Raw genomic sequence first — 51221 nt, forward strand, 5'->3', positions numbered from 1 at the left:
TGTTGAAGGCTGCTTAATTTTATTACTTTATTTTGGGGGGCGTGTTTCGTCTTATTTGCACCCCCTGAACGCTTACGTTTTTTCGGTGTCAAGAGCGGTTCAATTATTCCAATGCAACCGGATTTGATATGAGTGTTGAATATTGACTCGATTTTACAATTCCGGCGCAGTCAGAAGTGATATTGCGCACAAACAACGATTTCTGCGAAAAATGGGCACTGGCGACCAAAGAAACCGATTTTTTGACCACAAATCTACGCTTTTAGGCAAAACCCGCAGCAATAAACCCCGGTTTCTTATATCCTGTGAGCAAGTCTTAATTAGGTTTGTAGTTAGAAAGTCGTTTTTCTCTCGTCAGCCAAGCGCTGACTATCAACAATCAGTTAAATAATTGATTTACCGGACACAATTTAACTGGGGCGAAAGGATTCGAACCTCTGAATGGCGGGACCAAAACCCGCTGCCTTACCACTTGGCGACGCCCCAACGTCTTAACCTTCACTATCTTAACATTCTAACACAGCAATCTGTCAAGCATTTTGACAATAAAATTTAAAAAATGTTTTTGAAACCGATCGCCTGCAGGTTTATTCTTTGATCTTAGGGGGGCGAGCTACCGGGATTTCAATCCAGAACTCCGCTCCCTGTCCAGGTTCCGAGATACACTTCAAGCTGCCTCCGTGTTTTTCCACCACAATCTGGTAGCTGATAGACAAGCCGAGCCCCGTACCCTTGCCCACAGGTTTAGTGGTAAAGAAAGGGTCAAACAAGTGGCATTTAGCTTTTTCGACCAATCCCGGCCCGCTGTCTTGAATCCGAATCACCACAACTTGACCGATCGACTTTCCTGACTCACCAGCCTCCGAGTCTCGATCCACCAACGCAGTCGAGATTTTGATCGTCTTGGGTGCGGGCTGATTTTCCAAAGAGTCGATCGCATTCCCCAAAATATTCATAAATACTTGGTTGAGCTGTCCGGGATAGCACTCTACCTTCGGGAAGTCGCCGTAGTCTTTAATTACCTCAATTCCCGGTATTAGCTCGTTTGACTTCAAGCGGCTCTGCAAAATCAGCAGCGTGCTGTCAATCCCTTCGTGAATGTCCACCGGCTTCATCTCGGCTTCGTCAAGGCGCGCGAAGTTCCGCAGAGACAGGACTATTTTGCTGATGCGTTCGGTTCCTATCTCTATTGAAGACAGAATTTTCAGCAAATCCGGAACTATGAAATCAACATCGATTTCTTCGTTTTTGTGGAGAATTTCGTGGCAAGGCTCGGGGTAGTGCTTTTGATACAAGTGCAGCAACTCCAGCAGATTTTTCATGTACTGCTTGCAATAAGTCAAGTTGCCGTAAATAAAATTAACCGGATTGTTAATTTCGTGGGCGACGCCGGCGACCATTTGACCGAGAGAGGACATTTTTTCGTTTTGGATGAGCTGAGCTTCTTTCTGCTGCAAACTCTGCAATGTTTCCGTCAGTTGGCGGGCTTGAGTTTGAGCGGCTAAGGCGGCCGCCCGGGTTTGGGCGTAAAGTTCGGCTTGGTCGATCGCGATCGCCAGTTGATCCACCACCGCTTGCAGCAATTCCACTTCGCTCGTCGCCCATGAACGGCTGCTGCTGTAATGGTTGCAAACTACAGCACCCATTTGACCGGAGCGAGTCTTGAGCGGCAGCAGCAGGTTAGAAACAATCCCGAGACTGGTCAAAAAAACTCGCGTGGGCGGCTCTATGCAGAGTGCTGTTGCCGCGTCGCCAATCCGGAGCGTTTGGCGGTGGCTAATTTTCTCAGCCAGCAGCGTTACTTGTTCGATCGGGTATTCTGTGAGGCGCTCTTTGAGTTCGGGATTTGCCGCCTCGTGGGTGATCGCAAAGCTTGGCTCCCCGTCTCGCGAGATTGAATACCACAAAAAGTAGCACTGGTCAACCTGCAACAAGCTGCGAATTTCGTGGACAGCCGTATCTAAAATTTTGTCGAGGTCGAGGGAATTCCGCATCTGGCTGGCGAGGCCGAACAGCAGGCCTTCGCGGCGGCTCAACAATTCTTCTCGGGCGGTGACGCGATCGATCTCCACGGCAATGGCGTTAGCCACGCAGCCCAGAACTTCTAGCGCTCCGTCGCTTGCCAAAGCGCTACTGCACAGAACCATCACTCCCACCAGCCGCTCTTCGACAATCAGCGGATAGGCAATGGCGCAGAGAGACGGGTTCGACAGTAGGCACACAGGAGCCGTTTGGAGTTTTCCCGGTTCTGCTCGCACCCAATATTCTCTTTCCCCTGCCCACTCTTCGCTGCTGAGTCCTGAATTAGCCTGCAATTCTAACCGCTCTGTCTGCGGGTTGAACGTCCAGATGCTCGCCGCTGTGGCGTCGAGGTACTCTACCATTGCCTCGGTGCAGCGGTTGAGGATGGCCGATAGTTTCCCGCCTTGTCCGAGGGCTGCACCTACTTTAGCTTGCAGGGCTCCCAAGCGCGATGGATCTTGTAGCGAGGCTGCCCTTAGTTTGCCCTGGGAGGTGTCCCGGGATCGGGCAACGATTTCTCGGATTTTTTTGGTATCAGGATAGCGCCCGATGCCTGCTGAAGTTTCCCACAAATATTGAGATTTGCCGGTTCTTCCGAACGTCGGGAGCTTTTTTGTTCGGTATATTCTGGTGCCGCTCTGTGGCGTCTGTACCGCACAAAACCTGGATCGGTTCGAGCCACGACGAACTAACTGCGAGATTTGCTGGCTCTCAGAGGTGATATCTTCTACTTCTGGCAACTGTTTCTGAGCTTTGACTAATTGCCAGCGCAGCTCCACCAAACTCGCAACTTGCCGAATCAAAGCTTCCATAGCTTCTATGGTTTCTTTTGTCAAGTCTCTCGGCACGGAGTCCATGACGGATAGCACTCCCAGCATCTGCCCATCTGAGGTTACGACTGGGATTCCGGCGTAAAATTTCACGAAGGGGTAGGAAACGGTCAGCGGATGCTCGGCAAATCCCACATCTGTGGAAGCGTCTCGGACAATGGCGGCGGGCGGTTCCATAAAGGAATTTGCAGGGGGTTCGATCGCAGATTCGGGAGCAACTGGCGGTTTTTGCAGGGGAATTGCCCGGTCAAATTCCGAGTTTGAGCCGACGGCGAACTCTTCGGGAGTGCGTTCTAGCGCGCGAGCGCAAAAATTCAGGTAACTATCGGCCAAAGTTCGATCGAAACCTAACTGCGACTTCAACCAGTGGCGGTTACCGTCAATCAAGCTCAAGAAAGCAATAGGAGTTCGGCTGATATGAGCTGCCAAACCGACCAAATTGTCCAAGCAAACCTCTGGATCAGAGCCAAGAAGCTGATACAAGTCGATGTTATGGAGCTTGAACACTTTTTTTACCAAGAGGCAAGGTGCTTTTATCATTTGTAACTGCCCGTCTAGTTGGTGGCAACCGCCCTTCTCAATACTTCCCTTAAAAAACAAGCTATGAATTTTGTGCTGGGAGAATGTGGGCGCAAGTCCCGCGCAGGCTGCTTGCGCCGAACTCAGACTAACCTCTTGACTGACAGGGAAACTTTGGAATTATGGGAGTTAGATCACCCCAGATCTAAGACTGTATAAATTATACTTCCAGTGAAATCTGCTTTTGAATACCTCCGGCTCTCTAAATCTAAAAGCCTCTGTTGGGAGGAAGCAGCTTTCCAAAATATATGGCGATTGCTTATCTAGAATTTTTTAATCAGTTTAATTGTATCTTAACAGACTTGTCTAATTGTAGGTAGGTGCCTTGCTGGTAGATTTAAATCATTGGCTTGTGCCACAATACCAATGTCTTTTACCGAGCTGTGCCGCAGCCTGCTGTTCAACTACACTTAGGAGATGAACTACAAAAGATTGCTAATATGTTAAAATTTGTAACAATAGTTGGTCAAACTCGACCGTCTAGGGTTTATGGGCTGGGATGCACATTTTGCAAATGTTGTAATCCCCGATCGACCACTCTCCCAATCCCTTTTTTCGAGTTTTAGGTAAAAAAAACAGGGGTAAGGTTTCTACTAACGCTCCAACGGGGTTGGGAATTATTACCCAGAGGCAACTCTCAAAAAATGACGGGGGAATTATGTTTTGTATTTTCAAGAACTATAAATAAACAGGGAGAAAAATATGTGTGCAAGTAATAGTCAAGTACCAACTATTTTGGCAGTTGATGATAGTGTCGTGATGCAAGGACTTGTTAAACAGGCTTTAAGCAAAGAGTTTCGAGTTCTCGTAACCGACAATGCAGTGGATGCTTTATCAACAATTTATCACGAACAAATTTCGGTTTTGTTGCTCGATGTTTCGATGCCTGGGATTGACGGGTTGGAACTCTGCCGCACAGTGCGCAGCTTGCCTCAGTTTCAGAATTTGCCGATCGTAATGCTGACAGCGCGAGATGGAGCCTTTGATAAGGTACAGGGGCGTTTGGCGGGAGCAACCGAGTATTTAACTAAGCCGTTTGATGCTGATAAATTGCGCGAGGTAATTGGTAAGTTTATCAAAATCAAATAATCAGACTTAGAAAAAAAAATTCAGTTTTGAGTAATTAATGAACTAAAAAGTTGCGATCGTCCTTTATAACCCCGGCTTCTTTAACCCGTCGGGGGGCGGGTTATTCTGCACTATTTGGGGGGTTAGTCCTAAATTTTTAATTTTGTCAGGAGTAGAGGAGCGATCGCGCTGACAGGTAGAATATATTGGGCCGCACAGAGGGCGATCGCTTCTTTCGGCATTCCGAAAACAACGCAACTAGCTTCATCTTGAGCAATTGTCAAGCCGCCGAGTTGGGCGATCGCCAACATTCCCTCAGCACCATCTCTACCCATTCCTGTCAGCAAAACTCCCGCCGCAGCCCGACCGTAAACTTTAGCAACTGACTTAAATGTTACCGTTATTGAGGGGCAGTGTCCCGCGACTTGCTCAGCTTGAGAATAAATAAATCGCCCTTGAGAATCCAATTCTAAATGACGTTTTTCTGGCGGAAAGTAAACAATACCAGCTTGCGGTAATTCCCCCAAACCCGCTATTTTTACCGGCAGTTTAGATTCACAAGCCAGCCAATCAACTAATCCTTTCAAAAAACCTTCACTGATGTGCTGAACGCAAATTACAGGCACTGGAAAATTAGCCGGAAGCTTAGAAATAATAGCGTACAGTGCTTGAGGTCCCCCTGTAGAAGCCCCTATAGCCAAGACTTTTATAGTTTGAGATTTAACATTTTCTTTGGAAAATTTGTAATTAGAAACTGCTACTTGGTTAATTTTTACAATTTTGTTATTATCTTCTTTTTGCACCATTCTTTGATGCCGTGTAAATACTTTAACTCCTGAGAGTATTTTAATTTTAGCTATTAATTGATTGGCCATGCGAGCGTAATCTGATACCGACCCGCCAATCGGTTTCGGAAAAACATCCAATGCACCAGCATTTAACACTTGAAATACATTTTGAGTATCATCCGCTTGCACTGAAGCACTAATTACTAAAATTGGTAGCGGATATTTCTTCATTACTTCTTTCGTGAATTCTAACCCGTTCATTGGTGCCATGTTCAAATCAGTACAAATTACTTCTGGGTGAAGTTTAGGTATTAATTCCAGTGCTTTTAATCCGTTGGAAGCGGTTCCTACAACTTGGATTTCGGGCGAGGAATCAAAAATTCGTTTGAGGACGATCGTCACTACTGGAGAATCTTCAACTAACAATAATTTAATGGGCGATAACATCAGTTTATTGGTAAATTGGGAAGGGGAAATTGGGAATGGTAAATTGGGCTTCGATGCACTGGGAATTGTGCACTGGAGACTGAGCATTGGGCATTGCTAATGGGTAGTCAATAACAAATGGCTAATAACTAATGACTAATGACTACTGACTAATGACTAATGGTTAAACTAACCTTTTTAGTGTCTCTACCAGCACATCTTGATTAAACGTACCTTTAGGAATATAAGCATTTGCCCCGGCATCAGCCCCTCTTTTTCTATCTTCATCCGACGCCAAAGATGTTACTAAAATTATCGGCAACTCACTGTATTCTTTTTGCTCTCGAATCTTAACAGTCAGCGCCAAACCGTCTAAATTTGGCATTTGCACGTCAGAAATCACTGCATCAAAGTAGCGAGTTTTTAATTTATGGAAAGCATCCAATCCGTCTACCGCTGTCACAACTTCGTAACCCGCGCCTTCCAGGATGCGCTTTTCTTGAGTGCGGGTAGCGATCGAGTCTTCTGCTAAAAGTATAACTTGTTTTCGGCTGACCGTCTCAATGGGCGATCGCCCACCAGAAACCCCACGCGGCGAAACTTGCTGGCGTACAGATTTTATCAAATCGTGGGGATTGAGTATCATACAAACTTCCCCCGTCCCGAGAATCGTTGCACCAGAAACATTTCGCACCCGTTTCAGCAATTGACTTTGAGGTTTAATCACCACATCCTGTGCCTCAATCAAAGCATCTATAAATAATCCCAATCTTTCCTCCCCAACTTTCAGAACAATACAAGACATTTTCGGAGAATTTGAATTCAGGGATTCTCCCTCTACTTTTCTGTTGATATCTCTACCGCTTTCCTGTGTCCACTCCCGATTTTTAGGAAGCCATGCTCTCTTGTTTAATTCTAGTATATCTGCCAAATAAGCAACTGATACGGGCTGACCATTGGCAAGTATAGTTGCCTTACCTTCCAGGGTAAAAACATCAGAATAAGCAACCATTTTTGCCGTTTCCACAAACTCAATTGGCAGCCCGCAAGCAAGATTTTCAACCGCAACAATTAATATATTAGCAGTAGCTATAGACGTGCTGAGTAGGAGCCGTAAGCTGCATCCTTTTCCTGATACAGATTCAACTTGAATGCTGCCTTTTAGTGCTTCAACATTAGTCTTAACTACATCTAAACCCACTCCCCGACCCGAGATTTCAGTAACAAATGTTCTGGTGGAAAAACCCGGAGAAAAAATCAGGGATTGAATTTGGCTTTCTGTCATGATGGCAAGTGCTTCCGGCGTGCAGATGTTGCGTTTGAGAGCAGTTTGTTTAATGCGATCGAGATTCAGACCCTGGCCATCATCAGCAACTTCAATGATAATATTACTAGCAGTATGGTAGCCTTTAATTCGGAGAGTTCCGGCGGGAGGTTTGCCGAGCTTTTCGCGTCCAGCGGCAGTCTCGATGCCGTGGTCGATCGCATTCCGAATCATGTGCATCAAAGGGTCTTTCATTTCTTCTAAAATGCGTTTATCAACTAAAATTTCTCCACCTTCGATGACTAATTCAACTTCTTTTCCTTCCCGCTTCGCCAAGTCTCTAACCGCTCGAGGAAATAGATTAAAAATAGTAGACAAAGGCAGCAGTCTGAGAGTGCGAATTCCTGAGCCTAATTCCTCAGCAATTAATTCGAGTCTGGCAGTATCTTCATCAACTCGATTGTTCAAATGATTTACTAAATCTCCCAGACATTCTAAATGCTCTTCAGTCCGCTGGCAATAACTATGTAACTGCATAACGACCGCGTTTTGTTGAAACCCAGTTTCCTCAGCTTCTATCTGATTAAGAGCCAACCGATTTTTTAAAGCTTCTCTGCTCCAATCTTCCCACAAAGCGGTCAGCTTTCCGAGAGCAGCAAGTCGGTGTACTAGCCGAGTTTTGGTAACAGTAAGTTCCCCTGCTTGAGTCATTAAATCGTCTAGATTTTGGGTAGCAACGCGAATTGTTTCGATGCGGTAAGACGAACTAAAGGAACCGTTAACAGTGGGTTGAGAAGCCGATGGAGAAGCCGATGCAGCAGCGAGCCCAGAAGCGGCAGGCAAGTTTTGAGCTTGCTGCAGCAATTCTTGCTCGGATGGTAGCGTCAACAAAGAGAAATTATTATATAAATCAGTCGCAAAAGAAGTTTCACTGTTTGTTTGTGGTGGCGGCGTTTCCAAATCAGTAAATTGCATTTTTACTAATTCTTGTTCCGGTACTTGTGAAGATGCTGGCTCTGCTGTCGGGGGGACTAACTGGGGCTTGTTAGAAGCACCCATCATGCTAGCGAGCACGTAAAATGTATTGACGCCGGAATCTTGGCCCGTGACGGCTTCGTTAACGAGTTTGCGCATGGCGTCTAAACCTTGCGAAAGTCGATCGCTAATATCTAGATTTAGTTGAGTTTCTCCCCGCTTGACACCTCCCAAAATATGCTCTATTTGATGAGCTAAAGATGCTACATCTTTTACTCCCAGCATTCCAGCATCGCCTTTAAGAGAATGGGTTTCCCGCAGCAATTCTTCTAACTTAGCTGTGTCCCTCGGGTGTTGTTCCAAGTACAGCAATCCATCGTCTAGTTTCTGCAAGTGTTCTTGACTAGCGATTTTAAATACATCTCGGAGTTCTTCATCTTCAATCATATATATCTTTCGGTAATGGGTCATTGCTAATTGATAAGTGGTAATCGATAATCTAGAAGTGGTAATCGGTAATTGGTAATTATTTTTTCTATCCGTTACATTTTTTGTCGAACATCTTCCAAAATCTGACTAAACTACTGCTTTTAAATTTTGGGCTGCTTGGTTGAGTTGAGAAATGCCGAGTTTGACTTGAGAAATTCCGGTGGCAGTTTCCTGAGCAGCGAGGTTAAGAGAGTTGACAACTTCAACTACATCCTCAATGGCGATCGCCTGGTTTATTGCTGTACAAGAAATTTGTTTGCTGTTCAAAACAATGCGCTCAATCGATTCTGCCACCCCAGCAAATGCGTCAGCAGTTTTTCTGGCAATTCTTACTCCATTTGCTACAGTTTTTGTGCCATTATCCATCACCGTTTCTGTTGAAATAATCGCTTTTTGGATGTCTGCAACTAAAGCATTAATCTTGCTAGCAGATTCCTTGCTCCGATCGGCTAATTTGCGAATCTCGCTGGCAACAACAGCAAATCCTTTGCCGCTTTCACCTGCTCTCACTGCTTCGACAGCAGCGTTGAGGGCAAGCATATTTGTTTGGTTTGCTAAATCGCTGACTAAACTGGAGATATTGCCAATGCGATCGGTTTGCTCGCTTAAACGCAAAATTTGCTTTTGAATTGCTCCTACCGTTTCTGTCAAAGTTGCCATTTCTTTCAAGGTATTGTCTACAGCTTGACTGCCTCCTGCTGTGAGTTTAAGGGCCTGTGAGGCCCCGAAAGCAGCCGCTTCGGCTTGTGAGGCACAAGCTTTGCTTGATTCCCCCAATTCATCCATTGTAGTAGCAGTTCGATGGACAGCATATAGTTGTTGGCTGGCGATGCGTTCCTGCTGTTCCACTATGACACCAATTTGCGAGGAAGAAGAGGCGATCGCCCGCACAATTTCATTAACCGAGCCAGTAGTTCGACTAGCTAAAAAAGTCGCGATAACGCTAACAATAGCAGCCGTCATTCCAACTCCAGCAATCAGAGCATACAGCATATCTTCTTGGGGAGCAAATACATTTTTTGTATCGTTGGCAATAATCACGCTCCAACCCAATTCGGGCATATTTTTTAAATTTTCAATAGGAGCATAAGTAATCAGTTGCTTAGCTCCATCAATGCGATCGATATCGATCGCACTGTTAATTTTTTTTTCGGCTTGCAATTTTGCAAAAACATTAAATACTGACCGTGCATCTCTGCTCACATCATCAGTTTCTGTTGCTGAAAAAAACTTGCCATTGCCGTCAATCAAATGGTATTCCTCTTTTTGAAATCCCTCCGAGTATCTGATTAATTTATCTTTGTTTTCGTAAAAACCCTGGTCTAAATAAGTTGTAGGCGTGCGAGTTCTGATGACGGCGATAGTGTTTCCTGTATTGATATCGACAACTGGCGCCGCTGCAAAAATGGCATATTTGCCATTGATAAATGACTTCCTGGGCTGCACAACAGTAGGACGATTAGTTTTAGTTACTTTTTGAAAATAGTCGCGTTTTCCGAAATCTATAATCGGTTCTCCGCTCGATTGCAAAATAGTATTCCCCTGGAGGTCTGCGACTGCAATACTGTCGTAGCCTTCCCCTCCATTTATATATTTATCTAACAGAGCTTGTTTTTGAATGGTTGATGTTTTTTTGCTAACTCTGGGGTCGTTCAGTATAGCTAAATTAGCTAGTTCATTAACGTCTAGGTAGCGTTCAAAAAGAAAGTTGCTGACTTCATTTGCTGTAGCGATCGCCCGTAATTCTTGGTACTTAATGACGTAGTTAGTCATGTTCTCGTTGGCAAATAAATAAGTCATGGCTCCTGTCAATAGAACTGGGATTGTACTGAGGGCGATCGCAAAAACAATTGCTTTAATTCTTAAAGACCACTTGTTAATTTTTTTGATCATAACTTCATAACTGATAACTTATACGATTTGAAATTTGAGATTTGAGATTTGAGATTTGAGATTTGAAATTTGGAAATGACTAATGAGTATCGGGGCTGGGAGCTTGCCTGCTGCTGCATTTTTGTGGCAAACTATCATAACTGATAACTATTCTAAACAACTGCTTTTAAATCTAAAGCAGCTTCATTCAATTTTTGAGTGCCGACTTTAGTTTGAGCGATACCGCAAGCCGTTTGTGCCGCTCCTTGGTTGAGAGAGTTCATCGCTTCCACCACTTGTTCGATCGCGAGCGCTTGCTGTTTGGCATTCAGCGAAACTTGCTGAGAACTCAAAACCACGTTGTTAATTGCATTAGCCACTCCGGCAAATGCCGCAGTGGTTTCTGATGCAATCTTCACCCCAGCTTCCACAGTTTTAGTACCTTCATCTGTCACCATTACTGTTAAGTTAATCGCTTTCTGAATATCAGCAACTAACAGATTAATTTGCGTGGCAGATTTTTTACTGCGCTCGGCAAGTTTCCGAATTTCTGATGCCACAACGCCGAACCCTTTGCCGTGCTCGCCCGCCCGTACAGCTTCCACCGCAGCATTTAGCGCTAACATATTAGTTTGATTTGCCAAATCGCTAACTAAAGTTGAGATATTGCCAATGCGATCGGCTTGCTCGCTCAACTGCATAATTTGCCCTTGCATATCCTGCACTTTAGTTTTCAGTGTTGCCATTGCTTTTAAAGTTTCTTCGACAGCTTTTGTACCTATGCCAGCTAAACTTAAAGCTTGCATTGCTTGAGATTCGGCAGTTTCTATCTGCTGTGAAGTCGCTCTAGAAGATGCGCCCAATTCGTCCATCGTCGTAGTAGTTTGATTGACTGAAGCTGCTTGCTGGCTTGCCATGCGTTCCTGTTCTTCAACTGTTGCTGCAATCTCAGTGGAAGAACTGGCGATCGAACTAATTGCGCGATCTATAGTTCCAACAATTTGTGACGAAATCAGCCAAGCTAGACCCGTACCAAACAGCACTAACAGCACCGAACCAACCACCAGCGTCGATACCAAAAAGTTTAAAGCTTCCTTAGTCATTTGCGTTTTTTGCTTAACCAGATTGAATTCTCTTTCCCGAAATTCCCGGTTCACTTTCAAAAAGTTATTCACAAAATTTGTGTACTTGCCTGTATTAAATACAGCGGTGGCTTTCGCTGTCTGATTTTGCTCCAATAAGCGAACAATGTCTTTGTTAGAACCCTCATAATATTGGTTGACTAGCTCTCGCATCCTGTGCAAACGCATTCTCTGTTTTCGATCTTTAACGGTCGGCTCTACATTATTCGCCGACTGCCGAGCCAACTCTGCACCTGCGCGAAAATCAGTTAAAAACTCCTGATTTTTATTATTAATTAAATACCCGCGTAGCCCCCGTACCATTTGCTCAGCACCTAGGGATATATTAGTTGTTTCTCCGACTACCTGCTGTACCCTTTCCGTTTCTTGGAAAGTTTTAAACACCTGATTTATAGTAGAAATAACTACTACGGGAAACCCTAAGTATATAGCTGCTGGTGCTAGATATCCGAGCAGCACCTTGTTTCTAATTTTTAAATTGTTTATTTTAGCAAACATCTTTTTTTCCTGAAATTAAGATAGCATTTCCCTTAGTAAGGTTGTGACGATGCGATAGTGGTTGGGAGTCCCGCGTTGGCAAAAAAAATTAATCGGCGATTTCTAGGATCGAGGCCGTACAGTGACATTAGAAAATAGTATCATAGCTCTGTTCTATTACCCTGTTTTCTTTAGCTTTGGGGTGCGTGGACATCGTTTGTGCAGGCGCGACCCTGATTCGCGGGTAAAATCATGTCCGTCTAAATACTTGTCGGCAGCGCAGCGGTTGCAATAACAGAGAAAAACAGTCTCAGATAAGAGCTATTGCTTCACTTCACTGCGTTGCGTTTCGCTACGCGACATCAAACGCAATGACAGATTGTAAGTAATTTGTCGGCTGTGATATAAAATATTGTTTTAAACTGATATTTTGCACCATTTTGAGCAAAGCCTAACATGGTATAACATTGGTTCTCTGGGCGGAAGTTTAAAAACGGATTTAGGATAAGATTTTTTTTCAAACCTCCTCATCAACAACAACTCCCCCTTTTGTCAGCAGTTTACGCAAGTTGAGAACAGCGATAATTTTTTCTTCATAAAAAGCAGTCCCCCGAAGATATTCGCGGTTAGCCGAATTTAGTGCAGCGGGAATAGTCGCAAGCTCTGCCACATTCAAATATATAATATCTAAGATTTCGTCAACAGCTATACCAACGACCAAATCTTCAATTTCAACAACGATCGCCTTAGATAGGGATTTTGTATCCGCCGACATATTTAAAACATTCCGCATATCCACTAGCGTCAGAATCTCGCCGCGCAAATTCATATTTCCAATAATGCGATCGGGAGTACAAGGAACCGGAGTTACTTGGTTAATCTGAGTAAATTCGCGCACTACCTTTAGATTAATACCAAAGTATTCGCCGTTCAAAACAACCACAACCAACGACAGATTAATTTCCGCAGAATTTTCGCGATCGCCCAATAGCCTCAAATTGTCAGCTCGCTCTCGAAAAATCGCTTTTTCTTCCGGCGTAGCATTCGGACAAAAAACCTGAGGCTGGCTCAAAACTTTAGGATCTTCCGCTAACAATTTTGGCTCTATTTCTAACGGCAAATTTGTGCCATCTATTTTGCCTGCTGCCGCCCAAGAGCCTGCACCGCTTGCAAAAACTGGCATTTCTGACTCTGTTTTGTCGGGAGAATATCGAATTAAACGATCGAGATTGAGCAGCATGATAATATCGCCTTCACAGCGGGCAAATCCAGCTAAAAAACGATGCGACGCCCCTGCCTTGTCTACCCCGTAAGATAGCTGCGGAGTTATTGCCTCTTGGGGGATATACTTAACTTCGCTAACTTCATTGACAATGATGGCAACTCGAAATCCTTGCCATTCTATGACGATCGCGCTATCTGTCAAACAATATTTTTGCCAGAGATATCCCAAACGGAGATTCAGATCCATCACGGGCAGAATTTCGCCCCTGAGATCGATCGCCCCGACAATATCTTGAGGCGCTTCGGCGATGGGTGTAAACTCCGGCAGAAAGAAAATTTCCCGAACGCAGCCGACTTCTACACCGTACAGCAAACCGTTCTGTTTAAATATAAGATACGGCTTAGTTTCCATATTTTCCCTGAGACTTTATTTACTAGGACTTGCGAAGAAAAAAAACCCGTTTCTACTATTCTATTGGGTTGGGCAGTGAGGCATCTACAAAGAAACCGGGTTTTTAGCTTGTCCCGGCGGGTCACTTTTGTTGGCTGTACAATTTTACCAATTTTTTTTTAACATCCATCAATACTTGACTCGCTGTCATTTTTCCCTCCTGATCGATCGGAGTATCGGGCGGTAGTTTTTTGAGTAGATCGCAAGATGAGTTGTACATTTTAATAGCTATATTTAGGTTACCTTCTTTATGGTATATATTCCCGAGTTCTAAATAAGCTAAAACAAAAAACGGGCAAAGATAAATAGTTTTTTTCAAGAATAATTTAGCTTTTTCCAATTCGCCCTGTTCTTCCGCAATGTGAGCTTGCAAATAATAAGGAAATACTGACATAGCATCTGCTTTGCTAGCTAGCTTGCAGTGTTCGATCGCCGGAGAATACTGACCTAAATTGGCATAAATTTTAGCCAACAAATAATTGGCATCAAAAGTCTGAGATTGCAGAGATAACGCCTGTTTTGCATTGTCAATCGCCTCAGTATAATCTTTATTTTTCAAGCATTTTTGTGCTTCTAAAATTAGCATTAAATAAGTTTTTGGCGAGTTTTTTTCTACAATAGGATGTGAAAATGCCTCATCCTTACGCGCCAAACCTCCCTCCACATAGGGAGTTCCCAGCGTATTTACCAACCCTGTATCTGCTGTTAACAGCGAGCCGATATCCCCAAGATTGCCGTTAGCAAAACTAGCTAGCAGGGTTCGCCTCGGTAGCAACTGACCGCTGTCGCCGTCAACTCCCCCTCCCTTTCCCGATTCCCCAAGCGCCGATTTTGCCTTGGATGCTGATGCAATCCAAGACTCTATTTTACCTGGTTCCTCCCCTAGGACATTCTTGGCTTGATAAACAACCGACTCCGGGAAAACCTTTGGTTGAAAATCGTGCATCACGTGATTGTGAACTTCAGCGTGACCAGTCATTAAATATCCTCCAGGTCTCAGCGTCTTGGCAAACTTTCTCAAGACCTGTGAAATATATCGATCTTCAAAATAAACAAAAACATTTCTGCACAGGATCAAATCCATGTTATTAATATCTGTGTAAATATTAGGAAAATTATTTGTTACTAAATTTACACAGCTAAAGCTAACTAATTTGCGCAAATTCCGGTCGATTTTCCAATCGATTTTCAGCCTCTCGAAATACCGCGTTTGCAGTTCCGGGTCAACCAAGCGAAACGACCAAAGGCTGTAAATTCCTCGCTGCGCTTTTTCTATTACTTCTTGATTGATATCTGTACCTAAAACTAAAATATCCCATTTTTCCCAATCAGGAATTAGCTGTTTTAAAATAAAAACTAAAGAATAAGGTTCTTCACCTGTCGAGCAGCCGGCACTCCAGACTCGCAGTGTTGGCTTAATTCCCAATGTCTCGTGCAATTTTATTTTACGAGCTATCAATTCAGGGAAAATAACTTTTTTCAGCAGCGAAAACTGTCCTTTGTCCCGCATGAAATAACTTTCGTTGGTGGTCAGCAGCAACGCGATTTCTCGCCATTCGCTTTGACTTTCCCGACTCGGATCGGCTAACATTTGATAATACTTCTCGGGAAAGGGTATTTTTACAGCTTTCATCCGAGTCAAAAGTTTTTGAGAGAAAGCCGATCGATCTTGCGGGCGAATTTGTAAACCCGTGTGCGCCGCAATTAATTGAATAAATAAGTTAATTTGTGCATCATTCATATCAACCCTGCTAAATGTGTTGAGATATAATCTGCTATTATCTGGAATTGGTAATGGGGGATTGGCTAGGCATTTGAGCCGATCGCACTCACAAATAAAGATACCTACGCAAATAATATCATGTCCGGTCGATCGACCCCACGATTCGGGTCGGGGCGAGTAGACGCTTAGCTGCTGCCCCTTTTAAAGATCGGGCGCGAACCCTCCCGACAAAAATTATCGTCAATTTAGCGGGCATGATATCAAAGGCAAAAGGTAGAAAACACAAGCCAGGAAAAAATTCGGCCGTTTGCCTTCTACCTTCTGCTTTCAAAGGCACCAATCTCCAACTTTAAGCTGGATAAATGCGCAGGCGGCGGTTGGGTTCTTCCCCAAAACTGTGGGATTTCAGGTGATAGTGTTCCACAAGTTCGTGCTGCATTTTGCGGACGTTGGGAGAACGGGGCAGGAGTTCCACTGGCTGTCCCTTGGGAATGACAATTTGCTCGACTGCCAAGCGGGTTTCTTCGAGAGCTTCGAGCTCGTCAGAAGAACCGCTGCGGGCGAATAAGGCGAGGTCTGCCACTTCCGGGGTGCCCGGGTCATCCATGTCCAGCAGGCGCCGCAAAGCTCTCGCTACGTGGGGAATAGTGCCGGCCTTAATTGTGTGCAGGGGAACTTGGCGAGTTTTGGCCAAGTGCCTCAATTTCGACTGGTTCCGAACGTTCGATCGCAAAGCCAAAACCACGTCAGCACTCTCAATATCCTTCGTCAGCAGCACCGGCAGGTTCAGCGTCGAAATCACCTGTTCGAGTTGGTGGCGAGCTATGCCGTAAGGATAAACGTGGAGGGGCAAATCTTCGCCGTTAGGGCCGACATTATGGGAATAGCGTCCGGGCTTAGGTACCGGCTCGACGGATAGGGATTCTTCGAGCAGTTGCTCGAAATACCGAGTCTCAGAAACCGGCGCGCTTTTAACAGCCAAGTTCTCGCTGGGAGCGGGCATCGGCACCATTTTGCCAGCACTCCGCCACCCAGAGATCGGTGTGACCGGCCGGATTGCCGATACCGCAGCCGGGCCGCTCGAAGCTGTTATCCCTGGAAACCGGGCGGGCGGAGCGGCCGACTCGCGCTCGATAATTACCTCTCCAGTCTCGCTGACGCTTCTGATTTGCTGGTTCGGTTCGCGTCCCCGCAGCAGAGTGTCGATCGAATCTGCAACTCGCTCGTGGATCACCCAGCGCTGGCGTTCCAGCATTTCAACGGCAATTTCAAAAGTGGGCGGTGCTTTGCGCTCCAAAACCGTCTTTTGAGAACCGCGACGCCTTGCTTCGTCATCTCCCAGCGTCACCGCTTGGATGCCCCCAATTAAATCTGCCAGAGTCGGGTTTTTCATCAAGTTTTCGAGCCGGTTCCCGTGGGCGGTACCGACCAACTGCACGCCCCTTTCGGCGATCGTCCGAGCCGCCAAAGCTTCGAGTTCCGTGCCGATTTCATCAATCACGATCACTTCCGGCATATGGTTTTCCACTGCTTCGATCATGACTTGGTGCTGGAGTTCGGGACGGGAAACTTGCATTCTGCGAGCTCTGCCGATCGCCGGGTGCGGGATATCTCCATCTCCGGCGATTTCGTTGGAGGTGTCGATAATTACCACCCGTTTTTCCAAGTCATCGGCGAGCACGCGGGCAATTTCTCGCAGGGCCGTGGTTTTGCCCACTCCGGGGCGGCCGAGCATCAAAATTGACTGACCGGTTTCCACCAAATCGCGGATTATGCCGATCGTCCCAAACACAGCGCGGCCCACCCTCAAAGTCAAGCCGATAATCTCGCCGCTGCGGTTGCGAAGGGCGCTAATTCGGTGCAGGGTTTGCTCGATACCGGCTCGATTGTCGCCGCCGAAGTGGCCGACTCGCTCGATGCAATAGTTGAGGTGTGCCTTGGAAATCGGTGTTTGGGAAAGAGGTTCGGCCAAGGATGGAAAACGAGCTTCTGGTTGGCGGCCCAAATCCATAACAATCTCAATGAGATTGTTGCGCTGCGGGTGCTGCTCTAAAGGCTGCCGGATCTCATCTGGCACGATGTCTAATAATCTGTTGAGGTCGTCTGTAATCTGCATTCGCCTCGATGTGTTCGGTGACGTTTTCAACTTTTTAGTCAGTTGTCAGTTAACAGTTGTCAGTTGCCAGTTGCCAGTTGCCAGTTGTTTTTTACTTGTAACTAATGACTACTGACTAATGACTACTGACTAAAATTCTTTGAGCTGGGAAACTAGAGAACGAGCTAAACTCACGGCCTCCGAGAGAAGTTCTGGGACGGCTTCGAGCTGAGGTAGCCGAGATGTTTGAACTCCGGCTGCTGGCCGCGCGACTGCCACCGGAACCGCACAGGCTCGATCGGTCTGCATTGTTTCTAATTTTTCTAAAATTGGCGACAGCAAAACCCTGGCATAGCTGCCGTAAGCTACACCTGCAATGTATGGAACAGGGGGAACTGACAAATTTTTCCCGCCATCCAACAGCAGTCCGCCGGCTCTCAGCTTGCTGACAGTGTGAGCATTAGTGCCGCCTGCAAGTTGCACGTATCCCGGCAACTGGGCCGCCAAAACTTTTTGACCGAGTTTGACCGCGGCTCTAGTAGTTCCTGTTCCGATATCTCCGCTCATCGGCCTACCGTCGGTTTGCCAAATTAGGGGACAAGGAAGGGGGGAAATTATTTGATAGAGTGTCCGCAAATAATCAATCAAACCGTCTCCATCGGGGCAACTAATTGCTATTACCTTGAGTTGATCGACCCAGGGAGCTATGCTCGACCAAAGTCGCCCAAAATCTGCCTCTCTGCCTACTTGCGTGTGGATTTCTAGGGCGTCCGCACCGGATTGCAAGATTAAAGGTGCGATCGCGGCGGGAGCAGACACGTAAGAACGAGTATAAATTAGTTGGCTCGGACAAATCGGCAGACAGCGACCGCAGCCATAGCACTGCTGGTCTATCACCCCGGAAAAACCACTGCCAGCACTCTGAAAAACGATTGCTTCGGCTGGACATATTTTTTCGCACGGCCGCCAGCAGTCCGCCGGACAATCGGCTGGGTTGAATTCGGCTTTGCGAAAATGCGGGTCTTCCCCATCATTTAAACTCACCATCAGCAACGGCAACCCTTTGCCGCCAAACCTGCGGTTGTGAGTTCTTGCCTGTAATTCGCTGGCCACTTGTAGGGCTTCTTTCGCTGCGGTGACGGCGGCGGGATCTGCCGCGACATCGATACAGTCAGCGCCTGCTAAGGTGTAAGCCAAGGTAAGATTTCGTACAGCAGGCAGGTGTTGAAAGCTCGCCCCACAGATCAGCTTGAACCAATGGCCACTTTTTAATGAGTTTAGGGGATGATAATGTTCTGTCACCCTTATATGCTAATCCTTTCAGCTAAAAATTACGAGGTGCAAATTTCTACTTAATTTTAAAATTTAGGCGGGTACAAGCTGGAAACGCTACTGATAGCAGTAGCTCTGGTGCTATTGGCTCTATATGTAGAGTTCTGCCTTAATTTTTTTTCCTAAATTTGATTTTTTTGAGAACGGCTGCGGAGGGGCGATTGGGAGATTTGGCGAGCGACTTGAGTTACACACAGACTTTAAATTATACCATAGTATGGTGGTTTAGGCAAGAAAAAAGTAGGCTAGAGATTTTTTTGAAGTTGCCGTGCAGTGGCAATTGCCATAAAGTTCGATCGAGCTTTGAAACCAATCGACCAACCGCAGATGAACATTCTCATCCCTGACCAGAAGCTAAATTCATCTGGGTTAATCTGCAATTCAACGAGCTATACTACTTGCTCAGCCGCTTGTAAACCGTAGCCAAAGCATGGCTATCTCCCACATTTCCCGGAAACAAAACAACTGGCAAATTGGGAAACAGAGGATGATTAGCCTCTGTTTTCACCACCGAACAACCTGCGATAATTTGACCGATTTGCCTGACACTTTTCAGCGACAAACCTGTACTCAAAACATCATTAGAAGTAATGCCGCCCTTGCTAATCAAAAACCCGATATCTGCCGGCAGTCCCCGCACGATCTCCATCAATAAAGCAGAAACCGCCTCTCCAAATTTTAACCTGACTTCCGCATTTTCAAATTCGAGTTCCTTGCGGCTGGTATAAATTACAGGCGTTTTGCCATCGGCATGAGCAGTGCGGGCTTTTTCGAGAATTTCATCGAGCATTTGGGTGCGATACTCGGGTGAATCTTCTAACAAGTGAGATACATCTATTTCAATGCTAACTATATTGGGTTCTTTTAACAAGCGCTCCAATTGTTCAGTAGTTTTCTTAACGTGGGAACCAACTATTACTGCACCCGGTTTGCCATCCCTCACGTATTTTGCCATTTCGTCGGCTGCTACTGGCTGCGGGCCGAGGTTAGCTAAGGATGTTAAAATACTCGCTGCGCTGCGGAATAAAAACTTTTTGCCTTGACTGACTGCATTGAGAATGTGTTTGGCAAATGTGTCTAAATCGCCTTGGCTTTGGCCGTCAACAACCGCACATTGGTTGTCTGTCATGTCCATCAGTCGATCTAAACTTCCGTAGCGAATGTCTGCGAGTAAAATGCGATCGACTGCATCAGCGGGGATGCGACCTTTGGTTTTTTCTTCTACATAGTCTGGCAGGTAACTGTGACTGTACCCGAAGACTGAATCTTTGGCAAATTCGGTTTCGTGTACTGGTGTCGGGACGCTGTTAACTATTAGGTAGTGCACGCTGTGGCGGGTAATTCTGCCTCCTTCAAAAAAGGCGGGAATTAGAAAATGGGCGTCGAAGGGACCGAGTTCTTCGGCGATCGCGTCGGTTTCGATGGGATAGTGACCGCGCAGCGTAGAATCGGAACGGCTAACTATTAGGAAGTCTTCGATTTTTTCGCTGGCGATCGCCCTTTTTAGATTTTGGCACACTTCGCGGGTGACGGAGGCTGCTTTTTCGGGAGTTAGCGATCGAGTATTTGTCAGTATGAAGAAAATCGGGCACTTGTCCCGCAGCCCCAAACGCAGGGTGTCTTCGTCCCAACGTGTCAGCAGCAAGCAACTGTGCACGGTTTGAGAACCTGTCGGATCGTCGTCGAGAACTATAATCTTGGGTTTAACAGAAGACATACTGACCTGGTTGTTAACATCACTTTTCCAAGATATCCTTACCTGTTACGTAACAGGTAAAAATTTACAATAGTTATGATATTTTTTTAACTATTATCATAACTCCTAATTGGGAGAATGTGTTTGAGTTCGCTCGGTTCATTAAGGTGCGCGTTGCTACAAAATAAGGTGCGCCGAGGCGCATCCTACTAATATTTTCCTTTTTTTAATTAGCACCGTTTCGATCTTGCAACTTTTTCATTTCTGCTTGAACTCCCACGGCTACCTGCAAAGCTTCGTTGAGCAATCGCCCTTGCTCGCTGGCTCGATCGCTAATTTGCAGGGCATTCAAACTTTTCAAGTTATTGGCAAACAATTCGGAGTTAGTATCGACAAATTTTTTGTTTTCCCTGAGAATTCTCTCGGTTTTCAAAGCTCGAACTAAATCGTCTCTGATTAGCTGCAAGGCTTCAATAACTTTTGCCCGATCGCCGATTTTGACTTCCGCATTGCCGGCATCTTCTATCCGATCGTTAATGGCGATAGCTTCGATTATACCATTATAGCGATCCACATCATCAAAAAGATTGATTAAATGTTGGTTTTGCCGGCTGCACCAAATTTTCCACGCATCCTCAAGGATTAAACCGACTATCGCAACCAAGTGAAGGGCGAACCACAACAAATAAGCTCTAGGAAATATTGCAACCAGTAGCCAACAACTGATTAGAAGCAAAACAATTAAACCGACTGTTTTCAAAGCTTCGCGGGCAAACTTAGTCGCTGTCGGCGGCCGGTATACGCGATCGGGCCCGGCGCCTGCGAGGTGCTTGAGCTCACCAACAGTAATTTCTAATCCCTGAATGTCAGCTCGCATAAATCTTCACAAATATTTGTTAATTATAAAGTTTTGTAGTAGAACAAGGGGCTCGTCTACAATAAACCTAACACTTTTTTCAACCAAAACTGCACTATGTCCGCACGTCCTATATACCTCGACAACCACGCCACAACCCCCGTAGATCGACGGGTACTTGATGCGATGCTGCCGTATTTCACCGAACAATTCGGCAACGCAGCCAGTATCAACCACGTCTACGGCTGGGAAGCAGAAGCAGCGGTAAAACAGTCACGACAAATCATAGCAGAAGCGATCAATGCTTCTCCAGAAGAAATTGTTTTTACCAGCGGTGCAAGCGAAGCAAATAACTTAGCGATCAAAGGCATCGCCGAAGCTTATTTCAGTAAAGGAAAGCACATTATCACAGTAAAAACCGAACACAATGCAATTCTCGACCCTTGTACCTATTTGCAAAAATTGGGGTTTGACATTACTGTTTTACCCGTGAAAAGCGACGGGCTGATTGATATAGGCGATTTGATCAAAGCGATTCGCGCCGAGACAATTTTAGTTTCAGTGATGACGGCTAACAACGAAATTGGTGTCATCCAGCCGATCGCAGAAATTGCAGCAATTTGTCGCGGAAATGACATTCTTTTCCACACAGATGCGGCACAGGCGATCGGCAAAATTCCCCTCGACGTAGAGGAGATGAATATCGATCTAATGTCCTTGACAGCCCACAAAATCTACGGGCCAAAAGGGATCGGTGCTCTCTACGTCCGCCGCAACAAACCGAGAGTGCAGCTAGCGCCACAAATGCACGGAGGAGGCCACGAACGGGGAATGCGATCGGGAACTCTCTACCCGCCGCAAATAGTTGGGTTTGCCAAAGCAGTAGAATTGGCAATTGCAGAAATGCAGTCGGAAACCGAACGAGTGGTTAATTTGCGGCAGCGTTTGTGGGAAAATTTGAGTGAATTGGGCGAGGTTTTTCTCAACGGTCACGCTACGAAGAGATTGCCGGGGAATCTCAATATTAGTGTAGCCGGGGTTGACGGTCAAGCGTTGATGTTGGGTTTGCAACCGGCGGCGGCAGTTTCTTCGGGTTCTGCTTGCACTTCGGCGAAAATATCTCCATCTCATGTTTTAGCAGCGATCGGGCGATCGGACAAATTAGCTTATGCTTCAATTCGGTTTGGTATTGGCCGGTTCAATACCGAAGCAGAAATAGATGCAGTTTCCCAACACGCGATCGCAACTATTACATCTCTCCGGCAAGCACAAAAAGTCAATCAATTTTAGATTTTAGATTTTAGATTTTAGATAGATGGGAGAATTGAACATTAGGAAGTAGTTTTGAGTTTTGAGTTTGAAATTATTTAACTTACAACTCAAAACTTTTCCTCTTTTTATCGCCCAGTATAATTGGTATCAACCCATTATTTAGAACCAAATACCTCGCGCACCCGATAAATAGGTTTTCCCTGCGACTCGTGATAAGTCCGCATCATCACTTCCGCCAACAAACCAAAACAAAATAACTGCACGCCAGTCAACAGCAAAACCACAGCTAAAATTAGCAAAGGACGATTGCCAATACTTTGACCAAAAGCCAATTTCAAGAAAGTCAAATAAATTCCTAAAACCGTTCCCAACGTCATAGAACTCAGTCCCAAAAGTCCAAAAACGTGCATCGGTCGAGTCAGGAACTTTTTCATAAAAGAAATAGTCAGCAAATCCATCAACACCCGAAAAGTCCGCCAAATTCCGTACTTACTTTGACCGAAACGGCGGGCGTGATGTCGCACCGGCAGTTCCGCAATTCTCGCCCCTTCAATAAACGCCAAAGCTGGCAAAAAGCGGTGCAATTCCCCGTAGAGATTCAAGTCTGCTACCAACTCGGATTTATAAGCTTTCAAAGAACAGCCGTAGTCGTGCAAAGTTACGCCTGTAACGCGACCAATTAACCAGTTCGCAATTTTAGAAGGAATCAACCGGCTGATAGTATTATCCTGCCTATTTTTCCGCCACCCGCTAACTAAATCGTAGCCTTCATCTAACTTTGCCAACAATAGCGGAATATCAGCCGGGTCATTTTGCAAATCGCCGTCTAGCGTCACAATAGCACGACCGCGAGCGCGATCGAAACCTGCCGACATGGCAGCAGTTTGCCCGTAATTGCGGCGCAAAATTACAGCACAAAGGTCATCGCGAGTGCTGGCTAACTGCTGGAGAAGTTCAGCAGAACCGTCCTTAGAACCGTCATCTACACAAATAATTTGATAGCTGAGTCCAGATGGTTGGATAGAAGAGGCGATCGCCTCAATCAAATGAGGCAAACTTTCCACCTCATTATACACCGGCACCACCACCGAAACATCCAGAACAACCTCAGCCTCAGCTTGCTGTCTCGCCAATTTTTCCAAAAATAATGCAGCGTCCATTTTTTTATTCGATAATATTAACAGTCAACCGTCAACAACTAACTAGGTTGATAACTTGCCACAACTTTACCATATCCCCGCAATTGCTGGTAATAAGCTTGACTGACTCGATCGCCATCCTCCGACAAAACATCGATACCGATACCGTTGCGACCTTGTGCTTTTCCAGAACTGTGAATGTAGCGATTATCTCCGAGATACAATCCTACGTGATTTGCTTTTTCAGGAGTACCAAAAAATACTAAATCCCCCGGTTCTAAAGCAGTGATACTAACAGATTTAGTAAAAGCTTCCTGCTGATAAGCATCCCTCGGCAACCAAATGCCTGCGGCCACAAAAGCCGCTTGCATCAAGCCCGAACAATCATAATTGGGCCCGACTGTACCGCCCCAAAGATAATAATTGGATTGGTTCATAGCCTCACGAGCAAAAGTAATTACAATTGGTAATTTTTCCTTGATTTGGGCCTCAGAAAGCACCAGAGGATGATACACGGTTTCTGCCACATCGAGCAACTCAACATCTCGAATATCCAGCCATCCCGGATAATCATCTTCGCACAGCCGCACCATCACAGCCGTTGTATCCCCCTCAACAACCGAGTCTATGCCATTTCTCCCCCCCGACCTAAGCTGGGGGGGGTCAACTACTCGCAAATGTCGCCCCAGCGCTGCTTGAGTTGCCAATCGATCGCACTTTGGGGAATCGTAAATATTTATGTGCGATCGCGCCCGGTACTCCTGAACATCAGATAATTGATAATTGGCCATTGCTAATTGCTCACTGTTTGCTGTTAATTGTTCGCATTTAACGATAGATTGCCATTAGCTGCTAGCCGTTAACCGTTAACCGTCAGCCATTAACCATGACATTTTTTCACAAAGACGAACAATTAGAAACCCTCGGCAGTAGCATTATAGACTCCGCATTGTCAGAATTTACAGGATTAAGTGGCGATCGTACAGCCATTACCTGGATAGTCTACGATCCGCCGGTGCGAGTCAATACAGGCGGCGCCCTGAGCCCAGAAGAATTTTGGAAATATCAACCGCGAGGTTTTAGCGCTAGAGCTTCCGAACGAATTTATCCAGCCAGCATCGTCAAATTATTCTACCTCGTTGCCATCTGGGAATGGGCGCAAAAAGGCATGATTCAAACATCGCCAGAATTAGAACGCGCCGTCCGAGATATGATAGTTGATTCCAGCAACGACGCCACCAGTTTAGTAGTAGACGCGCTCACCGGCACCACCAGCGGCCCAGAATTATCACCAGGCCCCTTTGAAACTTGGAAACAGCAGCGAAACATCGTCAACCGTTACTTTCAATCATTGGATTGGCCAGAATTAGAAAATATTAACGTCAATCAGAAAACCTGGTGTGAGGGCCCCTACGGTCGCGAGCGAGCAGTTCTGGGAGAATTAATGGAAAATAGAAATATGCTGACCACAAATGCAGCGGCGCGTTTGCTGCACACTATAATCGGCGGCGTAGCTGTTTCTGCCCAAGCATCGCAAGAAATGATGGGTTTAATGAAACGCAGTTTAGAACCAGCAGAATTAGAGGCAGATCCCGAAAATCAAGTAACGGGTTTTTTAGGTGGCGGATTGCCAGAATCAGCAAAATTGTGGTCAAAAGCGGGACTGACAAGTCAAGTTCGTCACGATGCTGCTTATATTGAAATATCGGGCTTGCGGCCGTATTTGTTGGTTGTATTTACCGAAGGGAAAGAGAATAGCAAGAATGAAGAGATTTTGCCTTTTATATCGCGGCAAGTTGTCGAAGCAATGAAGGCACTGAATTAGACAGTTCTGGACGCAAAAACTGCTTTGCAACACTATTGTTAGAGGTAAGGTGCGGTATGCTTCGCCCTACAGATAGAGTTTATGCCTAAGTCCTAATTAAGTTATGGAACTATCGTCTTACTCTCATGCTGTGCGTAAACGTTGAATATCCCTGATTGGTGGCGCACCGAACATACGAGAATACTCGCGGCTGAATTGTGAGGCAGGGCTGCGATCGCCCGATGGCGTCGGGCCCCGCAAGCTACGATTTTATTTGCGATCGATCGACCCGATGATGTTGATCTCAGCGAAATCATCGTCAGACCAACAGCCAGCCCTTACTAAAGCACCACACATAAATCGCCAAAAAGAAAAAGCAAATGCTAGGAAACACCTCTATTGAACAGAATAGATCGATGCGTCCCGGTTACGGACTTGCCGCTTTAAGCCGAGGCGAACCCCTCGTTCCCTGGGCATTGCAGCGCCGCGAATTGCGACCCAATGACATCGCCGTCAAAATTCAGTTTTGCGGCGTATGCCACAGCGATCTGCACGCAATTCGAGGGAATAGCCGTTTTCCTTTGGTTCCAGGTCACGAGATGGTAGGCGAAGTCACGGCGATCGGCGCGAATGTCACAAAATTCCAAATCGGCGATGCTGTAGTAGTTGGTACGATCGTCGATTCCTGCGGTCACTGCTCATCGTGCAAGCGACAGTTAGAACAATATTGCCTCGAAGGGGTGACAACAACCTATGACGGCATTGATAGGCACGACCGCAGTATCACGCGCGGAGGCTACTCGAACGAATATGTCGTCGATACCCATTTTGCCTATCACCTTCCCGCTGGTCTCGATCCGGCAAGCGTTGCACCGCTGCTGTGCGCGGGCGTAACAACCTGGTCGCCACTACGCCACTGGGAAGTAGGGCCGGGTAAAACAGTTGGGATTGTCGGGTTGGGTGGACTCGGACACATGGCGGTGAAATTTGCTCGCGCGCTGGGCGCTCATGTCGTCGTATTCACCACGACTCCAGGAAAGCTGGACGATGCGAAGGCGCTGGGAGCAGATGAGGCAATCCTGTCCACCGACAAGGCGCAAATGGCAAGTCAAGCATCCCGCTTCGATTTTATTCTTGATACCGTTTCATCTCGCCATCCGCTCGACCCCTATCTGCGATCGCTCAAACTCGACGGTACGCTCTGTGGTCTGGGCATTCCCAAGGACTTGGATTTTAGCCCCGTCTTTCTGACGATGGGACGGCGGCGGTTAGCAAGTTCAGGTGTGGGAGGGACGCTGGAAACGCAGGAGATGCTGGACTTCTGTAGCCAGCACAACCTCGCAGCCGATGTCGAAATCATTGCGGCGGAGGATATCAACGAGGGTTTTGAACGGCTGGAGCGAGGAGATGTACGCTATCGTTTGGTAATCGACATGGCTACGCTCAATGCGCCAGCCGAGGACATTGCCCGATCGTGAAACCGCAAGATGTGGCAATGCCAGAATTCCGCAGATTGTGCATTCGGGCGAATGCGATCGCCCGATCGATCTTATTTGCGATCTGCCAACCTGACTGTGTTGATATCAGTGAAATTATCGTCAGATATACAGCAAGTCCTTACTAATGAAAAAAGAGCTTAAATCACATGGCACATCTTCTTCAAATTGATGCAAGTCCGCGCGGGAATCGATCGATCTCACGGACGCTTGGACAAGAGTTTATTGACAAATGGATGGCGGTTTATCCCAACGATACAGTGACTTATCGCGATCTCGGACATCATCCTGTTCCCCACGTCACCGAAACATGGATTGCTGCTGCATTCTCACCATCCATCGAGCATACGCCTGAACTAGCAGATGCCATCCGCATATCGGATGAGTTAGTGGATGAATTGATTGCAGCCGATCGCTATTTGATTGCCACACCGATTTTCAACTTCACGGTTCCATCCACTCTCAAAGCATACATCGATCAGATTGTGCGGATCGGTCGCACAGTTGTGATGGATGGAAATAATTTCCAAGGACTCTTGCAAGACAAGAAAGTCTTAGTAATTGCGTCTCAAGGAGGTAATTATAAATCTGGGACTCCCGATGCGGCACTCAATCACCTCGAACCTTATTTAAGGACTGTTTTTGGCTTTATGGGGATTACTGACATGAGCTTTATTTACGCTCATAGTTTGCAGAAACACCCTGAAGCCCGCGAAGAGGGACTTGCCAGCGCTAGGGAATCTATTCAAGGCGCGATCGATCGTTGGTGACATTTAGATAGCAAAGAAATCGAAACATGGAAGAATTCGATATGAAAGAAAAACAAAAAATTCAATGGGATGATATCAAATTCGGTAGCATCGGAATTAATATTACTAATAGCCGGGACACCGCGAGTGCCGTGTCCCTACAATTAATCCGGGTAGTCCAAGGGCACTGCCGTGTCCTCTATATCATTCCAGTGTAACTGAAATTGATATGACGAATCTCAAACACTCGATCGATCAAATATTAAATAGAACGGAGAGGGGGGGATTCGAACCCCCGAAGGATGATAACACCCTTAACAGATTAGCAATCTGCCGCTTTCGACCACTCAGCCACCTCTCCCGATGACAGCAACTAATCATAGCACACACATCTAGCCTTTGGCAACCCCTAAATTTAAAAAATCCTCAATCCCTGACGCTGTATGGAAGGAAGAAGGGCACAACACGAATTTTGACACGGATACAGGATGTAAGAGGGAAGAAAAAGAAACTATTCGCAATGCCCGATGCCCGATTCCCAATTCCCGAAATCAAGACTACTCCCCAAAGCCCCTAGCCTTCAAGTGCTTTTCCCAACTAAAATTGGAACTCAAAAAGAACCTCTTAGTATACAAATATCCCAAGCGGTACAGGTGAGCCTTGCGATCGGCATCGAGATTAAAATCCGTCGTCGTCACCCCAGCTTCAGTCACATCAATATTAATCACCCTTCCTTTATCCATTTCCCGCTGGTGATAGCGGTCTCTTGCTTTCATCATCGTTCTGAACATCGCCGCCAGCATCGACAGGGGAGTATCAATCTTAACTTTAGTCTCAATTCCAGTATCGACCAATCGAAACCCAAAGGTAAACCAGCGGGGCATAGCGGGAGTCGAACCGACGGATTGTTTGTCATAAATCCACAGGGGGAAATTGCTCAAAATTCCGCCATCGACAATTAAGTCCTCGCCCAGTTTTCCCGGTTCAAAAAATAGGGGAATACTCATCGACAACCGCACAGCTTCAGCTACGCTAAAATCTTCGGGATTTGCGAGTCGCAACTGCTGGTATAAAGCATCGGAATCGGCAGATTCCTGCCGTCGCAAGTCGTCGGGGATTACCAACATTTCACCCCGACTGAGGTTGGATATTACTACTTTTAATTCCCGGTCTTTTACGATTTTTTTGACATCGGCAAAAGTGTGCAAGTTACCTCGACCGAGCATTGCTTCCAGCCACTGCCGGAACGGCTGCGCCGAATATTCTCCCATCTGACGGCTAACTGTGAGGAAAAGCAGCGTCCAAGCAGGAGATTGCAAGTCGTCGGCGGGGTCGCCGTTTAAAATTAGAGGACTGTTTTTTTGAGTTAAAAATATGCTGTAATCGAGCTGTCCTAAAATTTCCTCTAAATCATCAATTGACAAGTCGGTTGCCAAGACTGCGGCAGTAATTGCACCGGCAGAAGTGCCTGCCAATTTTCGCCAGCGGATGCCCAAATCGTTGCAGCATCTGAGTGCTCCTAAAAACGCAACTCCGCGTACGCCGCCGCCTTCAAACACTCCGTCGGCATAGATTTCACCGGTTTCGTCGGGAGGCGGAAATTTGCTGAGAATTGTTTGTTTTTCGGTGGCGGTGATCCTGACACCGGGTTCTTGTAAAATTTGCTGCGGATACCACTTGCTCATGGGAAATACCTCGGATAGAGTTGGGATTTTAGATTTTAGATTGATATCTATTGTTCTTGATTTTTGTGGGCATTCATGGCTTCTTTGACGTGTTCTTGAACTTGCGATCGCACTTGTTCGTAAGCCACCGACGCGCACCAAGGCCGGAGAGATAAAATAGTTGTGTCTGGAGTAATCTCGGCTACCAAACAAGTCGGAGGCGGATTCTCCAAAACCAGGGGGTGAGAGTGGGCAATTTCTAATAACTCAGCTACAGTTGGACGGATCGGCCGATCGCCAATATCAATTTTCAAGTCTACTCGCCTCGTTCCCATTGCCGTTGTATTTTTCAATGTACCGTTAAACAACTGATTGTTCGGGACAATAATTTTTATGCGATCGTCTGTCACCACGGTTGTTGAAAAAATCCCGATGCTGTCCACCACTCCCTTAACATCCCCAGCTTCGATCGCATCACCGACTTCAAAGGGTCGCAAACTAATCAACATTACCCCAGCAGCAAAGTGCGACAAAGTATTTTGCCACGCCAAACCGATCGCCAAACCCGCGGCACCAACCACCGCAACCACACTGGTAGTTTGAATTCCCAACTGACTCAAAGCGGCGACTACTCCCACTACCAAAATCGTAATTTCAGCAGCTTGAACTAAGAATTTCCGCAGCGTGGCTTCGGTGCGACTCAGTGCTCGGCGAGTCACGCGCCCCGCAAAGCCGATCGCAAATCGCGTAATTAACAAAATGCCGATCGCCCACAGCAGTTGAGGTACAATTTTAAACCCCAATTCTACGAGTTTTTTCGAGAATTCTTGAGCTACTTCCAAGGCTTGTGTTCTTTCTGCATTTAGCTGAGAATAGAAGGTTTGGGCTATTGGTAAAAACGTCTGAATAACTGTCATGTTAATTGGGAATTGGGAATTGGAAATTGAGAATTGCCGTCTCAGTCTTATCGCTTATTCCGAGATTCCGACAGGGGTTGAAAACCCCTGTCTCATAGCGGAAGTCCTCTAGAAGAGGACTAAAGTCGATAATTTTATCTTTCAAACTCTTGAGTCGGTTTAAACCGACTTTAGCTATGAGGCAGGGGTTTAAACCCCTGCCGGACTACTGTTAATAGTTTACTGCTACGCGGGGCAATCGGTGTTTAAAACTGCAGAGAATTTCCCACGAAATAGTTCCTAAAGTCGCGGCCCAATCGTCAGCAGTAATTTGATATTCCCCATCTTTGCCTAACAGAGTCACCACTTCACCGACTTCTAAATCGGGAATATCAGTTACATCCAGCATTAATTGATCCATCGTCACCGCGCCCACTTGCCGCACGAACTGACCCCTGACTAAAACCTGCATTTTATTAGAAAGATTGCGCGGAATACCATCTGCATAGCCGATACCAATTACGGCAATCTGTGTCTGACGCTGAGCTATAAATTGATAGCCGTAACTGACGCCGGTTCCTGCTTCAATTGTTTTCACCTCTGTTACCCTAGCTTTTACCTGCATTGCGGGCTTCAAATTGGCGATCGACTGCAAGTGAGGAGCTGGATAAAGACCGTAGGTAGCTAAACCGACTCGCACTAAATCGTAGTGCAAATCGCGATCGGCGAGGGCGGCAGCAGAGTTTGCCAAGTGGAGGCGAGGGGGGTTAATTCCTGCTATTTTAATTTGCTCAATCGCCCGTTTAAACCGCTGGTGCTGCTCTCTCATCACTGCGGGATCGGGACTGTCCGCTGTCGCCAAGTGAGAGTAAATGCTGGCTAATTTTAAATTGGGCAAGCGCTTGACTAATTGTACAAATTCTGTTGCTTCTTGCCAGGGCGTACCCAAGCGAGACATTCCCGTATCTAACTTAGCGTGAACTGGCAAAGATTGGTTGAGAGTGGCGAGAACTTCCGAAAAAATTAGGGCTTGTTTGGCAGTACAAATAGTGGGCTGCAAGTGCCATTGGGCGATCGCCTTTACCTGTTCCGGTGTATGGGTTGCCCCCAACAGCAAAATCGGCGCTTCTATCCCAGCTTCTCGCAATTCTATTCCTTCGGGAATTGTCGCCACTCCCAGCCAACTAGCACCTGCTTGCAATGCTATTTGACTGACTGCAACAGCACCGTGTCCGTAAGCATCCGCTTTCACAACTGCCATCAGTTCTGTGTGGGGAGATAAGAGATTTTTAAGCTCTTTTACATTGTGAGTTAAAGCTGCTAAATCCATTTCTACCCAAGCCCGCTGGCAAAGTCCCCCGTCACCGTCCCCCAGCACCGTCTGGCGGGATTCTTTTGTCGTTGATTCTGCGGTTGTTTGTTCCCTACTCCACATTGTCGATCGCTCCTACTTGCTTGCACGCTTAAAAACTGCTCTAAAAGCTGCTCGGATATTTTACCCTAAGTTTGATTATAATAAGACTTTTTTTTAATCAATGTTATACAAGTTTAAAAAAAGAATGCAACTGCAGGCAAGCTGCAAACCCATATTGCATCAGTCATTCCCAATCTCAAATCTCAAATCTCAAATCTAAAAGGGTATTAACTGGTGTATCATAGCACCAAAAATACCCGGTAAAAACTATGGACGGACTGGCCTACCTACATTTAGCTGAAACTTGGGAAACGGCTGCGGGTCAAACTCGATCGACCAACTCAAAAAAGCACCTGAATTTAGCCTATACTTCTTTACTTTTCTTTACGCTCGCTCTCACAATTTTAAATTTAGTCAATCCCGCACTCGCCATGAAAAAAGGCGATTCAGGCCCAGAAGTAGCCCAACTCCAGAAAACTTTGCAAGCATCAGGATATTTTAGCGGTAAGACTACAGGATTTTACGGTTCTATTACCCGGGCTGCTGTGAAAAAGTTCCAAGCAGACAACAACCTGAAAGTAGACGGAATTGTCGGCCCTAAAACCTTGTCAGTGCTGAAAGGTAAGCCGGAAAGCGCCAGCATTGATCCTGCGGAAAAACAATCGCCAAATGTCGATCGACCTTCGCCATCTCCTAGCGCCACAGAAAACACAAACCAACCCGAAGATACAAATCAAAATCCACCCCAAAAACCTCTATTTCAAGATCCCTCTTTGCCGCCATTTAAAACAGAAAGTTCCGAGGATATAGAAAGTCAATCACCACCACAAAGGCTAGTAAATCCTCCCGACAACACTCTCGGAAAAATGACCTTGAAAAAAACCATTTACGGTAACATCTCGCCCAAATCAATAGTTTATTCGGGAGCGGGTTTGTTTTTTGCTCAAAACATGATGTACCGCCACACAATCACAGTTTACGACAGGAACTTTAAATTAGTCAAGACTATTCCCGATACAGTAAACTTGTCGAAGTTCGGCTTTTCTAAATTTAAAGGAAATTATCAAGGCTCTCCCGTAGAAGCAGCTTTTTCAACAGACGGCAAATATGCCTATGTATCCAACTACAAAATGTACGGTTCGGGGTTTAGCAATCCGGGAACCGACAGATGCTCTCCAGCGGCAAAACACGACCAAAGTTTTCTGTACCGCATTAATACCCAAACTTTGAAAATAGAAAAGGTAATTCCTGTAGGTGCAGTTCCGAAATTCAATGCTGTTTCGCCTGACAATCGCTTCGCGCTCGCGAGCAATTGGTGCAGTTGGGATTTGAGCGTAGTTGATATCAATAAAAATCTCGAAATCGAGCGGGTGAAACTGGGTGCATATCCTCGGGGTATTGTTGTCACTCCCGACTCAAAAAATGCCTATGTTGCCGTCATGGGTTCTTCCGATATTGCGAAAGTTAATCTCATAGACTTTTCGGTAGAATGGCTGAGAAATATTGGCAATGCGCCGCGTCATTTGACGATCGATCCCAACGGAAATTATCTTTATGCGACTTTGAACGGTGAAGGAAATGTGGCAAAAATTGACCTAAAAACTGGTGAAGTGGCGAAGAAAGTTAGGACGGGAAAAGCGCCTCGCAGCATGACGATTTCTGATGATGGAAAACTACTTTATGTGGTCAACTATTTCTCGAATACTGTTAGCAAAGTTAGGACGAGCGATATGAAAGTGCTGCAAAAAGTGAATGTTAATTCAAGTCCGATCGGAATTACTTACGATCCGGAAACTAATCAGGTTTGGGTAGCTTGCTATTCGGGCAGCATTATGGTGTTTCAAGATTAATTTAGCTGCTGCGTAGTAAGGGCTGGAGTCCTGACTGCAAACAATAGCGATTAAATGTTATTTTGGGGCGGCCTATGAGCAACGCCCCTAAAATACTATTTGGACAACTTTAAAGGCTTCACCAGATACTCAGAAGACTTAGCAGGTACTTGACCTTTTTTGGCCATAGCTTGGTAAATCATGGCTGCTACTTCAGCGCGAGTTGCTATTCTATTCGGCTGCAAAAGTGTGCGCTTCGGGTGGTTGACAACAATACCAGCTTCTGTGGCTGATGCTACTTTGTTAACTGCCCATTTCGGCACTTTTGCCCTGTCTGTATAAACTTGTAAAGTTTTGGTTGCTTTTGTTGATGGTTTCAGGCTCAAACCGCTTGCTAAAGCTGCGATTACTTCGACACGCGGAATCTGTTTTTCGGGACGGAACTCATTGTTTGGGTATCCTTTAAGATATCCAGTTTTGACAGTGTGGTCGATCGCAGTAGCGGCAGGACTCTTGTCTTTTACGTCTTTAAAATCAATCGGTTTTCGGATCGGTTCTTTGTCGCCGGACATTCGCTGAATTAACCGCGCTAGTTCGGCTCGCGTTATCGGTTCGTCGGGACGAAATTTGTTGTCCGTGGAATCAGCAAAAATTTTCCGATCGACTAAAGCTACAATGAACGGACGCGCCCAATATTTGTCTGGAACATCGGATAATATAACGGGCCCAACTTTGGGTTTAGCCGCTTTCGGTTTGGTAATAGCTGGAGCGGGAGTCGATCGCACAATTGGCTTGGGAGGAACAACGACGATCGCCCCCACCGGAGGAGTTGCCGGTAAAATCGGCCCTAAAGGTGCCACAGGTGCGACATCCGGTTCTGAGGGAACCAGGGTTGTAGCGGGCGATCGCAAATCCGAACTTGGCGATTCAGGCGTTAATATTCCCGGGCTCGCGGGCGTAACAGCAGGCTGAGAGAAAACGGCTGGAAATTGCCAATTTCTGGCATTCAATCGATCGGGATTTTTACCTGTTACCCAAAATAAAATTGCTCCCATCGTGCCGAAGGCAACCAAGATCGCAATCAATTCATCCAATCCTAGAGGGTTTCTTTCCCCTGACGGGGGTTGTGAAGAAGACATATTGTCACCTACATACCAATGTAGAAATTAAATCACATATTTTTTGGGTCTGGTAGTGACTGAAATAAATAAATCAACTATTCCAAAGTTCTCACTGTCAATACTTGCGGCGGCGTGGAATCGGGAGGATAAATAAAATCAACTTTTACCGATCGCGTTTCTGTCGCAGCTAACCTCAACTTTACCATCGGTTCCACAACTTGACCGACACGGTGCCATAAATGCACGTAGCGAGTTACATCGTAACCTCCATCATCTTGGTAGCGCAGCCGCACAGTACCTCGAAAATAGGGAAAATCTAGGGGAGGTTGGCGAAATCGCAATCCATTTTTTGAGAGTCGATCTTCTTTTAAAGGCGTTTCCAAACTCACCGCTACCGTTTGCGGTTTTTGGGCAGTGTTATGCAGCGGCAAAATCAGATTGTAGTGTACGCCGTAATTGCCGTGGGCTTCGTAAGCGGTGTCGGGATAGCGCGCCAGCATTTTTCCGGCTTGCACTTGTTGGGTTCCCAAAGTGCCCCCACGCAAGGTAGAGATCGCATAGGATATAGCTTTTCCAGTCTGGGGAATTGCCAGATTTTTAGCATCGCGATCGACTAATTCCGCTTCCCATCCAGAACCTTGCTGCACCCCTGCCACGCGGCCGTAAATCCGGCTTCCCGAAGTCCCCTCGGTGGGAGTGGGGGTTTTGTCGCGGGGGCCTGCCAAACCGCCATTATTCAGCAATTGCTGCCATTCTTCCAGAGTTGGCGCGCGATCGCGCAGCCCTCGAAGAGGATCGCCCCCATCAGCATTTTGAGGTGCATACATTGCCAAAGTAGCGGCATAAACCTTGCCGCTACTTTTGAGCCGCACAAAGGTAGAACGACCATTTATCGGCTTTTCCAGACCCCGCACGGGAATAGGGCGATTCATCAACAATGCGGTTTCTCCCGGTGCAATCAGCAGTTTTTCGGGAAAATACGGCTGCCGCATTCCCCGCAAAACGCTATCGACAGCGCGAATTCCAGGGCCGGAATATACTTCGCCGTTGGGACTCTCACTTAGTGCTGGTTTTTGTTTAAAAGGCGCGTCCGGTTCCATCAGGTAACTGGCTGCCTGTAGCACTTCCACCGTCACGGGTTCGGAGCTGGGATTGTAGAGCAAAGCGCCGATATACAAAGTTCTAGAATTCAGCGGAGTGTGAGAAAAGTGGTGAGCAAACAGGTTGAATTGCCCTTGAAAGGCAAAGTTCAGGTGAGCTGCGGGGACTTTTTTGCCGTCTGGGGGAAAGGTTGAGAGCAAAATGCCTTCTTTTTTGACCCATTCGGGACTGTCGCTGTTGAAGAGGGGGATGCTGTCGAGTTGTCCGGGGAGTTCGCGCACTTCCGTAGCTTGTACAATTTCCTCGGGTGCTGGTTTTGCGGGAACAGATTGTACGGGTTTTTTGACGTACAACAATCCGCCGACTGCACAAAGGACGATCGTAGAAATACCAGCAATTCGAGAAAAGAGATTTTGTTTCTGAATCATGAAAGTTAAATGTCAGCCCAATCTCTGTACATCTTCCACCGACAGCGACAGCGCCTGAGCCACTTGCTCTACATTTAAACCCATTGCCAACAGTTGGGGAATAGCATCCCGTTGGGTTTGTTCTGCGCGATCGGCCCTTTGGCGTTCCTGTTGGGTATGGAGGCGTTCTAGTTTAGCTTGTTCGCTACCAGTTAACAACAAATTCCCCTGATTATCCCACCAACGCAACCATCGCTGATGCTGATTTTGATAGCTACCTTCCCACACACCTAACTCTACTCCCATCAACTCAATTGGGTAATGTCCGCGATCGTTCGGTTGCAAACGGCGATAACGAGTATTCACCCAGTTATAGACTTCCAATTCGCTCGTTTTAATGATGTATATCGCATAGTAAGGAATGTGAATAATCTGCTCGTATACCCAAAACTTTCCGGGTTTCTGGTTGATACCTTCTGGTAAGCGAGATAAGGGAGTATTGTTTCGTTCTTCTGAGCCATTACCACTAGCAAATTCGATCGCAATCAATGGCACAATATACTCGCGCCAAATCACGTAAGAGCGGCGAATTTCCCCATCTATTAGGGGCGGAACGTTGGGGACGTAGAACCAGTCAGGCGCTTCGGCTCCCTTTTCGGGAGGGTCGGTTTCGCGCCAGTAAATGCCACAATCTTGCCCTATAGCATATTGTCCGTCCGGGTGGAGGGTTTGCAGTGTAGTTTCCAGGGAGTCGGTGAGTAGGATACTCTGGGGATGTTCTTGGAAGTTTTTCACAAACGTGCCGTCGGAGTCAGGTAGTTGCGTGTGATCGGGAAAGGCGGGAGGTATTGTTGCGGGGGTGAAGCTTTGGGTCATGTCAGCGATCCGATCGTGAAAGGATAGATCCTTTATTAATTAGAGCATAGTAATTGTAGATTAAGCGGCTTTATACTGTTTGACAAAATGTTTGTTGCTCACTCTTCGAGCGCGGCGATCGCAAAGCACATCAACCCCGGCTCGATGACCTTCTATTGGTCTAAAATCTGTTACATTACGATCGTAATTAAGCATTTGGTGACGAGCTATGCGGTCAATTGAACAACTGACAGAAGAGCTTTTATCTTTGCCTAGAGAATCAAGAGCACTTTTGGCAGAAAAACTCGCAGAAAGTTTAGAATTAGATATCGACCCAATAATTCAGGCAGCTTGGACAACTGAGGCTCATAGACGACGTAACGAGATCCGAAGTGGTGCTGTGCAAGCAATTCCGGGGGATGAAGCGTTAGCTCAAGTGAGGCTGTTGCTCGATCCATGAGATATGTATTTCATCCTGAAGCACTTGCTGAATATTCTGAAGCTGTCCAATACTATGCAGAACAACGTTCTGAAGTAGCACAGATGTTCATTAATGCTATTGAGGATGCTGTGTATCGAATTAGGGAATCTCCGACTCGCTGGGCTATAGTTGATGAAGATGTTCGCCGATGTTTGACGCGGAAATTTCCCTATAGCATCCTTTACACGATCGAACAAGACTACATTTTGATTCTCGCAGTAACGCATTGCAGTCGAGAGCCTGGGTATTGGAAAAGCCGCAAATAATTGAAACATTCAGCAATCCAACATTTAAAATGTCTGAGATAACTCTGCTACATGAAATTGCTCATTGCCCCCATGCACGGTTCTGTCGAGAAAATCCTGCTGCTGAACATCCATGTAGCGAAATTGTTAATTATCAAAAGTCGCTCAATTTAGACGATTTTCAAGTACCTGAGCCTTGGAGTGGACATATAGAGAAAGCTCCTATTCTTTTTCTGAGTTCAAATCCATCAATTGGCTCTGTTGAAAACTACCCAAATTGGTCTTGGTCAGACGATGATATGGAAGATTACTTCAGTTATCGTTTTGGAGGGGGACGCAAGGAATGGATCGTCAATGGTACGAAATCCTTACTAATGGACGGGACATATAGCCATGCTGTTAAGTTCTGGGCAGCAGTCCGGCAACGTGCTATGGAGTTATTTGAACGGGATGTGCTTCCAGGAATTGATTATGCACTTACCGAAATAGTGCATTGTAAATCCCATAAGGAAATTGGCGTAGAACGAGCGCAAAATAAATGTGTTGAAGCCTATTTGTTGAGAACTTTAGAACTGGCCGGGGCAAAAGTAATTGTGGTGCTGGGAGAACGTGCAAGGAAAGCAATTCAAAGTCAATTCAATATTCCTGAAAAAATCTCAGTGTCTGAGGCAATAAAGATAGGGAGCAGTGAAAGATTTTTTGCTTTCCTTCCACATCCAAATGCCTACAAATATCGTTCTTTTTCCAAGTGCTTTCAGGATGATGAGCTTGAAAAGTTACGCGCATCTTTGCATACGTGGAAAAATGGTGAGTGATGCACATGGTTAAAGTTACTTGAACGTCCGCTCGCCCGATTGAAAACCTTACCTTCTAGTGAGCAAGATGCGATCGCGTTATGATAGAAGTATCGCCTGATTGTGGCAATTCGCTATGACCTTGGTATTATTTTCATCCGATTTATTGGCACTCATGCTGAGTATGACAAAGTAGATGCAAAAATAGTCTAAACAGAGGTGAATGTATGGAATTGCGCTCAATTAGAAATGAAACTGACTATCAGGAAGCCCTTCGAGAGATCGAGTTACTGTTTAATGCAGTTGTAGTTGTAGGGTGTGTCGCTGCTGGAAACTTCCCACTAAGGCGCAGATATTCGAGGGCGACGCACCCTACATTCTTACCGCCTTCTGCCACTCCCGAAAGAGCGACTCCGACTCGGTTGACGAGAACTCCTGCCGCTACCAAAACTCGGACTCCGCCTTTGCTGCGGGGAAGTTAAGTTGGGCGATCGCCTCAAAGTGCTGCCGCCGTAACCCGAACCAGTCGATCTATTATTGGCATTTGGACGTACTGAGGGTCTTACTGGCTGGTTAGATGTGGGCGATCGCAGGCGGCCGGTAGTCCTTAAAACTTGACGGTTTCTCACCTCAGGAGGCGGAGTTCGGTAGCGAGTTTGATATTGGTTAACAGCTTGGCTGTAAGTATTGCCATAGCCGCCATATCCTGTCATAATTCCCGGCTGATAGACTGGCGGCATATAATATTGCGGTCTAAATAACAAACTGCCGATCGCCTGACCGGCTATAGCCCCAGCAAACGGTGCCCAGAAGCCTGATTGCTGTCTCACTACTACGGTTTGGGGCTGACCGGTTTGAGGGTTATTGACAGTTTCAGTCACGTTGTGAACGTACTCAATTTTAAAATCTTCTGTCAAATGCAAAACCGCTTGATTGTTATTCACATTTAGATAACTTTTCTTGCCGGCCGATATTTCTTCATCCGTTAAGCGAGCCATTTGCAAATCCGTAGTGCGGTAAACTGGGGGACTGCCGGCGGGAGTATTCAGCAACATCAAACTGTATTCGCCATTCGCATCGTCGTAGGTAGCTTGCTGTAGGGGATATTGACCTTGAGCCAAGTTATTGTTTGCTGCGGCAGGACGCACCGTGTTAACATTACTATTTGCAGCAGGATTGGCAGGAGGTTGTGGGGTAGGAGAACCGCAGGCGGTTGCCGTCCAAAACAAAGTTAAAGCCATTAAATAAATTGTCAGTTTTCGCAGCATCATAAATAGTTATTGGTAATTAGTAAGGAAAAAGGAAGAAGCAAACAACTTCTAGCCCGGGTTCTGTGAATTGCGTGTCCTGAATCAAGGTAATTGGTAATTATCAACGACTCGATTTACATTCTATCGTTAATCCAGCTTGCAGTCAGGACTTGATTTCTTATTTATTCCCAGCTTGAGGAATTCCCTCCTCACTACAAACCTGTGTTATTTTCCCTCTTTTCCGATCGTCCGCTTGGGGTGGACATCGTTTATGTCGGAGCGAATTCTCTTCGCCGCTTCGATCGTTGGGATTTTTCTAGTTTTTAAAGGGGAATGAGTTCGGGGAAATTGACCAACACTTGGTCGTTGGTAAGTTCGTCACCCAACTGTGCGGGAGAAAAGTGAACTTGCACAGCTCGGAGCCTGTGCTGGTAATTTAAATTAATCAGTGCTTTTAAACCGACTTTCAGCGCGCTGATGTCAGCTAGGTCAGTTTCTAGGGCAGGAATTTCGCCTTCATAAGCAACTGTCAGCATCACTACGACATTTCTAGTTACCGGCAAAGACAAGGGGGCATTTTTATCGTAAACAGATGTGCTGTATTGAGGCTCGCTGAGATAGCGCTCGGCTGAATCAGTGAAAAGTTCATCCACATAATCGCCGGCTTCGCCTTCATTCCAAAAAACATCGCCTTCATTGGCTGCTGCTTGCCAGTAGTTGTCGTACTGCAACAGGTGATTGCAAATTTCTACAAGACCTTCTCCTAAAACTGCTAGGTCGCCATCGGCATCAATTGCTTGTCTGGCGGTGCGGTTGAGAACTCCTAACAGCGGTGCAACTTCTTCGCCTGTTAGGTGAACGAACACCCGGCAAACTGCCAGTCGAGTTTTACCTGTAAATTGATTGAATCGATCGCGCCAAGCATTCATAACCTATAGTTGTAATCTGTAGGGCTATATTTCCCAACCTAGCAGGGGATTTGAACTTTTGCCGTCTACCCTCAGATTGATATGAAGAGTATTTTTGGCGATCGCCTCGGCAGCGTACTGTCTCGCTTTGAGTCATCTAATTTTATAGGAGCTTTCAATCGGGTCAAATACAGTAGGGAAACGGCAGTGCCGTTTCCTGACGGGTATCTGCGATTTTGAATAATAATTGATTGGTAAAAATTTGATAATTGTAGCAAGAGTTTTTAAAATTGATATTAATTCGGCCTTCCTTTGCTTCGCCGGAATATGATATTGTTTGCGATCGATTCATTTGTCAATTGTTTGCAGTGCTTCGCGATCGCACTGACAGGAAATTGTAGGGGTAGATAATTTCACCTCAAAAAACCTCCACTCTTGCAAGAGTGGAGGTTTTTTGAGCGAATACTTTGGTTTGAAATAACTATTTGACGATCGCGTTTTGGACTTGTTCGATCGCAATTTCAGAACTCAACTCGGCAACTGGCGAAACTGGCAAATCCAGCTCGCCGCCTGGAGCTTCTGGGTGTTCGCGAACGGCTGCAACCGCATCTGCTGACTCAGCTACAGCACCCGCCGCCGCCAAATCGAGCAACGCCGGAACTTCCAGGTATTCAGAAACACCTGCATCTGCGATCGGATTGATCGGCTCTTCAAAAACTTCAAAATTATCGGTCATCGCAGCGCAAGCAGCAGAGGCGCGCTTGCCGGCACGGTAGCTCATGTAGGCCGCACCGCCACCCAAAACTCCAGCCAAACCTAGGAAACCGAGAGCTCCTGTTTTGTAGGATTTCCACGGATTCATTCGCTCCGAGCCGCCGGAACCTAGGAGCGTTGTCGCAGAACCTGATTTAGTCGCCCCAGATTTGCTGTAGGAACAGGGGTAAGCAGATGCGGCGTCACCGATGGCGATGCTGCTTGCGATCGCGACGACGGAAGCAATGCCAGCTAACACTTGAAACTTCTTCATGGTGTTCTGGAGATTGTAAAGGATAATTAAAAAATTAATGGTAACAGCTCTTTACAAATGTATCAACTCTGCGCGCCTTCCAAATCGCGGATCGATCGCAAATGTCAACTATAGCCTGACGCAATTCAAATTTAAAATTGCCAGCTTAAAAATCTGCAATGGTTGCTCTGTAAGCGTTTTGAGTAACATAACCGAAGAAGTTAAAGTATTGTGAACCAATATGCGCGATCGCGCCAAAATTAGAAAATCTGAGGTGAGACAGTAGAAAATTTAGTTACAGACTGGCAAACACTTGGTGACAAACTACTTTTAAGGCTACTTTTGAAAAGGCTTAGTTATTGGAAAAACTCTTATTTTTATGACAGACAGCGGGAATCAAGGCATTGAGCGAGCCCCTCGCCGATTGTTGGTGACGGGCGGGGCTGGATTTATCGGCTCGAATTTTGTGCATCACTGGTGCAGCAGCTATCCGGGCGATCGAGTAGTCGTGCTCGACGCTTTAACCTACGCCGGAAACAGACAAACCCTGGCAACTTTGGAAGGAGGAGAAAATTTTCGGTTTGTGCAGGGGGATATTTGCGATCGTACCCTAGTCGATACCTTGCTCAAAGAAGAAAACATCACCACAGTTGCCCACTTTGCCGCAGAATCCCACGTTGACAGGTCAATTATCGGGCCCGCCGCCTTTGTTCAAACAAACGTTGTCGGAACCTTCACGCTTTTAGAAGCCTTCCGCAAGCATTTTGAAGCAATTGATGAGCCCTCTCTCAAAGCAGAAATGCGCTTTCTCCACGTTTCTACCGACGAAGTTTACGGCAGTCTCGGCCCCGATGACCCAGCCTTCACAGAAACAACTGCCTACTCGCCCAACAGTCCCTACTCAGCCTCCAAAGCTGGCAGCGACCACCTCGCCCGCGCCTATTTCCACACCTACGGCGTCCCGACAATTATCACCAACTGTTCCAACAATTACGGCCCCTATCACTTCCCAGAAAAGCTCATTCCATTAATGTGCATCAATATGCTATTGGGCAAACCGCTGCCAGTTTACGGCGACGGTCAAAACGTGCGAGATTGGCTCTATGTTCTCGACCACTGCCGCGCTTTAGATGTCGTTATCCACCGTGGCCAGCCTGGGGAAACCTACAATGTTGGCGGCAACAACGAGGTAAAAAATCTCGATTTAGTAAAAATGCTGTGCCAGCTAATGGACGAATTAGCTGAGGATTTACCCGCCCGTCCTTGCGAACAATTGATCGCATTTGTCAAAGACAGAGCCGGGCACGATCGGCGTTATGCTATTGATGCCAGCAAAATTAAAACAGAGTTAGGTTGGACTCCCTCAGTAACAGTTGAAGAAGGTTTACGACAAACTGTGGAATGGTACTTAGCCCATCGCGAGTGGTGGGAACCCCTGCTTTCCGAGGAATATCAAACTTACTACCGGAAAGTCTACTCTAATTAATCTACTCCTGGACGCACTGGCCGCGAGAAACCGGAACGGGTAAAAATCCGGTTTTCAAGCTCAAGAGTGCGTCCAGAAAGGTTTTTGTCTTGCCTTCAAGCTTTACATTTAAACTCCTGGCGCAGAAACTGGGTTTGACGGAGGAAAATATTTCGTGGAGTGCGATCGGTCAGAGTAAAAAAACCCGCTTGCTTTGGTATGAGCGCCTAACTTCAGATTTAATTAGGTGGAATTAAATATCACAAAAATTCACTTTTGTCAATTTTTGTGAAGATTTACTTAATAATCATCCCAAAGGCATAAATTCAAGTGTTTGTGGCGGATAATTTGTATAGAGTTACCAGATTGAGAAAGCATTTTAGAAGCTTTTAGTAAAAACAAAAAGCAGCAATGACCGAAATAAACTCGCTCAAGCACATCCAAGAACCTAAATACTGGCTGTTAGGCATCGCCTCCGGTTTGATAGTCTTACACCTAACTCTGACCTCCAGAACCAACGACACTGACCTGTTCGGTACAATGTTACTGTTTTGGGGAGTCGTAGCATTTCTCATTTGGGAAAGGCACGAATCCTTAACTTTTGAAAGTGGAATTTTCGCCAGCTTCTTTGGGTCATCGTTAATTGCTTTAATATTGCTCAAAAGTTCGTCGATATCGGGATACGACTTTTTTATCAGAGCAACACCTTTTTTGTCGGGAATCAGTCTAGCATTGCTGGCTTCCGGCACAAAAGGACTGAAACAATATTGGCAGGAACTTCTAATTCTTGGCTATACAGCGATTCCTCCCGGGTTGATCGGAGTCTTCGTTGATGTCGCCAAATTAACAGCTAAATTTTCAGCTTTCATCCTGCACTATCTAGGCTTTGAAGTTGTGCGGAAAGGGGTTTTCCTAATCTTGGAAAAGGGCAGTGTAGAAGTGTATCACGGCTGTTCGGGGGTGAATGCGATGCTACAATTGTTAGGAATGGCTCTGGTTTTCTTGCTGATGTTTCCTACAACACTTGGTCAGAAAATTGTACTGCCACTCGTGGCAATAATTATTGCATTTGTAGTGAATGCAGCGCGAGTTGCTCTCATGGCAGTGCTGGTATCGCTATCTCAACCCCAAGCATTTAAATACTGGCACGAAGGAAATGGTTCGGTAATCTTTTCGATGATTGCTGTATCTATTTTCGGGTTATTCTGCTGGTTTGCTATTTTGAAAGACCAACCCCAAAATAAGGAAGAACAGAATTGCTAATGGCTATTACCTCTTGGAAACCAGTTAGGCTTTCCCTGTTGGCTATTACTTTGGGAGGGGTTTTGTTGGTTGCCGGGAAATTGGTTTTCTATCCATCTGCCGGCAACACTCTGGCAACCCCGTTTGAGTTTCCAGAGTCGGTGCCTCTAGGCGATTGGAAAATGCAAAAGAGCGCGCCGCTGAAACTTAGCGACAATTCAGAATTCAAAGCTGCCAGGAAATATGAATATCAAAAAAATAGCATGGCTCTAGAAATAGAGATGCGCTATGCGGTAAACACCATTGGGGATGTGGAAGGTATGATGAAAGGACATACTGTTCTCAAGTCGTCTCCTGGTAAACTAGCATTAGTAAACACTCAAGGCGCGGGGTTTCACGGAATTTTGCAACAGCAAAATCGACTGTATTTGAGTTCGTGTATCAATCCTAGCGGCGGTGCTACAGTCACTTCCCAACAGTTTAGATATAATCGAAATACTCGCGATTGGAACCCGAACCGCATTCTGTTTTGGTTGTTGGGTCGGGGAAATATTCAAGACCGGCGCTGTTTGTGGACTCAGATGTCTGTGTCTTTGGATAAAACAAATCCAGAAGATGCAAAAAAAATTCTAGAGAATGCTTGGGTTTCTTGGTATGGGTGGTGGCAGCCGCGATTTCCCGAGCCTTGAGTCGAGTCAGTCGATTTTAGCTTTTAGATTTTAGATTTACTCCACAGGTGAATTTGGAAGCTTTAACAAGAGTCTAAAATTTTTGACTCTCCACGAGAATAGTACGTGGCACGGTATCCGTTTTTGGGCGGCGTCAAGAGAGATTTTTCTTAACAACAACTCTGATTATTTTATGAATGACGTACAAAACGAGCAAGGTTTTTCTATCTACAGGCTGCGTTGGATTGGGTACGGTCTATTAATTCTGTCTGTATTAGATACGATTGCAGTTCTTATACCAGCAAATTTTGGCAATCGCGTCTGGGAATTGCAGACGATTGGGGCTGTAGTGGAACGGGTGCCAGTTCCTTTACTGGCAATGGCGCTGATATTTTTTGGAGAAGGGTACGACCGCAGAGGTTTGGAAGACCTTTTTTTGAAGGTTTTGTCTTGGGTTTGTCTGCTGCTAGGTCTGGTTTTTCTGTTGATGCTGCCTTTGGGAATTTTTGGTACTATCTACGTCAACAACCAAAACAACCAGCAAATTACTACTCAAGCAAACCAACAATTAGCTCAGTTGCAGCAGGTGGAAGAACGGCTGAATAAGGGTACTCCTGAAGATTTAAGGAATTTGGCGGGGGAACTTACCCGTTTGGGGGTACAAGCGGATGCGCAAAACCCACAGCAATTGAAGGAGCAAATTCTTTCGAGAATTACTCCGGCTAAGGAACGGTTACAGACGCAAAGCGCTGCGGTTCAGTCAGGCCAGCGCTTGGGGTTATTTAAAAATGCTGTTAAGTGGCTGCTGGGCGCGCTGATTTCTAGTGTTTTGTTTTTTACACTGTGGCGCGGTACTGACTGGGCTCGGTAGTAGTTTTGAGTTGTTAGTTTTCAGTTAAATGTAAGGTGGGTAATGCATTTGTGTCAACAACCAGGTCCAAGGTAGTATCAGACTTTTGTGTGAGGATTAGTGCCTAGATCCCCCCTACCCCCCCTTCCGAAGGGGGGGACAAGAGCATTTGCGTCACCCCCTACTCCCCTTATTAAGGAGATTTAGGGGGAGCGAGACTCAGCTACAAGCGAGCTATATGGACATAACTAAAAACAAGTTAGTATAGTTTAACGCGCTACTTTGAAATTGGAATAGTCCGACTTTTAGTCTTAATATAAATAATTTTTGTTTTAGCATCCCGTTCAAGGCTGGGAGTTCTCGATGTTTTGTTATAATAGTCTGCATCCTCTAAATAGTCTAAAGGACTAACCGCGTAGCAATCACAGCGGATACCGAAGCGATCGCATTTGCCAATTACATAAAAATTATCGTTGTCCATTGCTATTCTCAAGCCTAAGTTGTATCTGTAATCGTCAAATTCTGCACTGGTAAGGTGCTCATAGTTGACAAATAACTGTGAAAAAACACTCGACACCGCGATCGCCAAAGCTAGCACAGACAACCCAATTGTAGCCCAGGTAGTAGAGGATTTTGTCTTCTGCGTTGGTTCACAAAGCGGAACAACCATGAGAATCAACACCAGCAGCAAAATTATGCCAGTCAGCGGTATGCCTGCATGGTTGTAAAAAAGCACTGCCCAGTAAAAAACAGCGATCTTGTCGATTGGCACATCACTTTTCAAATCGCCTTGCAAGTTAGCTGGTTCCTGTCCTAAAAACCCAGATATGCTAATCGACACTGCCAGCACCAGAGCACCGATACCGAGCAACATTGTCCAATTTTGCCAGCCAGTTTTTTGTGTCACTTTTGAGTTTTACAGTGGATTGTAGAATGGATTAAGAATTTACAGCTTATTCCACGTTTATGAAGGACACCGCGCGATCGATCTATCCCCGTCCACAGGAGGGACACTCCAAGAGCCGTGTCCCTACAAACCTGGAATAAGCTGTAAATGCTGGCTGAGGGTATTTTCTAGTTTTTCGGCAATGCCTTCAACCCAGTTTTCATCTTGTTTTGTATAGCTGCGGGGCGCGTTAGCACCTAAAATTAAAACGCCTTGATTGTGGATGGGCTGACAGATGACTCCTTGAGTGTTTTCTGGCAAATAGTCAAATTCAATTTTGCCGGGATAAATATTGAGATTTACTAAATAAATTGGCTTGTTTTTGTCAAAGACTCGCTGCAAAATTGGCCCTGGTTTGACTTCTGAATTGACGCCTAAAATGCCGCGTCGCAATAGGACTTTTCCTTGATACAAAATCACGATCGACCTTGTGGCGGTATTTGTCAACAGCAAACGCGACGCCCAGGCTAATTCTATTTTGACAGCATCCGGCAAATCCGGCGCAAATTCAAAACCTTCTTCGCCGATAAGTTTTACGGAATCCGGCGATCGCGCTTGCACCTGCTGCCACAGCAAACCTGTTAAAATCAGCAGAGCGCTGATAATTACTCCTAAAGCGTCCGATCGAGCTTGAGAATCTGTAATTTGCTCTGTCAGCAAGCGGTTGACCATTAGCAGCGTACCTGCTAACCCTCCTGCAACTAAGGGCAATTGCCGCAAAACTTTATTGGGATCAGATTTAGTCATTAGTCATTAGTCATTAGTCATTAGTCATTAGTCATTGGTAATTGGTAGTTGGTAATTTAACTAATGCCAACTGCCAACTGCCAACTGCCAACTGACTTTATCCTACTTCTCCAATTTCGACAATTCGCTGGAACAGATAGCCGGTGCCGCGGGCGGTGAGAATTAATTCGGGATTGCTGGGGTCGTCTTCCAACTTTGCCCTAAGCCGCGAGATGTGAACGTCCACTACACGGGTGTCTACGTGGCGTTCTGGCGTGTATCCCCACACTTCCTGCAAAATTTCCGATCGCGAAAAAGGCTCTCCAGAACGGCTCACAAGCAGTTCTAACAGGCTGAATTCCATGCCCGTGAGGCGAATTCGTTCGTCGCCCTTGTAAACTTGGCGCTTGTTGGTGTCAATCCTAATATTGGTGACGTGGATGACTCCGGAACTAGGAATGCCCGATGCGCCGTTTTTGTCAACCCTCCGGAGTACCGAACGGATGCGGGCTTCAAGTTCTTTGGGAGAGAAAGGTTTGACGACGTAATCGTCGGCGCCCAATTCTAAACCGGTGATGCGATCGGCTACGTCTCCCAAAGCAGTTAGCATGATGATAGGCACGTCTGACTCTTTGCGCAACTCCTGACACACGCCGTAACCGTCGAGCTTCGGCATCATCACGTCCAAAACCACTAAGTCGGGTTCGGTGTTGCGAAATGTTTCGAGAGCTTCTTCGCCGTCAGCAGCGGTGACGACATCGTAGCCAATCATGGAAAGGCGAGTCTCCAGAATGCGGCGGATACTGGCTTCGTCATCGACTACCAGAATTTTTTCTTTATGATTTTCCAAGTTACCGAGCACTCCTTAAGTTACATTTCAGATAATGTTAATTTTTTGTACCCTATCATAGAAGACACAAATTGAATCATGTGTGGGGAGCGGTCTGAAAGCTTGATAATTGCTTTAACTCAGACTTTTCTAAATGTTAGGGTGACTATTTATCATAGTAAACAATGCCTAAGCCTCGAATACAATATATTTGTCGGGAATGCGGGTATGATTCACCACAATATTTTGGCAGGTGTCCTAGCTGTCAGAAGTGGGATTCTTTTGACGAGCAGGTAGAACAACCTACTGCTGGTGTGTCGCGGGCTGGTTTAACAGGGGTGACAACTAAGACAGCGGGCGGTTCGCCTCCTGATAAGTCGAAGGGTCAACCAAGGGTATCTTTCAGATTATCGCAGATTGCCGACCAAACTCAGTCTCGCTGGCCTTCTGGTTACGGGGAGCTCGATCGAGTTTTGGGAGGCGGGATTGTTCCCGGATCGCTGGTGTTGATTGGGGGGGAACCGGGAATCGGGAAATCGACCCTGCTGTTGCAGGTGGCGAATATGTTGTCCCGCAAGGATCGCATACTGTATGTCAGTGCGGAGGAGTCCGGCCAGCAGGTGAAGTTGCGATCGCAGCGTTTGGGCGTGGCTAATCCGGTTGAATTGTCAAGCAACGGCGGGCATAAATCCGGCAGCAACGGGGAAGCTAAAAAGGATTCCGAGGACAATTCAGCGGAGAATTTCTATTTGCTTCCAGAGACGGATTTAGAAGTTGTCTTGCGGGAGTTGGAAGCGCTGAAACCGAATGTGGCGGTGATTGACAGCATCCAAACTATTTATTTTGCTAGTTTAACATCGGCTCCGGGTTCGGTGGCTCAGGTGCGGGAATGTACTTCGGCTTTGATGCAGGTTGCGAAAAGGGAAAATATTACTTTATTTATTGTCGGTCACGTTACGAAAGATGGAGCTTTGGCCGGGCCGAGGGTTTTAGAACATTTAGTAGATACTGTACTTTATTTTGAGGGCGATCGCTTTGCTTCTCACCGACTTTTGCGATCGATGAAAAACCGTTTCGGCGCTACTCACGAAATCGGCGTTTTTGAAATGGTAGCGAACGGTTTGCGAGAAGTAGATAATCCGTCGGAGTTGTTTTTAGGCAATAAAGATGAATTTTCGCCCGGTACTTCGACGACTGTTACTTGCGAAGGAACTCGACCGATTTTAGTAGAAATTCAGGCGTTAGTCAGCCCTGCGAGTTTTGGTTCGCCGCGCCGCACTACTACTGGTGTGGACAACGCTAGATTGCAGCAAATTTTAGCTGTTTTGGAGAAAAGGGTGGGGATTCCTTTATCTAAATTAGATGTGATTTTGGCGACGGTGGGCGGGTTGAAGGTGGACGAACCGGCGGCGGATTTGGCAGTTGCGATCGCCGTTGTGGCCAGTTTTCGCGATCGGGTAATCGATGCGCGCACTGTTTTGCTCGGAGAAGTGGGTTTGGGGGGACAGGTGCGGCCCGTTTCGCAATTAGAGTTGCGGCTGAGGGAAGCGGCGAAATTGGGTTTCAAAAGGGCGATTATTCCTAAGAATCAACCGGTGCCGGAGTTGGGGATGGAGATTATTCCGGTGGCGAAGGTAATCGATGCAATAATTGCAGCGATTCCGGCTACTCCCGCTCAGTTGCAGTCGGTTGATTTGGAGGAAGAGGATTTGTTTAATTGAGTTAGAATTGTGATGTTATAAATTGATAGTAAAGAGGCAAGAATTATGTATCAAGTAGACATTATTGAGGCCAAAGAAAAGCTTCTGGAATTAATCGAAGCGGCGATGAGAGCGGAAGAAATTGCGATTACTCAAGATAACCAGCCTGTTGTAAAATTGGTAGGAATACCCAAACAAGTTAAACCCAATCGGCAAGCAGGAAGTGCCAAAGGAATGGTTTGGATGTCCGATGATTTTGACGAACCGCTAGAAGAGTTTAAGGAGTACATGGAATGAGGTTGTTGTTGGACACTCATGCCTTTATTTGGTATACGACAGACAGTTCGAGACTCACCGCAACAGGGCGATCGCTAATTGACAACGGAGAGAACGATATTCTCCTCAGTACAGCTAGCGTCTGGGAAATGGCGATCAAACATAGTATAGCCAGGCTAACTTTTAGTAGGCCTTTCATGGAGTTTATCAAGCAGCAGATCGCAGTTAATAGAATTGAGATACTGGAAATAACTTTCGACCAAATTGAGGTTGTGGCTTCACTGGCTTTGCATCACCGTGACCCATTTGACAGGCTGATAATTGCACAATCTATGGCAGAACAGATACCGATTTTGAGCGTTGATGCTATTTTTGATGCTTATGCGATCGCGCGGGTGTGGTGAATTAAGTTAGTTTAAAAATAAAGAGGCGAAGATCAAACAATTTAAAATCATCATTGAAAAACATTCCGAGGGTTATGTAGCCTATCCCCTTGGTATCAAAGGTGCCGTAGTTGGTGAAGGTGACACCTCTGTAGCAGCGAATAGCTGATGTCAAGTCAGCTATTCGCTGCTACATGGAAGTATTTGGCAAAGAAACAAGGGAAAACGAATCACCTGCGATCGAGACTTTTTTAGTAGAAGCAGAGGTGGCTATTTAATGTCAAAGTTTCCTGTCGATGCTTCTAAAAGACAAGTCATCATACCAATTCACTATGAAGGTACACTAAAATCTAGGGTAAAAGTAGAGGAAATCCAATATGGCGAACAAACTTCAGG

Annotated in this window: 44 protein-coding genes and 2 tRNA genes; 19 read left to right on the forward strand and 27 right to left on the reverse strand. The window is 46.1% G+C overall.

The window, feature by feature from the left end; all coding sequences use genetic code 11:
* Positions 1-414: 414 nt before the first annotated feature.
* A tRNA-Gln gene (locus QUA13_RS17125) sits at positions 415-486 on the reverse strand.
* 101 nt (positions 487-587) lie between these two features.
* On the reverse strand, positions 588-3299 hold the full coding sequence (locus tag QUA13_RS17130) for a GAF domain-containing protein (RefSeq protein ID WP_333200344.1): 2712 nt from the start codon (positions 3297-3299) through the stop codon (positions 588-590).
* 834 nt (positions 3300-4133) lie between these two features.
* Here QUA13_RS17130 and QUA13_RS17135 point away from each other — a divergent pair.
* Positions 4134-4520: a response regulator gene (locus QUA13_RS17135; protein WP_172184656.1), complete on the forward strand. Its 387-nt coding sequence runs from the start codon at positions 4134-4136 to the stop codon at positions 4518-4520.
* Positions 4521-4648: 128 nt separating this feature from the next.
* Here QUA13_RS17135 and cheB read toward each other — a convergent pair whose 3' ends face one another.
* The 10 genes from cheB to QUA13_RS17185 all read right to left on the reverse strand — a co-directional run bounded on the left by cheB (position 4649) and on the right by QUA13_RS17185 (position 21330).
* Entirely contained in the window at positions 4649-5734 is a 1086-nt protein-coding gene (cheB, locus tag QUA13_RS17140; RefSeq protein ID WP_333200346.1) for a chemotaxis-specific protein-glutamate methyltransferase CheB, read from the reverse strand.
* Positions 5735-5897: 163 nt separating this feature from the next.
* Positions 5898-8399, reverse strand: coding sequence for a hybrid sensor histidine kinase/response regulator (locus QUA13_RS17145; protein WP_333200414.1), 2502 nt, complete (start codon positions 8397-8399; stop codon positions 5898-5900).
* 129 nt (positions 8400-8528) lie between these two features.
* Positions 8529-10334: a methyl-accepting chemotaxis protein gene (locus QUA13_RS17150; RefSeq protein WP_333200348.1), complete on the reverse strand. Its 1806-nt coding sequence runs from the start codon at positions 10332-10334 to the stop codon at positions 8529-8531.
* Between the two features lie 152 nt (positions 10335-10486).
* Positions 10487-11953: a methyl-accepting chemotaxis protein gene (locus QUA13_RS17155; RefSeq protein ID WP_333200349.1), complete on the reverse strand. Its 1467-nt coding sequence runs from the start codon at positions 11951-11953 to the stop codon at positions 10487-10489.
* A 496-nt stretch (positions 11954-12449) separates the two neighbouring features.
* On the reverse strand, positions 12450-13568 hold the full coding sequence (locus QUA13_RS17160; protein WP_333200351.1) for a chemotaxis protein CheW: 1119 nt from the start codon (positions 13566-13568) through the stop codon (positions 12450-12452).
* A 121-nt stretch (positions 13569-13689) separates the two neighbouring features.
* Positions 13690-15348 carry a CheR family methyltransferase gene (locus tag QUA13_RS17165; RefSeq protein ID WP_333200353.1) on the reverse strand — a complete coding sequence of 553 codons (1659 nt, stop codon included), beginning with the start codon at positions 15346-15348 and terminating at the stop codon, positions 13690-13692.
* A 331-nt stretch (positions 15349-15679) separates the two neighbouring features.
* Positions 15680-17446: a R3H domain-containing nucleic acid-binding protein gene (locus QUA13_RS17170; RefSeq protein WP_333190230.1), complete on the reverse strand. Its 1767-nt coding sequence runs from the start codon at positions 17444-17446 to the stop codon at positions 15680-15682.
* A 129-nt stretch (positions 17447-17575) separates the two neighbouring features.
* Positions 17576-18727: a circadian clock protein LdpA gene (gene ldpA / locus QUA13_RS17175; protein ID WP_333200355.1), complete on the reverse strand. Its 1152-nt coding sequence runs from the start codon at positions 18725-18727 to the stop codon at positions 17576-17578.
* 424 nt (positions 18728-19151) lie between these two features.
* Positions 19152-20474 (reverse strand): four-carbon acid sugar kinase family protein, encoded by a 1323-nt coding sequence (locus tag QUA13_RS17180; protein WP_333200357.1) that lies wholly within the window; start codon positions 20472-20474, stop codon positions 19152-19154.
* A gap of 205 nt (positions 20475-20679) precedes the next feature.
* A complete protein-coding gene (locus tag QUA13_RS17185; protein ID WP_333200359.1) occupies positions 20680-21330 on the reverse strand; it encodes a hypothetical protein in 651 nt (216 codons plus the stop codon).
* 96 nt (positions 21331-21426) lie between these two features.
* Here QUA13_RS17185 and QUA13_RS17190 point away from each other — a divergent pair, with 96 nt between their 5' ends.
* Entirely contained in the window at positions 21427-22599 is a 1173-nt protein-coding gene (locus tag QUA13_RS17190) for an IscS subfamily cysteine desulfurase (protein ID WP_172184639.1), read from the forward strand.
* 137 nt (positions 22600-22736) lie between these two features.
* Here QUA13_RS17190 and QUA13_RS17195 read toward each other — a convergent pair whose 3' ends face one another.
* Both QUA13_RS17195 and QUA13_RS17200 read right to left on the reverse strand, forming a co-directional pair.
* Complete coding sequence (locus QUA13_RS17195) at positions 22737-23741, reverse strand: glycosyltransferase family 2 protein (protein WP_333200361.1); 1005 nt, start codon at positions 23739-23741, stop codon at positions 22737-22739.
* A gap of 38 nt (positions 23742-23779) precedes the next feature.
* Positions 23780-24511, reverse strand: coding sequence for a C40 family peptidase (locus QUA13_RS17200; protein WP_333200363.1), 732 nt, complete (start codon positions 24509-24511; stop codon positions 23780-23782).
* Between the two features lie 95 nt (positions 24512-24606).
* On the opposite strand from QUA13_RS17200, the gene QUA13_RS17205 reads away from it, so the two are divergent.
* From QUA13_RS17205 to QUA13_RS17220, 4 genes are all read left to right on the forward strand, one after another.
* Complete coding sequence (locus QUA13_RS17205; RefSeq protein ID WP_333200365.1) at positions 24607-25545, forward strand: serine hydrolase; 939 nt, start codon at positions 24607-24609, stop codon at positions 25543-25545.
* Between the two features lie 359 nt (positions 25546-25904).
* Complete coding sequence (locus tag QUA13_RS17210) at positions 25905-27002, forward strand: NAD(P)-dependent alcohol dehydrogenase (RefSeq protein WP_333200367.1); 1098 nt, start codon at positions 25905-25907, stop codon at positions 27000-27002.
* Positions 26999-27148, forward strand: coding sequence for a hypothetical protein (locus QUA13_RS17215; RefSeq protein WP_333200369.1), 150 nt, complete (start codon positions 26999-27001; stop codon positions 27146-27148). The genes QUA13_RS17210 and QUA13_RS17215 overlap by 4 nt, the downstream gene beginning before the upstream one ends.
* A 21-nt stretch (positions 27149-27169) precedes the next feature.
* Positions 27170-27790 (forward strand): FMN-dependent NADH-azoreductase, encoded by a 621-nt coding sequence (locus QUA13_RS17220; protein WP_333200371.1) that lies wholly within the window; start codon positions 27170-27172, stop codon positions 27788-27790.
* A gap of 251 nt (positions 27791-28041) precedes the next feature.
* Here QUA13_RS17220 and QUA13_RS17225 read toward each other — a convergent pair.
* From QUA13_RS17225 to alr, 4 genes are all read right to left on the reverse strand, one after another.
* Positions 28042-28130 (reverse strand) — tRNA-Ser (locus QUA13_RS17225).
* Between the two features lie 196 nt (positions 28131-28326).
* A complete protein-coding gene (locus tag QUA13_RS17230) occupies positions 28327-29454 on the reverse strand; it encodes a patatin-like phospholipase family protein (protein WP_333200373.1) in 1128 nt (375 codons plus the stop codon).
* A 47-nt stretch (positions 29455-29501) separates the two neighbouring features.
* A complete protein-coding gene (locus QUA13_RS17235; protein ID WP_333200375.1) occupies positions 29502-30350 on the reverse strand; it encodes a mechanosensitive ion channel family protein in 849 nt (282 codons plus the stop codon).
* 211 nt (positions 30351-30561) lie between these two features.
* A complete protein-coding gene (gene alr, locus QUA13_RS17240; protein WP_333200377.1) occupies positions 30562-31764 on the reverse strand; it encodes an alanine racemase in 1203 nt (400 codons plus the stop codon).
* A gap of 248 nt (positions 31765-32012) precedes the next feature.
* Between alr and QUA13_RS17245 the strand changes: the two genes are divergently transcribed.
* Positions 32013-33593 (forward strand): peptidoglycan-binding protein, encoded by a 1581-nt coding sequence (locus tag QUA13_RS17245; RefSeq protein ID WP_333200379.1) that lies wholly within the window; start codon positions 32013-32015, stop codon positions 33591-33593.
* 95 nt (positions 33594-33688) lie between these two features.
* Here QUA13_RS17245 and QUA13_RS17250 read toward each other — a convergent pair whose 3' ends face one another.
* From QUA13_RS17250 to QUA13_RS17260, 3 genes are all read right to left on the reverse strand, one after another.
* Positions 33689-34711, reverse strand: a complete 1023-nt coding sequence (locus QUA13_RS17250; RefSeq protein WP_333200381.1) for an S-layer homology domain-containing protein — start codon at positions 34709-34711, stop codon at positions 33689-33691.
* A gap of 77 nt (positions 34712-34788) precedes the next feature.
* Complete coding sequence (locus tag QUA13_RS17255) at positions 34789-36222, reverse strand: DUF3370 domain-containing protein (RefSeq protein WP_333200383.1); 1434 nt, start codon at positions 36220-36222, stop codon at positions 34789-34791.
* Between the two features lie 12 nt (positions 36223-36234).
* Positions 36235-37077 carry a Uma2 family endonuclease gene (locus QUA13_RS17260; RefSeq protein ID WP_333200385.1) on the reverse strand — a complete coding sequence of 281 codons (843 nt, stop codon included), beginning with the start codon at positions 37075-37077 and terminating at the stop codon, positions 36235-36237.
* Between the two features lie 208 nt (positions 37078-37285).
* On the opposite strand from QUA13_RS17260, the gene QUA13_RS17265 reads away from it, so the two are divergent.
* The 4 genes from QUA13_RS17265 to QUA13_RS17280 all read left to right on the forward strand — a co-directional run bounded on the left by QUA13_RS17265 (position 37286) and on the right by QUA13_RS17280 (position 38789).
* Complete coding sequence (locus QUA13_RS17265; RefSeq protein WP_332954782.1) at positions 37286-37516, forward strand: addiction module protein; 231 nt, start codon at positions 37286-37288, stop codon at positions 37514-37516.
* Positions 37513-37803, forward strand: a complete 291-nt coding sequence (locus QUA13_RS17270; RefSeq protein WP_333200387.1) for a type II toxin-antitoxin system RelE/ParE family toxin — start codon at positions 37513-37515, stop codon at positions 37801-37803. The genes QUA13_RS17265 and QUA13_RS17270 overlap by 4 nt, the downstream gene beginning before the upstream one ends.
* Positions 37785-38597 (forward strand): uracil-DNA glycosylase family protein, encoded by an 813-nt coding sequence (locus tag QUA13_RS17275; protein WP_333200389.1) that lies wholly within the window; start codon positions 37785-37787, stop codon positions 38595-38597. Before QUA13_RS17270 ends, QUA13_RS17275 begins: the two co-directional genes overlap by 19 nt.
* A gap of 99 nt (positions 38598-38696) precedes the next feature.
* Positions 38697-38789, forward strand: a complete 93-nt coding sequence (locus tag QUA13_RS17280) for a type II toxin-antitoxin system HigB family toxin (RefSeq protein ID WP_332954803.1) — start codon at positions 38697-38699, stop codon at positions 38787-38789.
* 167 nt (positions 38790-38956) lie between these two features.
* Here QUA13_RS17280 and QUA13_RS17285 read toward each other — a convergent pair whose 3' ends face one another.
* Complete coding sequence (locus QUA13_RS17285; RefSeq protein WP_333200391.1) at positions 38957-39847, reverse strand: hypothetical protein; 891 nt, start codon at positions 39845-39847, stop codon at positions 38957-38959.
* 302 nt (positions 39848-40149) lie between these two features.
* Positions 40150-40755: a DUF1517 domain-containing protein gene (locus tag QUA13_RS17290; protein WP_333200393.1), complete on the reverse strand. Its 606-nt coding sequence runs from the start codon at positions 40753-40755 to the stop codon at positions 40150-40152.
* Positions 40756-40836: 81 nt separating this feature from the next.
* On the opposite strand from QUA13_RS17290, the gene QUA13_RS17295 reads away from it, so the two are divergent.
* Positions 40837-40974, forward strand: coding sequence for a hypothetical protein (locus QUA13_RS17295; protein ID WP_333200394.1), 138 nt, complete (start codon positions 40837-40839; stop codon positions 40972-40974).
* Positions 40975-41215: 241 nt separating this feature from the next.
* Here QUA13_RS17295 and QUA13_RS17300 read toward each other — a convergent pair whose 3' ends face one another.
* Positions 41216-41761 (reverse strand): hypothetical protein, encoded by a 546-nt coding sequence (locus tag QUA13_RS17300; protein ID WP_333200396.1) that lies wholly within the window; start codon positions 41759-41761, stop codon positions 41216-41218.
* A 358-nt stretch (positions 41762-42119) separates the two neighbouring features.
* Here QUA13_RS17300 and rfbB point away from each other — a divergent pair, with 358 nt between their 5' ends.
* The 4 genes from rfbB to hpsJ-A all read left to right on the forward strand — a co-directional run bounded on the left by rfbB (position 42120) and on the right by hpsJ-A (position 45986).
* On the forward strand, positions 42120-43226 hold the full coding sequence (gene rfbB / locus QUA13_RS17305) for a dTDP-glucose 4,6-dehydratase (RefSeq protein ID WP_333200398.1): 1107 nt from the start codon (positions 42120-42122) through the stop codon (positions 43224-43226).
* Positions 43227-43616: 390 nt separating this feature from the next.
* On the forward strand, positions 43617-44468 hold the full coding sequence (gene crtA, locus QUA13_RS17310) for a cyanoexosortase A (protein ID WP_333200400.1): 852 nt from the start codon (positions 43617-43619) through the stop codon (positions 44466-44468).
* Positions 44468-45136, forward strand: a complete 669-nt coding sequence (locus QUA13_RS17315) for a cyanoexosortase A system-associated protein (protein ID WP_333200402.1) — start codon at positions 44468-44470, stop codon at positions 45134-45136. Before crtA ends, QUA13_RS17315 begins: the two co-directional genes overlap by 1 nt.
* Before the next feature lie 172 nt (positions 45137-45308).
* Positions 45309-45986: an HpsJ-like protein, cyanoexosortase A-associated gene (gene hpsJ-A / locus QUA13_RS17320; RefSeq protein WP_333200404.1), complete on the forward strand. Its 678-nt coding sequence runs from the start codon at positions 45309-45311 to the stop codon at positions 45984-45986.
* 256 nt (positions 45987-46242) lie between these two features.
* On the opposite strand, the gene QUA13_RS17325 is transcribed toward hpsJ-A, so the two are convergent.
* The 3 genes from QUA13_RS17325 to rpaB all read right to left on the reverse strand — a co-directional run bounded on the left by QUA13_RS17325 (position 46243) and on the right by rpaB (position 48487).
* Positions 46243-46872, reverse strand: a complete 630-nt coding sequence (locus QUA13_RS17325; RefSeq protein ID WP_333200406.1) for a hypothetical protein — start codon at positions 46870-46872, stop codon at positions 46243-46245.
* A gap of 123 nt (positions 46873-46995) precedes the next feature.
* The gene (locus QUA13_RS17330; protein WP_333200408.1) at positions 46996-47658 is read right to left on the reverse strand and encodes a cofactor assembly of complex C subunit B; all 663 of its coding nucleotides are present in this window, start codon (positions 47656-47658) and stop codon (positions 46996-46998) included.
* A gap of 97 nt (positions 47659-47755) precedes the next feature.
* Positions 47756-48487, reverse strand: coding sequence for a response regulator transcription factor RpaB (rpaB, locus tag QUA13_RS17335; protein WP_071587789.1), 732 nt, complete (start codon positions 48485-48487; stop codon positions 47756-47758).
* A gap of 164 nt (positions 48488-48651) precedes the next feature.
* Between rpaB and radA the strand changes: the two genes are divergently transcribed.
* From radA to QUA13_RS17350, 3 genes are read left to right on the forward strand one after another with little or no spacing between them, the layout of a single operon-like run.
* Positions 48652-50187 carry a DNA repair protein RadA gene (gene radA / locus QUA13_RS17340; RefSeq protein WP_333190268.1) on the forward strand — a complete coding sequence of 512 codons (1536 nt, stop codon included), beginning with the start codon at positions 48652-48654 and terminating at the stop codon, positions 50185-50187.
* Positions 50188-50232: 45 nt separating this feature from the next.
* On the forward strand, positions 50233-50463 hold the full coding sequence (locus tag QUA13_RS17345; protein ID WP_333200410.1) for a type II toxin-antitoxin system prevent-host-death family antitoxin: 231 nt from the start codon (positions 50233-50235) through the stop codon (positions 50461-50463).
* Positions 50460-50846 (forward strand): type II toxin-antitoxin system VapC family toxin, encoded by a 387-nt coding sequence (locus tag QUA13_RS17350; RefSeq protein WP_333200412.1) that lies wholly within the window; start codon positions 50460-50462, stop codon positions 50844-50846. Before QUA13_RS17345 ends, QUA13_RS17350 begins: the two co-directional genes overlap by 4 nt.
* The last annotated feature ends 375 nt before the right edge of the window (positions 50847-51221 follow it).

This window comes from Microcoleus sp. S28C3 (assembly GCF_036700785.1).
Taxonomy (GTDB): domain Bacteria; phylum Cyanobacteriota; class Cyanobacteriia; order Cyanobacteriales; family Microcoleaceae; genus Microcoleus; species Microcoleus asticus.

What these genes read in the sequence shown, in the direction of transcription:
- QUA13_RS17150 (WP_333200348.1), bottom strand. Translation starts at nt 10,334, where the DNA reads ATGATCAAAAAAATTAACAAGTGGTCTTTAAGAATTAAAGCAATTGTT.
- QUA13_RS17330 (WP_333200408.1), bottom strand. Translation starts at nt 47,658, where the DNA reads ATGACTAAATCTGATCCCAATAAAGTTTTGCGGCAATTGCCCTTAGTT.
- radA (WP_333190268.1), top strand. Translation starts at nt 48,652, where the DNA reads ATGCCTAAGCCTCGAATACAATATATTTGTCGGGAATGCGGGTATGAT.
- QUA13_RS17145 (WP_333200414.1), bottom strand. Translation starts at nt 8,399, where the DNA reads ATGATTGAAGATGAAGAACTCCGAGATGTATTTAAAATCGCTAGTCAA.
- QUA13_RS17155 (WP_333200349.1), bottom strand. Translation starts at nt 11,953, where the DNA reads ATGTTTGCTAAAATAAACAATTTAAAAATTAGAAACAAGGTGCTGCTC.
- QUA13_RS17165 (WP_333200353.1), bottom strand. Translation starts at nt 15,348, where the DNA reads ATGAATGATGCACAAATTAACTTATTTATTCAATTAATTGCGGCGCAC.
- QUA13_RS17265 (WP_332954782.1), top strand. Translation starts at nt 37,286, where the DNA reads ATGCGGTCAATTGAACAACTGACAGAAGAGCTTTTATCTTTGCCTAGA.
- QUA13_RS17220 (WP_333200371.1), top strand. Translation starts at nt 27,170, where the DNA reads ATGGCACATCTTCTTCAAATTGATGCAAGTCCGCGCGGGAATCGATCG.
- QUA13_RS17255 (WP_333200383.1), bottom strand. Translation starts at nt 36,222, where the DNA reads ATGATTCAGAAACAAAATCTCTTTTCTCGAATTGCTGGTATTTCTACG.
- QUA13_RS17295 (WP_333200394.1), top strand. Translation starts at nt 40,837, where the DNA reads ATGAAGAGTATTTTTGGCGATCGCCTCGGCAGCGTACTGTCTCGCTTT.
- QUA13_RS17185 (WP_333200359.1), bottom strand. Translation starts at nt 21,330, where the DNA reads ATGCGAGCTGACATTCAGGGATTAGAAATTACTGTTGGTGAGCTCAAG.
- QUA13_RS17135 (WP_172184656.1), top strand. Translation starts at nt 4,134, where the DNA reads ATGTGTGCAAGTAATAGTCAAGTACCAACTATTTTGGCAGTTGATGAT.
- QUA13_RS17195 (WP_333200361.1), bottom strand. Translation starts at nt 23,741, where the DNA reads ATGGACGCTGCATTATTTTTGGAAAAATTGGCGAGACAGCAAGCTGAG.
- QUA13_RS17230 (WP_333200373.1), bottom strand. Translation starts at nt 29,454, where the DNA reads ATGAGCAAGTGGTATCCGCAGCAAATTTTACAAGAACCCGGTGTCAGG.
- QUA13_RS17205 (WP_333200365.1), top strand. Translation starts at nt 24,607, where the DNA reads ATGACATTTTTTCACAAAGACGAACAATTAGAAACCCTCGGCAGTAGC.
- QUA13_RS17160 (WP_333200351.1), bottom strand. Translation starts at nt 13,568, where the DNA reads ATGGAAACTAAGCCGTATCTTATATTTAAACAGAACGGTTTGCTGTAC.
- QUA13_RS17180 (WP_333200357.1), bottom strand. Translation starts at nt 20,474, where the DNA reads ATGTCTTCTGTTAAACCCAAGATTATAGTTCTCGACGACGATCCGACA.
- hpsJ-A (WP_333200404.1), top strand. Translation starts at nt 45,309, where the DNA reads ATGAATGACGTACAAAACGAGCAAGGTTTTTCTATCTACAGGCTGCGT.
- QUA13_RS17245 (WP_333200379.1), top strand. Translation starts at nt 32,013, where the DNA reads ATGGACGGACTGGCCTACCTACATTTAGCTGAAACTTGGGAAACGGCT.
- QUA13_RS17290 (WP_333200393.1), bottom strand. Translation starts at nt 40,755, where the DNA reads ATGAATGCTTGGCGCGATCGATTCAATCAATTTACAGGTAAAACTCGA.
- QUA13_RS17250 (WP_333200381.1), bottom strand. Translation starts at nt 34,711, where the DNA reads ATGTCTTCTTCACAACCCCCGTCAGGGGAAAGAAACCCTCTAGGATTG.
- QUA13_RS17200 (WP_333200363.1), bottom strand. Translation starts at nt 24,511, where the DNA reads ATGGCCAATTATCAATTATCTGATGTTCAGGAGTACCGGGCGCGATCG.
- QUA13_RS17300 (WP_333200396.1), bottom strand. Translation starts at nt 41,761, where the DNA reads ATGAAGAAGTTTCAAGTGTTAGCTGGCATTGCTTCCGTCGTCGCGATC.
- alr (WP_333200377.1), bottom strand. Translation starts at nt 31,764, where the DNA reads ATGTGGAGTAGGGAACAAACAACCGCAGAATCAACGACAAAAGAATCC.
- QUA13_RS17235 (WP_333200375.1), bottom strand. Translation starts at nt 30,350, where the DNA reads ATGACAGTTATTCAGACGTTTTTACCAATAGCCCAAACCTTCTATTCT.
- QUA13_RS17270 (WP_333200387.1), top strand. Translation starts at nt 37,513, where the DNA reads ATGAGATATGTATTTCATCCTGAAGCACTTGCTGAATATTCTGAAGCT.
- QUA13_RS17285 (WP_333200391.1), bottom strand. Translation starts at nt 39,847, where the DNA reads ATGATGCTGCGAAAACTGACAATTTATTTAATGGCTTTAACTTTGTTT.
- QUA13_RS17190 (WP_172184639.1), top strand. Translation starts at nt 21,427, where the DNA reads ATGTCCGCACGTCCTATATACCTCGACAACCACGCCACAACCCCCGTA.
- QUA13_RS17260 (WP_333200385.1), bottom strand. Translation starts at nt 37,077, where the DNA reads ATGACCCAAAGCTTCACCCCCGCAACAATACCTCCCGCCTTTCCCGAT.
- QUA13_RS17315 (WP_333200402.1), top strand. Translation starts at nt 44,468, where the DNA reads ATGGCTATTACCTCTTGGAAACCAGTTAGGCTTTCCCTGTTGGCTATT.
- cheB (WP_333200346.1), bottom strand. Translation starts at nt 5,734, where the DNA reads ATGTTATCGCCCATTAAATTATTGTTAGTTGAAGATTCTCCAGTAGTG.
- crtA (WP_333200400.1), top strand. Translation starts at nt 43,617, where the DNA reads ATGACCGAAATAAACTCGCTCAAGCACATCCAAGAACCTAAATACTGG.
- QUA13_RS17170 (WP_333190230.1), bottom strand. Translation starts at nt 17,446, where the DNA reads ATGCAGATTACAGACGACCTCAACAGATTATTAGACATCGTGCCAGAT.
- QUA13_RS17345 (WP_333200410.1), top strand. Translation starts at nt 50,233, where the DNA reads ATGTATCAAGTAGACATTATTGAGGCCAAAGAAAAGCTTCTGGAATTA.
- QUA13_RS17350 (WP_333200412.1), top strand. Translation starts at nt 50,460, where the DNA reads ATGAGGTTGTTGTTGGACACTCATGCCTTTATTTGGTATACGACAGAC.
- QUA13_RS17210 (WP_333200367.1), top strand. Translation starts at nt 25,905, where the DNA reads ATGCTAGGAAACACCTCTATTGAACAGAATAGATCGATGCGTCCCGGT.
- rfbB (WP_333200398.1), top strand. Translation starts at nt 42,120, where the DNA reads ATGACAGACAGCGGGAATCAAGGCATTGAGCGAGCCCCTCGCCGATTG.